Source organism: Virgibacillus dakarensis, assembly GCF_900155625.1.
GTDB lineage: Bacteria > Bacillota > Bacilli > Bacillales > Amphibacillaceae > Lentibacillus_C > Lentibacillus_C populi.
In genome coordinates this window covers 633035-689956 of record NZ_LT732553.1, presented here as the reverse complement: position 1 = coordinate 689956, position 56922 = coordinate 633035, and the positions used below count along the sequence as shown (strand labels likewise).

General features: G+C 40.7%; 66 protein-coding genes and 1 tRNA gene (2 of these 67 only partly in view). 14 read left to right on the top strand and 53 right to left on the bottom strand.

Features of this window, described 5'->3' with window-relative positions:
• Together CZ382_RS03485 and CZ382_RS03480 are read left to right on the top strand one after the other, a co-directional pair.
• Positions 1 to 64, top strand: the 3' portion of a protein-coding gene (locus tag CZ382_RS03485; protein ID WP_088049839.1) for an ISLre2 family transposase. The gene continues 1346 nt to the left of window position 1, outside the view; only the last 64 of its 1410 coding nucleotides appear in the window; its start codon lies beyond the left edge, outside the window; it ends in the stop codon at positions 62 to 64.
• A gap of 232 nt (positions 65 to 296) precedes the next feature.
• Complete coding sequence (locus tag CZ382_RS03480; RefSeq protein WP_088049838.1) at positions 297 to 500, top strand: hypothetical protein; 204 nt, start codon at positions 297 to 299, stop codon at positions 498 to 500.
• An 11-nt stretch (positions 501 to 511) separates the two neighbouring features.
• Here the strand turns inward: CZ382_RS03480 and ade are convergent, their stop codons facing one another.
• From ade to CZ382_RS03460, 4 genes are all read right to left on the bottom strand, one after another.
• On the bottom strand, positions 512 to 2278 hold the full coding sequence (ade, locus tag CZ382_RS03475; RefSeq protein ID WP_088049837.1) for an adenine deaminase: 1767 nt from the start codon (positions 2276 to 2278) through the stop codon (positions 512 to 514).
• Between the two features lie 37 nt (positions 2279 to 2315).
• Complete coding sequence (locus tag CZ382_RS03470) at positions 2316 to 3632, bottom strand: NCS2 family permease (protein WP_200809512.1); 1317 nt, start codon at positions 3630 to 3632, stop codon at positions 2316 to 2318.
• 223 nt (positions 3633 to 3855) lie between these two features.
• Positions 3856 to 4170, bottom strand: coding sequence for a DUF3892 domain-containing protein (locus CZ382_RS03465; RefSeq protein WP_088049836.1), 315 nt, complete (start codon positions 4168 to 4170; stop codon positions 3856 to 3858).
• Positions 4171 to 4277: 107 nt separating this feature from the next.
• A complete protein-coding gene (locus CZ382_RS03460) occupies positions 4278 to 4775 on the bottom strand; it encodes a metallophosphoesterase family protein (RefSeq protein ID WP_088049835.1) in 498 nt (165 codons plus the stop codon).
• A gap of 179 nt (positions 4776 to 4954) precedes the next feature.
• Here CZ382_RS03460 and CZ382_RS03455 point away from each other — a divergent pair, with 179 nt between their 5' ends.
• The gene (locus CZ382_RS03455; RefSeq protein ID WP_200809511.1) at positions 4955 to 6229 is read left to right on the top strand and encodes a dicarboxylate/amino acid:cation symporter; all 1275 of its coding nucleotides are present in this window, start codon (positions 4955 to 4957) and stop codon (positions 6227 to 6229) included.
• 407 nt (positions 6230 to 6636) lie between these two features.
• Here the strand turns inward: CZ382_RS03455 and hutG are convergent, their stop codons facing one another.
• From hutG to CZ382_RS03415, 9 genes are all read right to left on the bottom strand, one after another.
• Entirely contained in the window at positions 6637 to 7587 is a 951-nt protein-coding gene (gene hutG, locus CZ382_RS03450; RefSeq protein WP_088049834.1) for a formimidoylglutamase, read from the bottom strand.
• Positions 7584 to 8792, bottom strand: coding sequence for an imidazolonepropionase (gene hutI, locus CZ382_RS03445; protein WP_214613789.1), 1209 nt, complete (start codon positions 8790 to 8792; stop codon positions 7584 to 7586). The genes hutG and hutI overlap by 4 nt, the downstream gene beginning before the upstream one ends.
• 136 nt (positions 8793 to 8928) lie before the next feature.
• Complete coding sequence (hutU, locus tag CZ382_RS03440; protein ID WP_088049832.1) at positions 8929 to 10584, bottom strand: urocanate hydratase; 1656 nt, start codon at positions 10582 to 10584, stop codon at positions 8929 to 8931.
• Positions 10577 to 12106, bottom strand: coding sequence for a histidine ammonia-lyase (gene hutH, locus CZ382_RS03435; protein WP_088050961.1), 1530 nt, complete (start codon positions 12104 to 12106; stop codon positions 10577 to 10579). Before hutH ends, hutU begins: the two co-directional genes overlap by 8 nt.
• Before the next feature lie 325 nt (positions 12107 to 12431).
• Positions 12432 to 12872, bottom strand: coding sequence for a hut operon transcriptional regulator HutP (gene hutP, locus CZ382_RS03430; protein WP_088049831.1), 441 nt, complete (start codon positions 12870 to 12872; stop codon positions 12432 to 12434).
• 498 nt (positions 12873 to 13370) lie between these two features.
• Positions 13371 to 13706, bottom strand: coding sequence for a hypothetical protein (locus tag CZ382_RS03425; RefSeq protein WP_088049477.1), 336 nt, complete (start codon positions 13704 to 13706; stop codon positions 13371 to 13373).
• Position 13707: 1 nt separating this feature from the next.
• The gene (locus tag CZ382_RS24120) at positions 13708 to 14082 is read right to left on the bottom strand and encodes a hypothetical protein (protein WP_235000372.1); all 375 of its coding nucleotides are present in this window, start codon (positions 14080 to 14082) and stop codon (positions 13708 to 13710) included.
• A 13-nt stretch (positions 14083 to 14095) separates the two neighbouring features.
• Positions 14096 to 15574, bottom strand: coding sequence for a DUF6792 domain-containing protein (locus tag CZ382_RS03420; protein WP_235000381.1), 1479 nt, complete (start codon positions 15572 to 15574; stop codon positions 14096 to 14098).
• Positions 15575 to 15582: 8 nt separating this feature from the next.
• Positions 15583 to 16185 (bottom strand): hypothetical protein, encoded by a 603-nt coding sequence (locus tag CZ382_RS03415; RefSeq protein ID WP_088049830.1) that lies wholly within the window; start codon positions 16183 to 16185, stop codon positions 15583 to 15585.
• 541 nt (positions 16186 to 16726) lie between these two features.
• Between CZ382_RS03415 and CZ382_RS03410 the strand changes: the two genes are divergently transcribed.
• Positions 16727 to 17533, top strand: a complete 807-nt coding sequence (locus CZ382_RS03410; protein WP_088049829.1) for a MurR/RpiR family transcriptional regulator — start codon at positions 16727 to 16729, stop codon at positions 17531 to 17533.
• Between the two features lie 26 nt (positions 17534 to 17559).
• On the opposite strand, the gene CZ382_RS03405 is transcribed toward CZ382_RS03410, so the two are convergent.
• Both CZ382_RS03405 and CZ382_RS03400 read right to left on the bottom strand, forming a co-directional pair.
• A complete protein-coding gene (locus CZ382_RS03405) occupies positions 17560 to 18252 on the bottom strand; it encodes an N-acetylmannosamine-6-phosphate 2-epimerase (RefSeq protein ID WP_088049828.1) in 693 nt (230 codons plus the stop codon).
• Positions 18249 to 19793, bottom strand: a complete 1545-nt coding sequence (locus CZ382_RS03400) for a PTS transporter subunit EIIC (protein WP_088049827.1) — start codon at positions 19791 to 19793, stop codon at positions 18249 to 18251. Before CZ382_RS03400 ends, CZ382_RS03405 begins: the two co-directional genes overlap by 4 nt.
• 384 nt (positions 19794 to 20177) lie before the next feature.
• Between CZ382_RS03400 and CZ382_RS03395 the strand changes: the two genes are divergently transcribed.
• Positions 20178 to 20672 carry a PTS sugar transporter subunit IIA gene (locus tag CZ382_RS03395; RefSeq protein WP_088049826.1) on the top strand — a complete coding sequence of 165 codons (495 nt, stop codon included), beginning with the start codon at positions 20178 to 20180 and terminating at the stop codon, positions 20670 to 20672.
• Positions 20673 to 21084: 412 nt separating this feature from the next.
• Here CZ382_RS03395 and CZ382_RS23630 read toward each other — a convergent pair whose 3' ends face one another.
• From CZ382_RS23630 to CZ382_RS24740, 6 genes are all read right to left on the bottom strand, one after another.
• Positions 21085 to 21240 carry a hypothetical protein gene (locus CZ382_RS23630; protein WP_155555156.1) on the bottom strand — a complete coding sequence of 52 codons (156 nt, stop codon included), beginning with the start codon at positions 21238 to 21240 and terminating at the stop codon, positions 21085 to 21087.
• A 368-nt stretch (positions 21241 to 21608) separates the two neighbouring features.
• Entirely contained in the window at positions 21609 to 22898 is a 1290-nt protein-coding gene (locus CZ382_RS03390; protein WP_088049825.1) for an amidohydrolase, read from the bottom strand.
• Positions 22899 to 22941: 43 nt separating this feature from the next.
• A complete protein-coding gene (locus tag CZ382_RS03385; protein WP_088049824.1) occupies positions 22942 to 24456 on the bottom strand; it encodes an AbgT family transporter in 1515 nt (504 codons plus the stop codon).
• Positions 24457 to 25179: 723 nt separating this feature from the next.
• Entirely contained in the window at positions 25180 to 25707 is a 528-nt protein-coding gene (locus CZ382_RS03380; RefSeq protein ID WP_088049823.1) for a DinB family protein, read from the bottom strand.
• 49 nt (positions 25708 to 25756) lie between these two features.
• Positions 25757 to 26212 carry a GNAT family N-acetyltransferase gene (locus CZ382_RS03375; RefSeq protein ID WP_088049822.1) on the bottom strand — a complete coding sequence of 152 codons (456 nt, stop codon included), beginning with the start codon at positions 26210 to 26212 and terminating at the stop codon, positions 25757 to 25759.
• 215 nt (positions 26213 to 26427) lie between these two features.
• Positions 26428 to 26511 (bottom strand): putative holin-like toxin, encoded by an 84-nt coding sequence (locus CZ382_RS24740; RefSeq protein ID WP_407701306.1) that lies wholly within the window; start codon positions 26509 to 26511, stop codon positions 26428 to 26430.
• A 424-nt stretch (positions 26512 to 26935) separates the two neighbouring features.
• Here CZ382_RS24740 and CZ382_RS03370 point away from each other — a divergent pair, with 424 nt between their 5' ends.
• A complete protein-coding gene (locus CZ382_RS03370) occupies positions 26936 to 27298 on the top strand; it encodes a LysM peptidoglycan-binding domain-containing protein (RefSeq protein WP_230856161.1) in 363 nt (120 codons plus the stop codon).
• 77 nt (positions 27299 to 27375) lie between these two features.
• Here the strand turns inward: CZ382_RS03370 and CZ382_RS03365 are convergent, their stop codons facing one another.
• The 24 genes from CZ382_RS03365 to CZ382_RS03260 form a co-directional block, all read right to left on the bottom strand.
• Complete coding sequence (locus CZ382_RS03365) at positions 27376 to 29013, bottom strand: hypothetical protein (RefSeq protein WP_088049820.1); 1638 nt, start codon at positions 29011 to 29013, stop codon at positions 27376 to 27378.
• Positions 29010 to 29822, bottom strand: coding sequence for an ABC transporter ATP-binding protein (locus CZ382_RS03360; protein ID WP_088049819.1), 813 nt, complete (start codon positions 29820 to 29822; stop codon positions 29010 to 29012). Before CZ382_RS03360 ends, CZ382_RS03365 begins: the two co-directional genes overlap by 4 nt.
• 63 nt (positions 29823 to 29885) lie before the next feature.
• On the bottom strand, positions 29886 to 30455 hold the full coding sequence (locus CZ382_RS03355) for a histidine phosphatase family protein (RefSeq protein ID WP_088049818.1): 570 nt from the start codon (positions 30453 to 30455) through the stop codon (positions 29886 to 29888).
• Positions 30456 to 30792: 337 nt separating this feature from the next.
• Positions 30793 to 31065 (bottom strand): hypothetical protein, encoded by a 273-nt coding sequence (locus CZ382_RS03350; protein ID WP_088049817.1) that lies wholly within the window; start codon positions 31063 to 31065, stop codon positions 30793 to 30795.
• Between the two features lie 350 nt (positions 31066 to 31415).
• On the bottom strand, positions 31416 to 32021 hold the full coding sequence (locus tag CZ382_RS03345) for an HAD family hydrolase (protein WP_088049816.1): 606 nt from the start codon (positions 32019 to 32021) through the stop codon (positions 31416 to 31418).
• Positions 32022 to 32087: 66 nt separating this feature from the next.
• Positions 32088 to 33038: a LacI family DNA-binding transcriptional regulator gene (locus tag CZ382_RS03340; RefSeq protein WP_088049815.1), complete on the bottom strand. Its 951-nt coding sequence runs from the start codon at positions 33036 to 33038 to the stop codon at positions 32088 to 32090.
• A 463-nt stretch (positions 33039 to 33501) separates the two neighbouring features.
• Positions 33502 to 33574 (bottom strand) — tRNA-Val (locus tag CZ382_RS03335).
• A 305-nt stretch (positions 33575 to 33879) separates the two neighbouring features.
• Positions 33880 to 35610, bottom strand: a complete 1731-nt coding sequence (locus tag CZ382_RS03330; protein ID WP_140392713.1) for a hypothetical protein — start codon at positions 35608 to 35610, stop codon at positions 33880 to 33882.
• Positions 35611 to 36325: 715 nt separating this feature from the next.
• Entirely contained in the window at positions 36326 to 36553 is a 228-nt protein-coding gene (locus CZ382_RS03325) for a hypothetical protein (RefSeq protein ID WP_088049813.1), read from the bottom strand.
• 33 nt (positions 36554 to 36586) lie between these two features.
• Positions 36587 to 36904, bottom strand: coding sequence for a hypothetical protein (locus CZ382_RS03320; protein WP_088049812.1), 318 nt, complete (start codon positions 36902 to 36904; stop codon positions 36587 to 36589).
• A 139-nt stretch (positions 36905 to 37043) separates the two neighbouring features.
• Positions 37044 to 37796, bottom strand: a complete 753-nt coding sequence (locus tag CZ382_RS03315) for a hypothetical protein (RefSeq protein WP_088049811.1) — start codon at positions 37794 to 37796, stop codon at positions 37044 to 37046.
• 20 nt (positions 37797 to 37816) lie between these two features.
• The gene (locus CZ382_RS03310; RefSeq protein ID WP_088049810.1) at positions 37817 to 38194 is read right to left on the bottom strand and encodes a hypothetical protein; all 378 of its coding nucleotides are present in this window, start codon (positions 38192 to 38194) and stop codon (positions 37817 to 37819) included.
• Between the two features lie 36 nt (positions 38195 to 38230).
• Positions 38231 to 38572, bottom strand: a complete 342-nt coding sequence (locus CZ382_RS03305) for a hypothetical protein (RefSeq protein WP_088049809.1) — start codon at positions 38570 to 38572, stop codon at positions 38231 to 38233.
• A complete protein-coding gene (locus tag CZ382_RS03300) occupies positions 38573 to 39307 on the bottom strand; it encodes a hypothetical protein (RefSeq protein WP_088049808.1) in 735 nt (244 codons plus the stop codon).
• A gap of 174 nt (positions 39308 to 39481) precedes the next feature.
• Complete coding sequence (locus CZ382_RS03295; RefSeq protein WP_088049807.1) at positions 39482 to 39718, bottom strand: hypothetical protein; 237 nt, start codon at positions 39716 to 39718, stop codon at positions 39482 to 39484.
• Positions 39715 to 40002, bottom strand: a complete 288-nt coding sequence (locus tag CZ382_RS03290) for a hypothetical protein (RefSeq protein WP_088049806.1) — start codon at positions 40000 to 40002, stop codon at positions 39715 to 39717. Before CZ382_RS03290 ends, CZ382_RS03295 begins: the two co-directional genes overlap by 4 nt.
• Positions 39999 to 40130 carry a hypothetical protein gene (locus tag CZ382_RS24500; protein WP_268811309.1) on the bottom strand — a complete coding sequence of 44 codons (132 nt, stop codon included), beginning with the start codon at positions 40128 to 40130 and terminating at the stop codon, positions 39999 to 40001. The genes CZ382_RS03290 and CZ382_RS24500 overlap by 4 nt, the downstream gene beginning before the upstream one ends.
• Before the next feature lie 32 nt (positions 40131 to 40162).
• Complete coding sequence (locus CZ382_RS23625; protein WP_159457755.1) at positions 40163 to 40315, bottom strand: hypothetical protein; 153 nt, start codon at positions 40313 to 40315, stop codon at positions 40163 to 40165.
• Positions 40316 to 40438: 123 nt separating this feature from the next.
• Positions 40439 to 40585, bottom strand: a complete 147-nt coding sequence (locus tag CZ382_RS23620) for a hypothetical protein (RefSeq protein WP_155554397.1) — start codon at positions 40583 to 40585, stop codon at positions 40439 to 40441.
• A 92-nt stretch (positions 40586 to 40677) separates the two neighbouring features.
• On the bottom strand, positions 40678 to 42120 hold the full coding sequence (locus CZ382_RS03285) for a TOTE conflict system archaeo-eukaryotic primase domain-containing protein (RefSeq protein WP_088049805.1): 1443 nt from the start codon (positions 42118 to 42120) through the stop codon (positions 40678 to 40680).
• A gap of 274 nt (positions 42121 to 42394) precedes the next feature.
• The gene (locus tag CZ382_RS03275; protein ID WP_088049803.1) at positions 42395 to 42616 is read right to left on the bottom strand and encodes a helix-turn-helix domain-containing protein; all 222 of its coding nucleotides are present in this window, start codon (positions 42614 to 42616) and stop codon (positions 42395 to 42397) included.
• A 342-nt stretch (positions 42617 to 42958) separates the two neighbouring features.
• The gene (locus CZ382_RS03270) at positions 42959 to 43186 is read right to left on the bottom strand and encodes a hypothetical protein (protein ID WP_088049802.1); all 228 of its coding nucleotides are present in this window, start codon (positions 43184 to 43186) and stop codon (positions 42959 to 42961) included.
• 461 nt (positions 43187 to 43647) lie between these two features.
• The gene (locus CZ382_RS03265) at positions 43648 to 44040 is read right to left on the bottom strand and encodes a hypothetical protein (RefSeq protein WP_088049801.1); all 393 of its coding nucleotides are present in this window, start codon (positions 44038 to 44040) and stop codon (positions 43648 to 43650) included.
• A gap of 43 nt (positions 44041 to 44083) precedes the next feature.
• The gene (locus CZ382_RS03260) at positions 44084 to 44266 is read right to left on the bottom strand and encodes a hypothetical protein (protein ID WP_088049800.1); all 183 of its coding nucleotides are present in this window, start codon (positions 44264 to 44266) and stop codon (positions 44084 to 44086) included.
• A 187-nt stretch (positions 44267 to 44453) separates the two neighbouring features.
• On the opposite strand from CZ382_RS03260, the gene CZ382_RS03255 reads away from it, so the two are divergent.
• Together CZ382_RS03255 and CZ382_RS23915 are read left to right on the top strand one after the other, a co-directional pair.
• Positions 44454 to 44720, top strand: coding sequence for a helix-turn-helix domain-containing protein (locus tag CZ382_RS03255; protein ID WP_088049799.1), 267 nt, complete (start codon positions 44454 to 44456; stop codon positions 44718 to 44720).
• A gap of 1015 nt (positions 44721 to 45735) precedes the next feature.
• Complete coding sequence (locus CZ382_RS23915) at positions 45736 to 45939, top strand: hypothetical protein (protein WP_200809520.1); 204 nt, start codon at positions 45736 to 45738, stop codon at positions 45937 to 45939.
• Here the strand turns inward: CZ382_RS23915 and CZ382_RS24735 are convergent.
• From CZ382_RS24735 to CZ382_RS03240, 3 genes are all read right to left on the bottom strand, one after another.
• Positions 45874 to 46623 (bottom strand): helix-turn-helix domain-containing protein, encoded by a 750-nt coding sequence (locus CZ382_RS24735; protein ID WP_088049798.1) that lies wholly within the window; start codon positions 46621 to 46623, stop codon positions 45874 to 45876. The two genes, CZ382_RS23915 and CZ382_RS24735, sit on opposite strands and share 66 nt — an antisense overlap.
• Positions 46624 to 46791: 168 nt before the next feature.
• The gene (locus CZ382_RS03245) at positions 46792 to 47784 is read right to left on the bottom strand and encodes a tyrosine-type recombinase/integrase (RefSeq protein WP_088049797.1); all 993 of its coding nucleotides are present in this window, start codon (positions 47782 to 47784) and stop codon (positions 46792 to 46794) included.
• Between the two features lie 537 nt (positions 47785 to 48321).
• Positions 48322 to 48594, bottom strand: coding sequence for a DUF6944 family repetitive protein (locus CZ382_RS03240; RefSeq protein ID WP_088049796.1), 273 nt, complete (start codon positions 48592 to 48594; stop codon positions 48322 to 48324).
• Positions 48595 to 48640: 46 nt separating this feature from the next.
• Between CZ382_RS03240 and CZ382_RS03235 the strand changes: the two genes are divergently transcribed.
• Positions 48641 to 49785, top strand: a protein-coding gene (locus CZ382_RS03235; RefSeq protein ID WP_200809510.1) for an IS3 family transposase whose coding sequence is annotated in 2 segments (ribosomal slippage) — positions 48641 to 48899 and positions 48899 to 49785 — 1146 coding nt in all. Because the reading frame shifts where the segments join, the coding sequence is not laid out codon by codon here.
• A gap of 178 nt (positions 49786 to 49963) precedes the next feature.
• On the opposite strand, the gene CZ382_RS03230 is transcribed toward CZ382_RS03235, so the two are convergent.
• Entirely contained in the window at positions 49964 to 51574 is a 1611-nt protein-coding gene (locus tag CZ382_RS03230; RefSeq protein ID WP_088049795.1) for an IS1634 family transposase, read from the bottom strand.
• A gap of 81 nt (positions 51575 to 51655) precedes the next feature.
• Positions 51656 to 51991 carry a DUF6944 family repetitive protein gene (locus tag CZ382_RS03225; RefSeq protein ID WP_088049794.1) on the bottom strand — a complete coding sequence of 112 codons (336 nt, stop codon included), beginning with the start codon at positions 51989 to 51991 and terminating at the stop codon, positions 51656 to 51658.
• Positions 51992 to 52347: 356 nt separating this feature from the next.
• Between CZ382_RS03225 and CZ382_RS03220 the strand changes: the two genes are divergently transcribed.
• The 4 genes from CZ382_RS03220 (at position 52348) to CZ382_RS03205 (ending at position 55180) form a co-directional block, all read left to right on the top strand.
• The gene (locus CZ382_RS03220) at positions 52348 to 53073 is read left to right on the top strand and encodes an alpha/beta hydrolase (protein WP_088049793.1); all 726 of its coding nucleotides are present in this window, start codon (positions 52348 to 52350) and stop codon (positions 53071 to 53073) included.
• A 184-nt stretch (positions 53074 to 53257) separates the two neighbouring features.
• A complete protein-coding gene (locus CZ382_RS03215) occupies positions 53258 to 53776 on the top strand; it encodes a YjcG family protein (protein ID WP_088049792.1) in 519 nt (172 codons plus the stop codon).
• On the top strand, positions 53776 to 54195 hold the full coding sequence (locus CZ382_RS03210; RefSeq protein ID WP_088049791.1) for a GNAT family N-acetyltransferase: 420 nt from the start codon (positions 53776 to 53778) through the stop codon (positions 54193 to 54195). Before CZ382_RS03215 ends, CZ382_RS03210 begins: the two co-directional genes overlap by 1 nt.
• Before the next feature lie 280 nt (positions 54196 to 54475).
• Positions 54476 to 55180 (top strand): DUF421 domain-containing protein, encoded by a 705-nt coding sequence (locus CZ382_RS03205; protein ID WP_088049790.1) that lies wholly within the window; start codon positions 54476 to 54478, stop codon positions 55178 to 55180.
• A 147-nt stretch (positions 55181 to 55327) separates the two neighbouring features.
• Here the strand turns inward: CZ382_RS03205 and CZ382_RS03200 are convergent, their stop codons facing one another.
• The 3 genes from CZ382_RS03200 to CZ382_RS03190 form a co-directional block, all read right to left on the bottom strand.
• Positions 55328 to 55591 carry a hypothetical protein gene (locus CZ382_RS03200; RefSeq protein WP_088049789.1) on the bottom strand — a complete coding sequence of 88 codons (264 nt, stop codon included), beginning with the start codon at positions 55589 to 55591 and terminating at the stop codon, positions 55328 to 55330.
• Between the two features lie 120 nt (positions 55592 to 55711).
• Positions 55712 to 55930 (bottom strand): hypothetical protein, encoded by a 219-nt coding sequence (locus tag CZ382_RS03195; protein ID WP_235000380.1) that lies wholly within the window; start codon positions 55928 to 55930, stop codon positions 55712 to 55714.
• 67 nt (positions 55931 to 55997) lie between these two features.
• Positions 55998 to 56225: a hypothetical protein gene (locus tag CZ382_RS03190; protein WP_088049788.1), complete on the bottom strand. Its 228-nt coding sequence runs from the start codon at positions 56223 to 56225 to the stop codon at positions 55998 to 56000.
• A gap of 428 nt (positions 56226 to 56653) precedes the next feature.
• Here CZ382_RS03190 and CZ382_RS03185 point away from each other — a divergent pair, with 428 nt between their 5' ends.
• Positions 56654 to 56922, top strand: partial view of a CotY/CotZ family spore coat protein gene (locus CZ382_RS03185; protein WP_088049787.1) — the 5' portion only. 238 nt of this gene lie beyond the right edge of the window; only the first 269 of its 507 coding nucleotides appear in the window; its start codon is at positions 56654 to 56656; its stop codon lies beyond the right edge, outside the window.

Sequence of the window (56922 nt, the reverse complement as noted above, 5' to 3'; positions counted from 1 at the left end):
TTCTGTCGCTTTATATGCGGCTCATTCAACAGCCATAGGTAACTTATTTAAAATATTACAATAAACCTCGTTTTTGATGGAACGGTCTTTGGTTTTTAAGACCGTTCTGTCAAAAATGAGGCCAGCAAGCGACAGCGCGGTAGCCGAACAAGGTGTACAAAATGGGAGCGCCTGAAATATTGGTATGAAAGCAACGTCGAGAAAAACTTGACACATACAGCAATTCGGCAACTGTTGCCATTTCATTCGCCTTGACATATAATAAAAACCAACTATTTTAATGGAGAGTGATAATCATGGCAAAATCAAAAGCCTTGAAAAAGCGGCAGAAGCTCGTACGGGAAGGCAGTTTAAATCCTGTAGCAAGCCGCAGTCCTTTTTCACAGCTGGATTTACGAACGAGAAAAACAAAAACAAAGAAAGATCATTTATACCGAACCAAACACAAGAATCGTCCTCCTTACAACCGAGAAAACGATTCTTTTTATTTTGCAAATTAGATTTTTGCTACTCATTCCTCCACAAATAACGGAATAAGCTGTTGTGTATTTACATCTACCAACCCCAAATCACTAATCCGAATCGCTGGAATTACAGTCAATGTTAAGGAAGAAAGTGCCATGGATGGAGAACGTCTGCCAACCTTCACGCCCATTGACCGGGCTACTTCATTAAACTGATCTACTTTGGGAGAAAGTTCCTCGATTGGTTCTGGTGCCATTAATCCTGCCACCGGTAAGTCCACCTGCGCCATAACTTGTCCATCTTCTATTAAGCAAAGCCCGCCGCCGGCCTTCTGTAATTGTTCCGCTGCCAGCAACATGTCACGGGCATTCGTTCCAACGACAACTAGATTGTGGCTGTCATGCGCAACAGTTGTCGAATATGCACCACTTTTGAGTCCGGCGTTTTTTAACACACCGACAAATGGTTTGCGATTCTGACCATGACGGCCTACAACAGATGCAAAGACATAGTCATCAGGTAGTGCAGTTATTTTTCCGTTACTAATTTCTAGTTCCAAAGTCCCTTTTTCCGTTGTCCCAATCGGCGTCATTTCGATTGAATTTAACGTAACGGTACCATTATCTTGTGGAGCTTGAATGATAAAATCTTCTTCCTTCAATGGTGGGAGTTGAACGGTATTTTTTAGTAGTGGCGGAATACTACTCGTAATATCAACCGCTACATTACCGTCTTTCACCATTTGTTTACCTTGCACAAATACATCATGAACTTGCATCGTTTCTAATGAATCGACAAGCGAAAAGTCAGCTAAATACCCTGCAGCAATTGCCCCACGGTCACGAAGCCCATAACGAATCGCTCCATTCAATGTTGCGTAACGAATCGCAAGTGGTGCCGGAATCCCTTCTTCAATAGCTCGCCGAACTACACGATTCATCTGCCCATTTTTCAGCATATCATTTGGTTCAATATCATCTGTACACATCGCAATATTAGAAGAATAAGGGACAGTTTCCCAAGCTTTTGCAGCAATATCCGCAAACTGGCTGACGCTGGATTCTCGAATATAAATCAACATACCGGCACGCAATTTTTCCAGGATTTCCGCTTCTGTCCGGCTTTCATGATCGGAATTAACTCCAGCAGCCAGATAAGCTTGTAATGGACGCCCAGAAACTCTTGGCAGGTGACCTTCATTCAACACACCTGCATCAAGGCCCTTTTGGACGATACCTGCCATTCGCGGATTTTGCTTGATGACACCAACATAATCCATCAATTCAGCCACACCAACAACATCCGGCAATCTCAGCAGTTCAGCGATATCTTCCGGATGAAATTCCGCACCAGCCGTTTCCACACCTGGCACTGCAGGGACACTCGAAGGAATTGTTGTCAAAATTCGAACAGGTAGCCCCTTACTTGCTTCCACCATATAGTTTACACCTTCAGCTCCTAGTACATTGCCAATTTCATGCGGGTCAATTACAGCTACAGTGGTTCCATGTCTAAGAACTGCCCTTGCAAACATATCCGGTGGAATCATCGTGCTTTCAATATGAACATGACAATCGATAAAACCTGGCACCGCATATTTGCCCTTGGCACGGATCTCTTTTTCCCCATCCATTTGAAAAGCAGGTACATCGTTTTCATAGCGGGCAATTGCAGCAAACCGATCTTCCTTAATCCCAATATCTGCTTGATAAATTTCTGCAGTGAAAACATTCACCAGATTGACTTCACGAATGACGATATCCATTTGTTCGTCGCCCCGTGCAGCAGCGACAATATGTTGACGTGAATACATTTTTTAAACGAACTCCCTTTCTATTAAAAAATACATGTTATTCAGCTAGCGTGACGAAATAAAGTACGAGCGGAATCACCAGAATATAAAGCCCTGGATGGATTTCTTTGTAACGTCCTGATAAGCTTTTGACCAGCACATAAATGATAATCCCTGCGGCAATTCCATTTCCAAAGTTAAACGTAAATATAGTAACAACAATCGTCATAAATGCAGGTAATGACTCTGTTACATCATTAAAGTTAATATTCCGTACGGATGAAAGCATCGTCAGCCCTACTAAAATCAACGCCGGTGCTGTCGCTTCAGTTGGGATAATCATAATCAATGGCGTAATAAATAATGTTAATAGAAATAACACACCTGTTGAAACTGCCGTCAGTCCTGTACGTCCCCCAGCTTCTACACCTGCAGCTGATTCTACATAGGTGGTCATAACAGGCGCAGAGAATAACGAACCAACCACCGTACCACCTGCATCGACCAAAAACGGTTTATCTATTTGCGGTAAGTCACCGTTTTTATCTAGCATACCACCTTTCCCGGCGACTCCCAGCATCGTCCCCAGACTGGAAAAGAAATCAGGAACAAAAAATGCCAGCAGAAACGGGAAATATGACAATTTAAGAGCTTCCATAATGTCTAATTGAAATGCCACTGGTGCAATACTTTCTGGAAATGAGAAAATGGAATCAGGCAACTTGGTAATACCCATTGGAATTCCGATCAATGTAACAATCACGATTCCAATCAGCAGATGTCCCCGAACGTTCCTTGCAAGTAACACACTCATAATAAAAAATCCGATAAGTGCTAAAATCGCATTAGGTGAACCAATATCGGCAAGCTGCAATGAATTTGCATCTTCACTAGCTACCACAATTCCTGCATTCCGAAAGCCGATTAAGGCAATAAATAAACCTACCCCTGCACCAATCGATAATTTAATTGCAGGTGGAATCAGTCGTACAATCAACTGTCGTAAGCCAAAAATCGTAAATAAAACAAATAATACCCCGGAAATGAATACCATACCCATTCCAACCTGCCAAGAAATTCCTTCTGCCGCAACTAGGGTTACGGAAAGAAAGGCAACAGAACCAAGCCCTGGTGCAAGGGCAAATGGACGGTTACTGTAGATCCCCATTATGATGGTTACAATTCCTGTCATAAGAATAACAGCTACCGTTATCGGACCTTTAGGGATGCCAGCTTCATCAAGCATGCCTGGTACAACGATCAGAACATAAAGCATTGTCATGAAAACCGTTAATCCAGCGGTAAATTCGGTCTTCACATTTGTCCGGTACGAGGATAGTTGAAATAGTTTTTCTGTTATTTTCGTTTTACTCATGGTGTCTCCCTCCACTAATAAATTCCATCATGTACAAAGACGATTAATTCAGCTAACTCTCCCCTTTTTGTTCGCATTTTAAATGATAACCATAAATTTATCAGTACTTTAATAGATTGTCAATAAAATTAACGAACATTATTTTATGATTATCTAATAAAATACGGAATTAGGGTTCAGCCCCGATCACACTGCCAAAATTGAGCATGATGGGGACTGAACCCTAAAAATTATCCAGATTATCTAGATTATTTTCTTTTACACCATCCGGTTCGCTACGGATAATGTCACGGCCATATTTATGGAATACATCTACATGCGCTAACTTGCCCGCTTTTGCTTCGTCAAGGGCTGTCAAATAATCCAATTCCCTGCCGCTTTCCGTTTTAAAAGCAATAATATCGCCATCATCATTCTTACGTACAGCAACAATTTGCTCTTTGCCTGAATCTGCATCCTCATCCATTTCCATACTGGCTTGATTATCTGTTTGATTTCTGTATTCCTGGTAGATTTCCTCAAAATCTTTATGATTCATCTAAAAACACCTCCGATTTTAGCTTAGTATGCTTAGGAGGTGTTGGATTTATGTGTTTCCAGCAAAATCCGTACGATCTTGTCTAGCAATAACCAGCCCAATTATTTTCAGTACTTGTCCGTAAAAAATATCATATCAGCACGTATTTCTTCATCTATTTCAAGAATGGCAAATGAATAATGTGGCAGAGTCCGTTTGTCCGTTGGTGACCCCGGATTCAATAACAATACTTTCTTAAAATACCGTAGCAAAGGGATATGAGAGTGGCCAAAAATGATCACATCCACATCATTACCGGCAAACGCTTCAAGAGCCCGTTTTTCAGTTGTCATTTTTTCCCCATGGCCATGAATGACACCAATTCTATACCCCTTCACGTTGACTATTTCCTTTGATGGAAATTTGTCCGTAATATCCTTGGTATCAACATTGCCATACACACCTTTAACCGATCCAAAATCAGTCAGCGTTTGGAATACTTCTATTGAATTCCAATCCCCTGCATGAATGATCAAATCAGCCGTTTTCAATTCTTTGGTAAGACGTTTTGGCAGCTGTTTTCCTTTGCTAGGCATATGAGTATCTGCCATTACGATAATTCTCATTTTACACACTTCCCTTTCTAAGAACGGTAATGAGCAAGGGTACCGCCTTAAAACCATCAGTTTTAACATATTTTAACCTTACAATTGTATTTGAACAATATATGATATTAAGGAAAACGCTATCATATAATTTTACTGCACTTATTTTTTTAAATACATGTGTTGGAGGAGGATTAAAATTGTCCCGTATTTGGAAATGGTATCTTGAGAAATCATTTGTTTCAAAAATTTCGGCAGGGTTCTTGCTTGGTATAATTGCAGGGATGATATTTGGCCCATCAGCAACTATATTATCCCCATTTGGTGATGTATTTCTTAATCTCCTGAAAATGGTTGTTGTCCCATTAGTTTTATTTACGATAATCGTATCAGTAAACAACGCAAACCCGAAAGAATTGGGTCGGATTGGCGGAAAGATTTTTCCATATTACCTTATTACAACCGCATTAGCAGTATTCTTAGGAATTGCCATTGCGAAATTGATAAATCCTGGAATGGGATTGGAGTTGCCAAAAGGGTCAACGATTGAAGTCCCTGAGGCACCTGTTTTACTGGATGTGCTATTACAGATAATCCCCACTAATATTTTTGAATCGCTCACAAATGGCGATATTTTGAGTATTGTCTTTATCGCTGTAATTACCGGATTCGCTGTTTCCTATATGAGAAATGCTAATGAAACACATGTAAGAGAATGGAGTAATCTATTATTAAAAATCTCAGAAGCTGGAAGTGAGGTTACATTTCGAATTCTTAATGGAATCTTACAATATGCACCAATTGGCGTATTGGGGATTACCGCTTCAACAATTGGCAGTCAAGGGTTTGACTCATTAAAGGCTCTCGCTAAATACGTTGGAGCTTCCTATCTTGGTGTAGGCATTCAAATGGTCATTATTTTTACGATCATCCTTTGGCTCTTCAAAATACCGGTGATGAAATTTTTCATGAATACAAAAGAGGCTATTATGACAGCCTTTGTTACATCCAGTAGCCTGGGAACACTGCCGATCACGATAAAAAGTGCTCAAAAAGCAGGAATTAGTGATCGGGTAGCAAATTTTACCCTGCCCATTGGTGCCACTGTAAATATGAATGGTTCCGCGATCCATTTCGGAGTAGGGGTTGTCTTTGCTGCCGATATTGTCGGATTTGATTTGACGATCGGAGCCATTGTTGGCATCATTTTGACAGGGACATTAGCAGCGGTAGGAACTGCTGGAGTTCCGGGAGCCGGACTAATCGGCATGTCTATCGTATTCACGCAGGCAGGTCTTCCGATTGAAATAGTAGGACTTACAGCAGGGGTAAATGTATTAACGGATATGATATTTACAACTTGTAATGTTACCGGTGATCTCGTTGGAGCGGCTGTTGTTGATAGGAGTGAGCGGAAACACGTATCTGTGCCTGACGAAGCAGTGCAGGAACATGTTTCGAATAACGAAAAATAGAATGTTAAGGCATGTGATTTTCGTTAAGGCCCATATCTTTGGAAATAACATAACATCCTCTTTTAGTTAATTAACTGTTTACAATAATGAACCCACAGTAGACGATGCAGAAGAACTAAAAATATAAACATGAGGCTGGGACAAAAGTGTTTTTATCAAAGAAAAATCCGAACTATATGATGATTTGTGCATAACCCCGCTCCGGAAATATACTTCGCTTTCCGCGGGCGGCTGGTGAGCCTCCTCGTGCTAACGCACTGCGGGGTCTCACCTATGCCTTTCCTCCCGCAGGAGTCTACGTATATTCCCTCCGCTAAAGTAGAGCATAGTTCGTTTTTAGAGTTGAACGTTTTAATTATGTCCCAGCCTCTTTTTAAGTCCACGGATCACTGCGAATTTATTTGTCTTCAGCTAAATTTCTTCGCTTTCATAAAGTTCAGCATGCAATATACGGCAACTCGACTCGTCATGTTACGAAAGTCAATTGTCGGATCAATTTCGACAATGTCCATCAGTTTTACCTTTTCATGCCTGGAAGCAAAATAAATTCCTTCAAGGAGTGTTTTCGAATCCATTCCACCCGGACCGATCGCTGGGCAGCCCGGAGCAAACGCCTGATCAAGCACATCGATATCAACCGATAGATAAAGGATATCAACCTGCTTTTCCAAGCGGTCTATTTCCTTTTCTAAAATTCTTCCCATTGAATTTCGATCTACATCCTGCATGGAATAAACCATGACTCCTTGCTCATCCGCAAATCTGGCATACTCCTTGGCATTTGTAAAATCGCGTATACCGATTTGTACAAGATTTTCTCCCTGAATTACATGATCTTCTAACAAGCGACGGAATGGTGTGCCGTTTGTTGGACCGCCATCCTCAACATTCCGCAGATCGTGATGGGCATCAAATTGGATGACACCAACCTTCCCATACTGTTCGGAGCATGCTTTAATAGAAGAATAGCTTATGGAATGATCACCACCTAACACCATCCACCATTTTGCAGCCTCGCTAGCATAAACCTCCCGTAAACCCTCGTAGGCTCGTTGCTGATTACCGATAATATCGGTAGGATCCATATAAATATCACCAAAATCCAGAATATTGTCGGTGAATTCCAGTCCTGTATCACCAGCGAACGTTGTATAGCTTTGGAGGGCAGAACGGATCGTGTCAGGTGCAAATGAAGCTCCCGAATGACTGATCGAGGGCTTTGACAAAGGTACACCAGCAATGGCAAACGTACTCGTCATACCCGGCCCCCATTGCTGGAGAAGTTCTTTCATTTTTGTTGTGTGGCTATCTTTGAATATCGCTTTGCCGGCAGGCTTAAAATGACGCAGCCTTGTCATCGAACCGCCTGCCTTTCATATAACACAGCACCATTTTTAATTACCGTTTTAGCATGATTTACCCCATAATGATATGGAAGATATAAATAATTCGGTGCATCCCAAATTACCACATCTGCTTTTCGGCCCTCAACAATCGAACCTGCTTCTTCCCCACGAGCGATTGCATTAGCAGCGTTAACGGTAACCGCATGCCAAATTTCCTCCGGAGAAAGCTTTAATTTTAATGCTGCAATCGACATAATTAACTGTAGGTTCTCCGTTACTGAACTTCCTGGGTTAAAGTCTGTGGAAATCGCTATTGCTGTTCCTTGATCAATCATTTTCCGGGCCGGAGCATACGTATCCTTCCCTAAATAGAAGCTTGTTCCCGGTAAAATTACGCCAATTGTCTCAGACGCTGCCAGCTGCTTGATTCCTTCGTCTGTCGCAACCGCTAGATGGTCACCACTAATTGCGCCTACTTCAGCGGCCAGCTGTGTACCTCCCAATGGATCAATTTCATCTGCATGAATCTTGACGTCAAAGCCATACTCTTTTGCCTTTAGCAAATAGCGTCTTGATTGATCAACCGTGAATACGCCCGTTTCCGTAAAAATATCAACAAACTCCGCCAGATTTTCTGCTTTAATTTGAGGAAACAGGTCACTCATAACTGTTAAAAACGACTCCGGATCATCCTTGTATTCAGGTGGTATTGCATGTGCCCCCAAAAAGGTGGAAACGATGTCCAATGGATGTTTTTCCATTGCTTCCTTAACTACTTTTAATTGCTTTAATTCTGTTTCCGCATCAAGGCCATACCCACTTTTCGCTTCAACAGTAGTAATTCCGTGCATGGCCATCCGATCAAGATGAAATAACGCTTTTTGCAGAAGTTCCTCGTAGGATGCTTCTCTTGTAGCATGAACGGTGGCCAGAATTCCTCCACCTTGCTTTAAAATTTCCAAATATGGTACACCTCGCTGTTTAAGCGCCATTTCTTTTTCCCGCGATCCTCCAAAGACTAAATGTGTATGCGCCTCGACAAGTCCCGGCGTCACCAGCTTACCTTTAGCATCAATCGTTTGATCTGCCTCAATAGCTGAAGTCTCTTCGGGCGAACCGATCCAATCAATTTTTCCGTCTTTAATGGCAACTGCTGCACCCTCGATTACCTCAAGTTCATTCATCTCTTTCCCCTTGACAGGTCCTTGTTTATTCATTGGTAATAACTGTCCGATATTCGTGATTAATAAATCTGCTTGCACCTTAAAATCCTCCTGTTCTTCTGTCTAGTTTTACGGTCTTGAAGGCAGGTATATCAAGAAAAGAATACCTGCCACACTCCGTTGATGATGCCTACATATTTCTTGTTGGTATGGTAATATCATGTTTCTCCGCGAAGTCAATTGCTGTTTCATACCCTGCATCAGCATGTCGGATAATTCCCATCCCCGGATCGGTTGTTAACACACGTTCTAACCGTTCTTTTGCTAAATCTGTGCCATCTGCAACCACAACCATCCCAGCATGAAGCGAATACCCCATACCAACACCGCCGCCATGGTGGAAGGAAATCCAGGAACCGCCAGATGCCGTATTTACTAACGCATTCAGAATCGCCCAGTCCGCAACAGCATCACTGCCATCCTTCATCCCTTCCGTTTCGCGGTTTGGTGAAGCAACTGAACCACAATCGAGATGGTCACGACCAATTACGATTGGTGCCTTCAGCTCGCCTTTACGAACCAATTCATTAATGGCAAGCCCCATTTTCACACGTTCCCCATAGCCCAACCAGCAAATCCGTGATGGCAGACCTTGAAATGAAACCTGTTCCTGTGCCATATCAATCCAGCGAATTAATTGCTCATTTTCCGGGAAAAGTTCTTTAATTAACTGATCAGTCCGGTAAATGTCTTCCGGATCGCCGGATAGCGCTGCCCAGCGGAATGGCCCTTTCCCTTCGCAAAACAGCGGGCGGATGTATGCTGGAACGAACCCTGGGAAAGCAAAAGCATTGGCAACCCCTTCATCCTTTGCTACTTGGCGAATGTTGTTCCCGTAATCAAAGACAATTGCACCTTGTTTTTGATACAGCAGCATTGCCTCGACATGTTTGGCCATACTTTCCTTTGCTAGTTTTACATAAGCCTCCGGATCTTCCTTTCGCAATTTAGCAGCAGCCTGAACGGTATAGCCTACAGGTACATAGCCGTTTAATGGATCGTGTGCAGAAGTCTGATCTGTGACGATGTCAATGGTAATATTACAGGTTAAAAGTTCATGATGTATTTCTGCTGCATTGCCTAATAATGCAATCGACAATGGCTTCCCTGCTTGCTTTGCATGATTTGCCAGTTCAATAGCTTCATCCAGATTGTCGGTCATTACATCACAGTATTTTGTTTTCAGCCTTTTTTCAATATGGCTTTTGTCTACTTCAACAGCAATCACAACCCCTCCATTCATCGTGACCGCTAGTGGTTGTGCACCACCCATACCTCCTAATCCGGCAGTTAATGTGATCGTATGACGCAATGTCCCATTGTAATGTTTTTTAGCAAGTGCAGCAAAAGTTTCATAGGTTCCTTGCAGAATTCCTTGCGATCCAATATAAATCCAGCTTCCGGCGGTCATTTGGCCGTACATCATTAACCCTTTTTGATCCAGTTCGTGAAAATGCTCCCATGTTGCCCACTTGGGAACTAGATTTGAGTTGGCGAGCAGCACTCTTGGCGCATGTTTATGTGTTTTGAAAACACCGACAGGCTTACCGGATTGGATAAGCATTGTTTCGTCATTCTCCAAGTTTCGCAGAGTTTTAACGATTGCATTGAACGCTTCCCAATTACGTGCAGCCTTACCAATCCCACCATATACAACAAGTTCTTCCGGGTTCTCGGCAACCTCGGGATCCAGATTATTGTACAACATCCGTAGTGCTGCTTCCTGTTCCCATCCTTTACATTCCAGCTCTAACCCCTTTTTTGCTTGTACTTCCACCTTATTCATGAAAAACTCCTCCTTTAATCTGGTTTTGTATGACATTACTATCATCTGAATCCTTTAACCAATCTGACAATCTTTCAATATCTCTCGAAAATACACGATCCTTTGTAATCGATGGCACGATATTTCGTGCTTTTTCGTAAAAAACGCTCGTCTTTGATGCCATCCTGTCAATTCCGCGAAGCTCTACAGCCTCCATCGCGCAAATAAGTTCAATCGCTATTACACGTCTTGTGTTTTGCAGCATTTGCAGTGCATGTCTGGCAGCGATTGTCCCCATACTCACATGGTCCTCTTGATTCGCCGATGAAGGTATCGAATCAACACTTGCTGGATGTGCGAGTGTCTTATTTTCAGAGACAAGTGAGGCTGCGCTATATTGCATTATCATTGCACCAGACTCCAGCCCTGGATTGGGACTTAAAAATGCTGGCAGGTCATTAAGCTGTGGATTAACCAGTCGTTCAATACGACGCTCTGCTATATTTGCAGTTTCAGCGATTCCCAGTTTGATAAAATCCATCGCAAACGCCATTGGCTCACCGTGGAAATTGCCACCTGAGATAACTTTGTTTTCATCCGAAAAAATTAATGGATTGTCTGTAACAGCATTGATTTCCGTTACTAATTTTTCTTTTGCATAATGAACTGTTTGCCATGAAGCTCCAAGCACTTGTGGTATGCATCGCAACGAATAGGCGTCTTGTACACGCAATTCTCCCTGTTTTGTTGTAAGTCTGCTGTCCGATAAAATTGCTCGTATCCGTTCCGCCACATCCATTTGCTCTTGGTGTCCACGAACCTTATGCAAATCCGCGTCAAACGCATCCATGATTCCATGTAGACCTTCCAATGTCATTGCCGCAATGAGTTCACTTTGGAACAATAATTTTTCTACCTCTAAATAGGTAACAACACCAACTGCGGTCATTGCTTGCGTACCATTGATTAAAGCCAATCCCTCTTTTGCCTTTAGTTTTAACGGGGCAATACCTTCTTCAGCTAATGCTGCTGACGCATGAATTCGTTCTCCTTTGTAAAAAACTTCTCCCTCGCCCAGTAAAGCCAAAGCAAGATGTGACAATGGTGCTAAATCACCGCTTGCACCTAGTGACCCTTGCTCAGGAACCACAGGATGAATAGAAGCATTGATCAGATCCACAAGCTGTTGAACCACTTCAGACCTGATCCCAGAAAACCCTTGTGATAAGGCATTCGCTCGTAGTAACAGCATCGCACGGCTAATTTCCTCTGAAAATGGAGATCCAACACCACAAGCATGGGAATGGATCAGATTCAGTTGCAATCCCTCTAAATCATCATCCGCGATCACCACATCACTAAATTTCCCAAAACCGGTATTAATGCCATACATTGTTTTTTTCTCTTTAATCATCTCCTCTACTGTTAGCCTATTATATTTAATTTCACGAATTGTCTGTTCTGATATTTCGACTCGTTCGTATTCATAGACGACTCGCCTCACCTCTTCAAGTGATAACGTTTCTCCAGTTAATGTTACCATCCAAAAACCTCCATCTGTTTTTTTCACTTGCCTATAAAAATTTGGAACCAATCGATAACTTCTATTTGGCACAACAAGGGAAATTGGAACATAAAAAGGCCGCATAACACTGATTGTGCTATGCGACCCCCTATAGACTAATTACTTTGGGTCTCTTTCCTAAATATATGGTTATAAATAGCCTGTGGAAAAGGCAATTGTGTTTACCTTTTTTGGATATGCATGAATTTAAGAGACAGGATCTGCTAAAATCGTCACGCCGCGGGCATGACTGCTACTTCCCATATCCAGTAACTTGCAATCCTACTATTCTCTTATACACGACTTATATGTGATTAATACCAAGTCCGATAGCCTCATGCTCCAATCCTTTTACCGGTGCACCGATTGTCCCGTAAAGTGCAACCGCTATCCATTCGCCTTCTTCCTTATTTTGATAAGGATTACCGCGTACAATGGAAAATTGTAAACCAACTGTCCTGAGCAATGTTCCGATTTGATTACTGCCACGGGTTACACCACTGACAGCCTCAATAATCGCATGATACAATGCATGTGTTTCCCGGTACAGACCGGTTTTCACAATCCCCTGATTTTTAGCAGCTGTTTCAACTGCAGCCACAACCTTTTGGCCGTCCATCGAACCAACTTTTCCTTTGCAAAACTTCCATCCCAGCTTCCTTAATTCTTCTGGTAATTGATTTTCATTATGCAATAAAAGTAACATAGCCTCTTTTCCAATTAAATGTTTACGATCCAGTGGCATAAGGTTCACTCTTTTCTAACATCTAATAACTTCTTTAATTGTAGCCGCTTACATGAATGATGTCAATAATTGTTTTACATTTCTGCAGTTTCCTTCTCATTTGCAGCCTGTATGGCATCCACATTCTTTTTATTATAAATAACAGAAAATCCTATTAAGGAAAATATGATGAACGGTCGGACAATTAAGATGGCTGAAGCCCACCCTTGTCCAAAGGAGATTCATCTCCACCCTGCGCAGCACGAGATGAATCTCCTCGCATGATAAATAAAAAATATGTACATAACACCTGGATAAGGCTTGTACATATAAGTTCAGTATAGCTTAATATTATATTTCACGATAGATTTCCTTGATTTTAACTTCTGAACAAACATATTGAATTAATCCTGCCTCAGGTAAACTTGATTCATATCCCTTACATAAAAAAGCCACGATGATTAAAAATTCGCGATGTGTAAAGTTATGTCCATTAATGAATACCCTTTCATCAGGTCCTCAAATATTATCCCTATACTTTATCGTCAGCAACTGTGTCTTCATATCCTCCACTTGTTCGTTCAAATTGGTCACGGTTTTATTGATTTGCTGATCGACGTCTTCTAGCAAATTCTGATTGTGACTCTTAAATTTCTTTGTTTTTTCTAGCATCGCTTCAACGATTTCCCCTTTTTGGTCTTCATTAACAATTATGGAATCGACTAAATTGAAAAAAGCTTTATCATAGTCGTTGATCCTGTTAGTATGTTTCTTAAGGATTCCCTTCTTATCGGAAAGGTCTTCACTGTCTAGTATTTTTTCGGTAACGGTAATTGCATGCTCATCACCTTTCATTTTAAAGCCCTCCAACAACATCAAATAAATTTGCTATCTTTTCTTCTTCCTCAAATAAATCTTCTATTGCCGTTCGATAGTTTTCGAGATGGGTATATCCTTTTTCTACACTTTCATTTAAACTGTTTATCCTTTCCTCAATGACTGCATGATCGAATGGAAAAAACACTTCATGAACATTGATACCAATGATTGATTTATCCAGACGTGTAAAATAAACATGTTTTTTGAGAAGATATGTATAGGTGCGGGGATTTGATTCCATATCAAATATTTTGTTCATGACAGTAGTCCTTTTTTCTTTGTAGCATTGAACAATTTCCCTTTTAATTGCCGTTTGCAACATCTTAATCTCTGATGATTTATCCTCCAGCAACCCTTTTCCCTCATCATACATACGTAACGCAGCTGAAATATTTACCTTTATTCCTTTTTTCCCGCTGGTAGTGGTAAGGATCATATCCATCCCCAAATAAGATTTGTTTCCCTCCCCCAGTGCCTTTAGGGGTTCCTGGGATTTGATGGCCGCTTTTAATCATTGCTAATAGTTCTCGAAATTCCTTTTTGTCAAGTTTATCCAAACTTCCTTGGATTGCTTCCGCTTGTTCCTTTATTTTCAAATAAGTACCAATATCCCCACCAAGCTGTGCAGAAAAGTTGTGCAGATCGCGTATATCTACCAATGTTGAAATAGATTTTTGCATCCCATCCAGCTCTTTCTGAATGTTGGTAAGTTCGGTGACGATTAAATCCTTTTGATCAACACTGATATATCCGGCATCTACAAATCGCTGAAAGATTATATCAGCATTCGTTGTAACCGTTTTTACCTGAGCGAGCAATCCGGGAAGCTTATCGTTTACATCGCGAATCATCGTATCAATCTCGGACTGGTTTGTCGCATATACCTTTGCCACACTCCAAATTCCATCAAATTGGTTAACGACACCCATGTTTACGCCCAACAAATCCTGAATAGCAGCATTTGCCCCACCATTTTGGGAAGAGACAGTGTATTGAATAGCAAGCTCCTGCAGATCCTTCACTACATCATCCGGAATGTCATCCATGATGGAACGCAAACCTGGATAGTCTGGAATTGAATCAACGAACCTCACATCACCAAGTGTGAAGAATCCTCGAACCCCGCTTACAGCGTATAGCGGATCGTCCTCTGAAATAATTTGGTGGATGCTTTTGGCTTTGTCTTTGTAAAAGTCTTCAGCGAATGTGCGTAATTTGTCTGGGTCGATGTTACGGATAGCATCACTATCTGCCCGTGAGATATTAAAATGCTTCCTCACCTCTTCTGCAAAATTATTATGGGCATAATAAAGCTGATAATAATTAGTTTGTGCCCCATTGACACTATATATTTCATCGAATGTGTCATAAGCTAAATATGCAGTAGTGTTATTATTATGTGCTAAAGAATGTGATAAACCGATAACGGGGGCTGAATCCTCCTCCTCTGCAATGACACCAAATTCCCTTTTTGCCTCTTCGACAAAATCTCTTGTTTTTTCGGCCTGTGAATATTCTAATCCTGCAAACATAGATTTTACATTGTATTCCCAATCCTCTATTCCTTGAGATCCTTGTGATATCACATATACTTCATCTATATTATTGTCTTCCGAGGAAAAATGAATTGCGGTTCCATCATACCCGGAAGTATCACTTTTTAACATTTTAGACTGCGAGGAATGGAATACATCAACATTTGCGGGTAGTTCTTCCCCAAATTCTTCAAGGTAAACACGTTTAATTCGTTTTATAAACTCCTCATTTGATAAATCATCATATTCCAACTCAACAAGTCTTAAACGAATTTCGTCAGTTTTTAAAATTTTATGATCTGTTGACATTCTACTCACTACCCCTTATTCAATTGTATAAATTCAATTGATTTCAACCAACTAACTATTTTTTCTTTTTCAGATTCCTTAATTTTTTCACATTCGGTCCCAGATTCGTTACACTCTGTTGTATAAATTACGAGTATTCCCCCACCATCTACCTCATTTTGAATAAATGATGCATAACCGTAAATATTTGAATCGCGTTTAAAAGGTGCAAAATAATATGTTTTACCCTGTTCCGAGACTTTTTTAAATTGAAGTTCCTTCCCCATACTCTTTTCTAAATTTCCCATACCTGATGATGCAAATTCGGATCTTTTATAGGAGTAATATTTCATTTCAATTGACGATTCAGTTCCATTATCATTTTCAACACCTATAATGAAACTTTCAAAATCCTTTTTCTCCTTACTGTATCCCTGCTCTCCTATAACCCCACCAGCCGGAAAATCCATCTTATATGCCCCCGTTCCCGACAAAAAAGGGTAATACCCCTCCCTTGTTTCCTCTGCGGATTGTAAAAATTCGCGGGTAAATTCATCATGAAACGCTCGCACATCCGGTAAGTCTTCCGGATTCATTTCAGATGGTTTGGTATTCGTTTTATCATTATCCATTTGACAACCTCCCAGCAGTATAATCGATATGGATAATAAGACATGAATCCAATATTTCACAATTTCAGCCTCCAATATCCTTCTAGTTGTGTAGCTATCATTTCTACACATACTTGGTTTCAGTATACATAGTGACGCGTAAGAAGTGTAGTTTCAGCATGAATATTCGCAAAAATAATTCTATTGTCATAGGATTTTTGATCTAGATGTGAATTAATCACCGTTGGCACCTTTGAACTTGATGATTTCATTACGTTTTTTATCATCCACTTTACTTTCCGTACATATCTTTTCCTAGGATCCCATACAATCCGTTTGATGAACTACTTCCATTCCCATTACCTTTTTCGTTTTGCCCATAACCTGCATAGGTCTTTCAGCTGCTCTTCAATAGCTTGATGAATCACACCTTTTCGTTTTTTGTAAACTTCATCCGATTTGCATGCACAACACGAGTATCGCTACCAACCTAATTCCAATTTGCCAGTTTATCCTATATAATGAACATAAATGCTACAGATCCATTCTTGGAGGCAACAAAATGAGTTCTATCCTGGACCAAATTCAATTAAAATACCAGACATTGAGTAAAACGGAGAAAAAAATTGCAGATTATGTTATTCATCACAATAAAACCTTATTAAATATCCATATACAGGAATTAGCTGATCAAATTAATGTATCAATCGCAACCATTACACGCTTTTGCAAAAAAATAGGTGCGACTAGTTTTGTCGAATTTAAAATCCTGCTGAGGGATGCGGTTGAACAGACCTTTGAAACACATAATGCCATTGAAAAAGTGGAGCAAATTTATCATTCCGTTATTAAATCAACCAATTCACTTACATCTGTACATAATTATGAAATCGCCTGTAAATGGATTTCCGAGTCAGAAGGCATTCATATTTATGGACTTGGGAGCTCCGGGTTGTCAGCAGAGGAATTAAAAGTGCGTCTTTCGAGGATGGGTTTTTCCGTTGATACCCATACAGATTCGCATGCCATGATTATTAACTCATCCATTCTTTCCAGTAACGATGTCGTCATAGCTATTTCCAGTTCAGGGCAAACTAAAGAGGTAATCGATGGTGTTAAACTTGCAAAACGAAACCAGGCCAAAATCATATCCATTACCAACTTTTCCGAAACTAGTTTAGCTAACAGCTCTGATCTTATTTTATACACTGCCAGTTTAAAATCATATCAGGAATCAGGTTTTATGAATAGCCAGCTTTCAATTGTCATTTCGTTGGACGTACTTAGTATGATGCTTCTATTTGATAAAGAAACTCGAAAAAAACATGATCAAACATTAGACGCCTTAAATGAATACAAAAAAATATAGAACCAGCATTACTGGTTCTATATTTTTTATAAATGTTTTTTTATGGAGTCAGAAAATGTTTTCGTTATTAATTGCGGCCGCGTAATGGCACTCCCTACAACAACAAAATATGCTCCATTTTCAAGAGCTTTAACGGCCTTCAATGGGGTGTCAATTTTTCCTTCAGCAATTACTGGTATGGAAACCGCGGCAATTATTTCCTTTAATAAAGCAAAATCATTATCTGCAATGTTGGCTCCTTTCGTTTCTTCCGTGTAACCCACTAAAGTAGTAGAAATGCAATCAAACCCTATTTTTTCTGCACGAATTGCATCACCTACTGAGGAGACGTCCGCCATCAAAACGACATTATTCTTTTGAGATTTAACGTATTGGACAATATCCGCCAGGTCTTCATTATTCGGTCTTTTACGATTCGTTGCATCGATGGCAATAATATCCGCTTTTACAGTTAACAATGATTTTACTTCCTTTATGGTTGGAGTAATATAAACATCACTGTCTTCATAGTCCTGTTTAATAATTCCGATAATTGGAAGGTTTACCTGCTGTTTAATCTCTTTGATGTCTGCAACAGAATTGGCTCGAATTCCTTTCGCCCCACCCTCTAAAGCGGCAACTGCCATTTTCCCCATTATTGCCGGGGAATGCAATGGCTCATCTTCTAACGCCTGACAAGATACAATTAATTGCTTTTTTAGCTGATTCAACACATTCATGATTCAATATCTCCTAACGCTTCTTCTACCTGATTTTTTATAGTGGATACTTCGGGTCCGTAAATCACCTGTACACCATTTCCACTTGCCACGACACCCTTTGCACCAGTTTTCATTAAGTCATCTTTTTGCACAAGTTCGGAATTATGCACACTAACTCTTAGCCGAGTTGCACAATTATCAACATCTTTAATGTTCGATTCCCCGCCTAATCCTGATATAATTGCTTCAGCTCTTTCACTTTTAGTAAACGTACGTGATTCCACATTATCATCTTCACGTCCAGGTGTTTTAAAATTAAACTTTTTGATCATAAACTTAAATGTGAAGTAATATAGGAAAAACCATACAATACCTATAATCGGAACCATTATCCAATTTGTTTTATCATTTCCTTGTAATACTCCAAATAAAAGAAAGTCAATAAATCCTCCCGAAAACGTTTGTCCAATGGTTATTTCAAAAATATGCGCCAACATAAATGCAAGTCCATCGAAAACGGCATGCACTACGTATAAAACTGGCGCTATGAATAAAAATGAAAATTCAATTGGCTCCGTTATACCTGTTAAAAATGACGTTAACCCGGCAGATAACATCAAACCAAGAACCTTCTTTTTATTTTTTGGCTTAGCTGTATGATAAATGGCTAAACATGCTCCAATCAGTCCAAACATCATGGTAATATGTCTTCCCGCCATGAAACGAGCTGTCCCAATGAAGAACTGTTCAACATCTGGTTGTGCAAGTTGAGCAAAGAAAATGCGCTGTGTCCCTTCAACCAATGTACCATCAATGATCATGGAACCTCCAAGGCTCGTCGTCCAAAATGGTATATAAAAAATATGATGCAATCCAAACGGTCCGAGTAAACGTAAAATAAATCCATATATGAATGTACCAATGTAACCTGTCGCGTCAACAAGACTACCTAAAGAAAAAATACCCGACTGAATTACTGGCCATATATAAAATAACACAACCCCTAAAATAATTGACATAAAAGCGGTTATTATAGGAATGAACCGGGATCCGCCAAAAAAACCGAGGAATTTTGGCAATTCCACTTTATTATATTTTTGGTGAAGCCAATACGTCATTAATCCTAAAATGACACCACCAAATACACCTGTTTCCAGTGACTGTATTCCAAGAATCATCCCTTGTCCGACCTCTGCAAGGTTATCCTCTGCCAATTTTCCGGTAATGTTTAACATGGCATTGATAGTTGCATTCATTACCAGGTAACCTAGCATTGCCGCCAACCCGGCTGTACCTTTGTCGGATCTGGCAAGACCAATGGCAACACCCACCGCAAATATCACTGCCAAATTGGCAAAAACGATATTACCAGCAGAGCTCATAATGGTAAAAATCGCTTGCAGCCATGGCTGATCAAGAAACGTGTAGCTTTGGATTGTTGCCGGATTACTAAATGCACCGCCAATTCCGAGTAATAATCCGGCCGCCGGAAGAACAGCTATTGGAAGCATAAATGATTTACCAAACCGCTGTGCCTTCTCAAAAAAGGCATTTTTCATACTGTCCACCTCTATTCTTATTACGAAAACTATTTACATTTTAATTTTAATACTGTAAACTATTTTTATCAAGAGATTTTTATACGTTTTCAAAATGAACACTAACATGAAATGTAGCTATCTTTATAATGTAATATTGAACTTACATCTATACTTTTTAAAAGGTAAAGAAAGTATAAAAATTTAGGCTCTATTCTGATTGCGTCAGAGTTGGCCATGTCCAGCTCCAGCGCCCAGCAACTAGCAAACTTCACACTCCTTCACTACGATAAGTCAACATCGGTTCGCTTCCAGCTCACCGTGTTTCCTTTATCTCATTGCGGAGTGCTCCAGTTTGTACGTTGCTAAACGGGCGCTTGCGCTTTTCTTAAAGGTGGGAAAAGCATGTTTAAAAAATTCTTTAAGAACCAGAATTCAGATAATAGTATCACGATATTTGCTCCAATTGACGGAGAAATGATTCAGTTGGAAGAAGTACCAGACCCTGTCTTCTCGGAAAAAATGATGGGTGATGGTGTTGCATGTAAACCTGCAAATGGAAAGGTTGTATCTCCTGTGCAAGGAAAGATTATTCAAGTTTTTCCTACTAAACATGCGATTGGAATAAGAACGGAGAATGGTGCAGAAATATTAATCCATATCGGACTTGAAACTGTTAACTTAAAAGGAGAAGGTTTTACTGTATATGTTCAGGAAGGTGACGTTGTAAATACAGGTGAGAAACTGATAACTTTTGATAAAGATATGATTGAGGAGAAAGCCTCAAGTACAATTACGCCTGTCATTATTACAAACACAGATGAAATGAGTGAAATCCAAAAACTTGGAAAAAACAATGTTGAAGCAGGTAAGGATGAAATTTTAGTAGTTAGGAAGTAACGAATAAAGATAATTGTATCGGAATTAAACAACTCTATTTTGTTCGATTTAAGGGTTCGAGCTTTCATATTGTCTTGTTAAATTGATGGATTTCATTCTCGTATAACAGCCTGTTTATGTTAGTTATCGCTTCGACGGGGTTTACCGGATTCGCTGCTAGTAGCAGATCATGAACGGGGAACTATGCCATTTTGCTGCAATGCATTAAATTATATCCTAATACGGCCGAGTCCTCTGGGGAAGAAGATCGGGGTCATCGTTCAGGATGAATAAATGCTTTCTAATGATGTCTTCCTGCTCCCCATAATTGCTGTCAATACGCATCGTTAATCCGCTATTCCTTCCGTATGTACGATAATTTCCCCAATGCTCCATTGCCAGTTTAATTATTGTAAAAAATTAATGAATAACCTCATTCACTATTAGGGTTCTGCCTCTCTTCTAAACTTGCAATTCGTTCTTCCAATTCCCTTCTCGTCTTTTTTACTTTTTTAACGATAAACAAAACGACCAATGCGATAATTGCCATCCAGAATAAAAGGGGAAATATTGCAATAAATAACTCCATAAATCAACACTCCATTTCTTTATGCTTTCCTAAATATTAGATATGATTGCCAACATCATCACTTTTAAAGAAACATATTACATTTCCTCATTTAGATAATTCAACCAATCACTTCCATTATACAAAATTTCAGGTATGGTTTTAAGGGCAGTTGGAACTATTTAACCTATTTAGAATTATTAATCTACGGAACAGAGACAAGGATAAGTACTATTTGTTAAAAACGGTCCTTAATCAGTATTCTAATCGTTTTACTTTCTTTAGAAAAAGCTTAAAGTTACGATTAATAAATTGGCACTTCCCGTTAAAAAAATAAGCTGTCCCATAAGCAAAGCTTTCAGGACAGTCCGTCAAAAAGTTCACTCCCCTTATTCTTTCCCACACAATTTCACAGCAGAACTATACAAAATTTCAACTGCTGGTAATAGCGTATCCTCATTAATATCAAATTTCTCATTATGATGTCCGGCTGCTAACTCGGTTCCAAATATGCAATAAGTTGCTAATCCACCATTTTTTTGTACGGCTTCCATAAAGTACGTAGCATCCTCGGAACCGGCACTATCATTATTTTCAATAAAACTTTCCGCAATCGCAGAAGATTCTTGTGCACACTCATTTAAAATAGAAGCTAAATCTGTAGAGCATCGACGGCTTAATCCTTCACCTACTACTTCAATATCGTAGTCTATTTGGTACATCGTTGCTGCTCCGGCAACAATCGATTCAACTTGATCCTTCACATAATCATTAATGGAGGAGGTTTCCCCTCGGGTTTCCACCTTCAGTTTGGCTTGGTTCGCGATAATATTTCTGCCAGTTCCTGCATGTAACTCACCTACATTCACTCTTGTAGTGCCCTCTGAATGACGAGGAATTGCATATATATTTAAAGCAGCAGATGCTGCGGCTAATAAGGCATTTTTCCCTTCCTCAGGTCTGCTTCCAGCATGGGATGCCATACCATTAAATGAAATATCCAGCTTTGTGGTAGCTAAAAACCCATTATTGGCTGCAACAAAATGGTTATGGGGAACCCCCGTCCCAATATGTGAAGCAACGAGATAATCTACATCTGTGACAACATTTGCTTGAACCATGGATTTAGCTCCACGTGTTCCTTCTTCGGCTGGTTGAAAAATTAGCTTAATTTTTCCGCATAAATTATCTTTATTAGCTGTGAGTAAAGTAGCCAAGCCTAAACCAATGGACATATGAGCATCATGTCCACATGCGTGCATTTTATCAGGAATTTTCGATTTAAAGCATTCCAGATTTGGATAATGATCCCCGTCACCCGATTCATTAATATCAAGTGCATCCATATCAAACCGGTAGGCTATGGTTGGCCCTTCTTTTTTAGTATCTAGTGTAGCAACCACTCCGGTATAACCTTCTGAAAAATATTCAATATAGTTTTTACTTGCCCCATTTGTCATAGCCCATTGCAAATGTTTTTTTGTTGATTCTTCATCCGGTTTTCCCATACAATGGTGATCAGACATTACTTCTTTTCCAAGTTGCAGATCAAATCCTAAACCGGCAAGAATGGATGCTAAAATGGATGCGGTTCTCATTTCCAGAAATCCTGTTTCAGGGTACTGGTGAAAGTCCCTTCTCCATTCAACTAATTGTTTTGCCAGATTCACTTTTTCCATTTTGCTTCTCCCCTTTCCTAAAAACAGCAAATTAGTCGTTATCCTATAAAAACGGATGAACCCCTGGACCAAACGGAATACCCGTATAGAAAAATACGAAAATCAATATGATCCAAGCGATTAAAAATGTAATCGTATATGGAAGCATTAACGAAATATACGTTCCTATACTTGCTTTCTTGTCATATTTTTGCATAAACGCCAGAATGATAACCATATACGGAAATAACGGTGTCACAATGTTTGTTGACGAATCCGCTATACGGTAGGCTACTTGAGTAAATGCAGGATGATACCCCAATTGCATGAACATTGGAATAAAAATAGGTGCTTCTATTGCCCATTTTGCTGACCCGGATGTAATCAAAAAGTTCATTAATGCTGTAAAAATAATGTAACCTAGAATCAAGCCTATACCTGTGAAGTTAATATCTTTCAGGAATTCAGCTCCATTTACAGCAACCCATGTACCTAGATTGGACCAGTTAAAAAATGCAATGAACTGTGCAATAGCAAAAACCAATACAATATAACTGGACATATCCTTCATAGATTCAGCCATATATTCACTTACGTCTTTACTGGATTTTATTTTTCCGACCGTGACCCCGAAGGCAACTGCAACTATGATAAAGAATAACAGAATTATCGGGATGATTCCTGAAAGAAATGGAGAAGGGACAATTCCCCCATCTTCATTTGTTAGTGGACTGCTCGGAATAAATATAGTTATTGCAACAATTGCGATATATATTAAACCCGAAATAACGGCATTTCTAAAGCCTTTATTTGCGTTCGGAAGTTCTTCATGCTCCTCCTCTTCTACCGCATCACCCTTATACTCTCCTAATCTAGGTTCAATGAATTTGGTTGTTACAAGCCCACCAACGATTGTTAGTACAAATACGGAAACGATGTTAAAGTACCAGTTGTCAACTGGTGTAACCACAATCGATTCATCCAAAATTGCAGCTGCCTCTGTTGAAATTCCTGCCAGTAGTGCATCAGTTCCGGCTATAAATAAATTAGCCGTAAAACCTGCTCCTGCCCCCGCAAAACCAGCTGCCAGGCCTGCAAGTGGATGACGTCCGATTTTATAAAAAACCATTGCTGCCAAAGGAGGAATTAATACAACTGCAGCATCTGACGCCAGATTTCCAAGGATTCCTATAAAAACGACAGTATATGTGACCATATACGATGGCGAATTTAAAATAGTCTTTCTAATAGCATAGTCCAGCATACCAACTTTTTCTGCTAAACCAATACCTAACATCATTACTAATACTACTCCTAATGGTGCAAAACCAGTAAAGTTTTCGATCATTGATGTTAAGATAAACTGCAGTCCTTCACTAGATAATAAATTTTTGATTTGTAATGCCTCACCTGTTCCAGGGTGAACGACCGAGGTATTAAATAAACTGAATATATAAGAAGTTATAACCATTAGAACCGTTAAGATGACAAATAGCATAAATGGATCTGGAAGTTTATTTCCGAACTTTTCTACTACATCAAGGAACTTTTCAAATAAACTTTTTTTGGTGTTTTTCATATCACCACTCGCTTTCGCAGATTTTTATACAATTTAATGGTTAATCAGTTTTTAAGGAATAACATCACTTGGAACCAGGAGAGTTTGTATTATTTATTTTTTTAAAGTAATCACATCTCCGCCGAGACCATATTCAGATTATTCCGTCTTTTATTCCGATAGCAATTCTTAAAAAGCCAAATTATAATAAGATGTTTATGTTCCTTGAATGTTATATTACTAAAAACCTTCAGTCGTGTCTTTACTTTTTACAAAATTTCAATATATTTTTTTCGTTGCAACTATTGGACGTAATTTAACCCTTGATGTCTCCTTTGGAAATTCAAATGTAGTAAATGATGTTACCATTTACCAATAATTAATATAGGAACTTATGTGAACAAAATATAATTCAGCAAACTTGAACATATACGGGAAGACTTTTTATATCTATATGACGGTGATGAATGGAAGTTTAATATTGCAGTTATCAAATAAATGGTTGACTTGAAAAAACCGGGCAAAAAGCAGTAGCCCAGTTCTTTACATGGATTGATCAAGTTTAGCAGACTTCGTGCAAATGTTTACGCTACCAGAATTCTATAACAAAAACAACATGACTATATTGGCAACATGTGCCTATTTAAGTGATATTTTCAATCGTACCTTCTATTCAGTCAAAACTGGAAAAATTGCTCCGTTAATTGCACAGGAATTATCATTCAAACCCAAACTTTCTCGGAGCTAATCTTTTTTCAACACTCCCAAATATTCGATCCACTGACCTACATCCTCCCTGTATCGCTCGGCCATAACTCGTACAATTTGAGAAATGTGTGTTAAGTCATGAACTACCCACGTTGAAATTAACTCTCTTACCTTGACTACACCAAATGCCGGATGTAGTCCAGTCGATCCCAAATCCAATTCCGGGTTAACCAACTTCTTAAGCTTTATTATGTTCTGTTCTCTTATCATTTGGAATTCAAGCAATTTCTCTTTAATCGACAATTCTTGCATACCATTTAAGTGCGCATAGCGATCAAATGACGGAAATGCTTTATTCTCTCCTTCTTGAAACATAAATCGCAGCCTCGGTATCCAGTTATTTTTCTCCCCTTCTATAAGGTGATCAATCACTTCGGAGGCATTCCAGGTCCCTTCTCCTTCATTACATTGCACCCAGTCCTCCGACAATCCCGATAAGAAATACGCCAATGTCTTTGGTGTCCGTTCCAGAACCTCAATAGCTTCTTCCAATTTAAAATGCATACAATCTACTCCTTTCTGTGATTGTACATTCGATATTCCTCGTTCAACGTCAGCTTAAATCCTGGGTTAAACGTATCATATCTCTGCACCAAATACCATTTTCAAAAATGTCATCCTGATAATGTCTTATAAAAAAATCGCTATCAATACTAGTCATCCTAAATCCACATTTCTGATAAAAAGCTAATTGTCCTATACTTGAATTACCCGTTCCAACTTCAATAGTTTTATAGCCCTTTTCCTTTGCCTTTTGAATTGCATCCATCATCAATTCCTTTCCAACACCTTTTCCTTGTTCGTTCTCAGAAACAGCAATATTAGCTATTTCAACTGTCTCTGGTATTGTAGGGAGCAGTACATAAACTCCTATTATTTCTTTATTGTTATCAGCTACATAACATTCCCCTCGTTTCAAATATTCCTCTACCAATTTTTGAGAAGGATCAGCCAGTAACAATAATTCTATTGGAGGTTTTTCATTAACGTTTAATTCTCTAATTTGCATTGTATCTCCTCCATTGTTTTAGCCTTTTTTAGAACAGTTTTTTGTTTGCAAATCACGTTTTTGTGTTATAATAAACATAGAAATACAAAACAGTCATAAAATAAGAAGACCGAAGATACTGCAATATCTTCGCCTCAGCAATGGGTCGCTTCCCCTTCAAGAGGGGTCAGCGCAGACAAGAATAGACCTCGCCCGGCTGATAATCCAAGGGAGGTCTATTTTTTATGGTCGACGATCGTTACAACGAGTGTTGCAAATGCGATCATTAAAACCATTGTCTCAAAAACAGACAGAGGCATCATCCCCTTTCGTTATAGCATATCGCAACACTACAACGACGGAATGCGCCGATCCCCCTTGAGAAAAACACGACTATTGCATGTAATCATTATACCACTGTCACGAACTATTCCCAAATTTTTAATGAGATATTTTCTTGTGATTTGTCAGAATATATTTGCCAAGAAACACGTTTGAAAAAATCACGGTCACTTCATCGTGTGGACAGTAATTTATCAAATTCAGACGGTATTCAAAAATCCTGAGAATTTCCTAATGTTTTAAAAAATGAATGAACATTTTTGCTTAATTACTAGTTTATAACAGAAATTAAGAAGAGAGGTAATTTTTTAATGAGGCGTTTATAAAGGGAAGGGTGAACTGTGACAAATATGATTTTCCAGCATAGTGTGATATAACATGATCGTAAAGAGGTGTATGCTTTTGTATCATTTTTATAGGCAGTGTCCTGAAAATCATTACCCTTATGTTATTCAGCCGGGAGATACATTAAATTTTATTGCAAATAGGCTGGAAGTTGTTGTTTCAAGAATAGTTGCGGCAAATCCTGGTATTGACCCATATAATCTTCGGGTAGGTCAAACGATATGTATCCCAGCCTGTCCACCCAATCATTTCGCATATATAATCCAGCCGGGAGATACATTATATCGAATATCACAAACGTTTAATGTAACTATTTCTAGCATATTAGAAGCAAACCCAAGTATAGACCCTAATTCTCTTCGGGTGGCTCAACGAATTTGTATTCCTTCAGCCTGTGCCTTGGTCAATCCTAATAATTAAAAACTACCTCATGCGAAAAGTCATGAGGTAGTACGCCACATAATATCACAGTTCCACTTGCAATGGTTATATACTGTCTAAACCATCGCTTCCCTTTTCGAAAATACGATCCTCCAAGCTACAAACGTTACAACCAATAAAATAGCCAGGTAGAGATAAACTCCAAACGGAATAATCGTTGCCAGAAAATGCAATCCGGCAAATAAGGCGACAAGAAACATGAGCAGGAAGTATTTTATCGAATTAGCGCCTTCTTGTGCTGACTCAAAGGCTTGAGTAAATGGAAACTCTTCATTATTGATTACCTTATACGCAATGAGTGTGTTTAATACCGCAGTCACAAAAACGATCATTAAATCAGGCAGAATCCGAAATGAAAAAATGGCAATGAACGCTACACAAAGAATCAAGTAAACCGGCACATAAAGTTTTACCAAAAAAGCTTTGAGTGTTGCACTATAAAATCGTTCCGTCTTTTTGATCGGTGTTACTTGAAAAACCCAAGCCCCTTTGTATTTCCCTGAGAACTTCAGCATATGTACAACGATACCAATAATAATATTACAAAAATAAATATTAAGGTAAACCCTGCTGGTAGCCAGTTCCGAAAACGATCCTGTATTTAATGCATTAAATACAAAAATAAACGGAAACACCAACGCCATCCCCAACGATGGATATACCTTCAGTTTAAATTCTCTTTCCCTGCCCATCATAATCTGTGAAAACCGGAAAAATAGTCTCTCTTCTTTGCTGGAACAAAGTAAACGCTCCCACAGGTTTCGGAAATTCCACCTTGATTTTTTTGTTTTCGCTGTATCTTCCATCAACTTTTGCAAGTTTCGTTCAAAAGTTGGCATGAGACGATAATAAACTATGATCGAAACAATTGGTACAATCAGCGTTAACAAGGATAGAATGATCATGACGGATGTATAGTTCTGATTCAACAACAATTCAAATGGGGCTGCAAACCAGATCGGCGGAATGAACACATGCCACCAGCTAAAATCATATGTGAAATTAAGATCGACAAAATCGAAAGCTCTTATCACGATTTGGTATCCCACAACAATACCGACTGATAAAAGGATTTGCACGTAGTTGATGATATCCTTTAACCGCTCCCCGCTGAAAAACCTTAATACAAAAATATAAACCATTGCAGTAAGTGCCATAATAAATAAAACCAGTAAAATAATCTCAACAAAAAACACAAGGAAATATGCAAAACCCTTTACAAATAACATGACAATAGCAGGAATAGCAATGAACGCACCTGTCAACATCGTCATATAAATCGTAACGTGGATAATTTTTGCAGCATTTACCGTTCTCGTATTCAGTGGTTTTGTATGTAAGATGGTTTTATCGCGAACATCCAATAAGACAGATGAAAAATCGGAAATCATCGATGTCATCAGAATAAACATGGTGATACCAAACATGATACTTGACTGAAACATATAATTTTCTCCCAAAAATAAAAATGGGATAAGAGCCAAACCATACAAAGCATAAATACCTAAAGATTTCAGGAACTGATTGCTATCTTTCTTTTTCGATGTACTGTTCGCAAAAATGGTTGGCACACGCCGCTGATCCATCGTTAGCTTGATTTGCAGGATTTTCCGCATTACATCATAGTCGATATTTATTGATCGAAATATGGATTGAAAAAGATCAAGGAATTTCAATGAACGGTAGTCATTCATTTTTCCTCACCATCCATAACAATATCAACGAATTTCTCAGCTGTGTGTTGATGCTCGTCAAAACCAGTTAATTGATTAAAGATCCCTTCCAACGATCCTTGTTTGCTTTGCTCTCTCAGTTCTTCGAAAGTACCATCAGCAGCAATTTTTCCATCGATGAGCAAAACAATGCGATTGCTGATCTTTTCGACTACATCCATAATATGGGATGAGTAAAAAATCGTTTTGCCTCTGGAAGCAAGTTGTTCCAGAATATCTTTAATGATCATAACGCTGTTCGCATCCAATCCACTTAGAGGCTCGTCAAGAAAAATCAGATCCGGATCATGTAACAAACTTGAAATGATCAACACTTTTTGCCGCATTCCTTTGGAGAAAGATGAAATTCGTGTATGGAATACGTCATCCATTTCGAATGCCCGCATCAGCTTTAGCGCTTTATCTTCAGTTAGAACTCGATCTATCCCGTATAATTCACCGATAAACGTCAAGTATTCACAAGCAGTAAGATTATCGTAAATTTCCGCGTTCTCTGCCACATAACCGATTTTCCGTTTGTATGTATGATTTCCGGCTGCAATGTTCCGCCCAAAAATTTCAACTTCCCCATCATATCCATCAACTAAACCGAGGATAATTTTCAATGTCGTACTCTTTCCCGCACCATTTGGGCCAATATAGCCGATAATTTGACCTTGGTATACGTCCAAATTGATTCCATCTAAGACTTGCTTTCCATCGAAATGTATGGTTACATTTTTTAGTGACAATACTCTTTCTTCATTACAATTGATAATCAACACCTCCATTTTGTATTATCAACCTATCAATCTGGTTTTTTATTGCTAGAGAAATCGTTGTACCTTTAAATTCTAAACACATCCAATATCCCTGCAAATCCTGTTGACACCAATAAGTTCCTTTCCTTCAAAAGACAACCGATAAATATCCGGCATTTCCAGCCCCATCCAAAAATCAAATCCATAATTGTTATTGAAGTAATTCATTATTAATACCATCAGATTACCATGTATCCCTATTACAATGTTTTTTCCATTATGTTTTTTCAATAATTTCCTTACCGCCCTGATACCTCTGTTTTGCGCAACAGTATTCGATTCCCCACCTTTCCAGTAAAAGTCAAAATTCTCCCAAAAATTTGAAATAGCTGTGGCAAAATCTTCTACCGGTGTTTCGGACAAAACGCGCTCTTTGAAATCACTTCCGATGATAATCTCTTTATCTATGTATTCGGCGATCCCTTGAACAGTTTGAATGGTACGCTTATACGGACTTGAATACACTTCGTCAATGTTCCCCGTTTTAAGCAATTCTGTCACCGTCTTTGCATCAATAAATCCCCGCTCTGACAATGGTCTCCCAATCTCATCCGGCGTATAAGTAGAATGAGCATGCCTGACAAAGTATAGGTTAGTCGACAATTTTACACCCCTCTATAGGTATTCAATATTTTAATTTTATAACTGTTCAAATTCCCCTATCATTTTCTCAAATTGATGCCCATCTTACAAATATAGTATATGAATGCAATCATAAGAAGTAATTTTTTGTGTTTAGACAGTATTTTTACCTTTTCGGACAGTATTTAGCCCTTTTTGGACAGTAAATCAGTTAAGTTCGCTAGTGAACAAGCCACTTTTTATCAAACATCATGAACTACCTACCTCTGTCCAAATGTCATCCTTGGCCTGACAAATTTTATAATTACCCGACGATGAAAAAAGAAAACCTCCAGTTGAAGGTTTCCTCCGTAATTCCTTAAACATCATTACCATTCTGACGTGCTTCCTGCATTTGTTGTCGTATATCGTGCAGCTGTTCATATGCTTGCTGAAATTGCGGGTTCTCCGTTGCTTCAGTTCCTGCTTGACTTTGCGCATTTTGTAATTCCTGTTCCGCTTGCTGCAACTGCTGATGTGCTTGCTCCAATAGTTGATGGTCTGATCCTTGTGCCCCCAGAACAGCCTCTCTGGCATCTTGTATTAACTGGCTCGCCTGTTGTAATTGTTGATCCAGGTTCTGTTTTACCATTAATTACCCTCCAATAATGCATGATGAATTATATTGTTCCCCCGGATTTTTCGATTTATGTGTTCTATTCAATAGGATCTTGAATAACATTCATTCTTTTTATTAGCCCATCGCAATCTAAACTTTCTTTAGCTGACTGATAATTATAGTATCCCTTTTCAAGCCACTCTATCCTTTAAGAAATGGGTATAAAAAACAATAAGCATAGACATATACTTATCCACGCTCGTTATACAGTGATGAGGTAATCTTTAGGGTGTAATGGCTCTTCCTCAGTTGATTCATCTATAGCTATAGCCATTTATTTGGCACATTAGTTCATCATTATATTTTCCGCCTACGGAGCGGTTTTAACATAAGGTCAAAATATCCTTTGGCTTTTCAAAAATATATTGAGCATGTTCAAATTCCGAACGGCTTTTGGCTCCCCACAAAGCCAGCCCGAAGTCTACCCCAGCAGCGTTAGCACATCTCAAATCATAAATAGAATCTCCTATATAGATAGTTTCTTCTGGTCGACAGCCCATTAAATGCAGTCCAAATTCCAATGGATCAGGATTCGGTTTATGTTTGATTGTATCATCCGCACTGACAATTGCTTGGAAATGATGCTCAATCCCCAAATGATAGAATCCGCTTTGCAATTCTTCTCTTGTTTGCGAGGTTACGATCCCTTTTTTCGGCAATTGCGTGATCACTTCCAGCATGTCGGGAAAAATGGGTACATTTTTCATAAACGGCTTTTCTCTAGCCGCCCAAGATTCCAAAGTTGTTGGGATATCGGCAATATTTAGTATTTCCAGTGTACGCAGCCCGGGAATACCAAGTGCAAAACGCAATTCCCCAATTTCCTTCTCGATACCTTGTGCTCTCAGTGTATCCTGTAACGCTTTTAGACCGATTTGTTCTGAATCAATGATTGTACCATCCAGATCGAAAATGAATGTTGTGTACATGAAATCATCCTTTCTCATTCATTGTTTAGAATAGGATAAAGGATGAAATGCATTTCAGGTCAATACCTAAATGGAGGAACGATGAATAATTTGATAAGGAATTTTTATTTTTTGTTTTGATTTTTCAATTGCCAGTTGGAAAGCTTGCTCGCCTACTTTTATAAGTTGGTGGTCAACCGTTGAGATGCCAAAAGCTACCCCCATTGGCTGGTTTTCTTGTCCTAATAAAGCCAGGTCATTGGGGATATGCATGCCAAGGGATACAGCATATTGATAAATACCCGTTGCAACTTCATCGCCGTTTGCATAGATGGCGGTAGGCTTTTCTTTCAGTTGCAAAAGTTTTTGGGCAGCACGGTATCCATCCTGAAGGGAATAACAGCTTGAAATGACGTATTCGCTAGGTGGTTTGCCAAAAACATCCTCATATGCGGTAAATGTCTGGATCGTACTTTTACTTTCCATTCCTCTTGCTGTTGTAAAGGCTACTTTCTCGTGTCCATTCTCCTTTAATAAATGAAAGGCATCTACGTATGAAGCGTATCTGTCCATGTAAGAGCAGCCTATCTCCGCATGATCGGTGTATTCACATGAGATGATAGGTCCATATGTCGTAAACGGCGTAATTGCCCCCCATACATTAGATCTGGATGTAATTATAATCGCATCAAGCATTTTGGTTTGTAGCATGGAAAGATATTCGAGTTCTTTTTTAGCATCATATCTTGTCGGCAAAACCAGAACGGAATATCCGTGTTCGATAGATTTATTGAGAGCGCCATGTAACATTTGGTCAAAAGCCTGGTTATTGTTATATGGAATAATAACGCCGATTTGTTTTGTTTCGCCACGTATTAAATCAATTGCATTTCGGTTTGGTGTATAATTTAGTTCATCAATGGCGTTTTTTACAGCACGTCTTTTTTCATCGGAAACATACTTGTGATTATTTAACACACGTGAAACGGTAGTTGCCGAAACACCCGCCTTTTTAGCAATATCATGTATATTGGCCATCTAAAATCCCCCCTTTTTGCGATTTTTAACGGTATCATAGTTTACGTATCTAACACTATTGTAGCAACAAAACGGTATTATACATAGGTCTGGGGTAACGGAATTGGTGAAAAACTGTTTCAGGGGAAATTTGATCAATTACTAAAAAAAGCATATTTCTACCTTATATAGAGGTACTGTTGTTGTGAAGCTGAGATTTTAGGTAATCATTTTTTGAAGAATATCAAAAAATTTCTTACTAGTGCGTGTTCTAAAGGAAGGATAAAAAGGACCTGCTGTTCGAGGCTGCGCCGCATAAGAAAAGACTTAACTATTCTTGGGCTCTGTTCTTCAATCATTTCAATAAGCAAACAAAAAAGCCTCCCTAAGTATACTTGACAGTTAAACTGTACTGAGTACCTAGAGAGGTTTTTGTGAGCTCATCTGTTGAGCTCTGTGCATGAACAAGCTCTAACCATTGCTATGATTCCGATTGGGCTCGAACCAACGACCTCCACCCTGTCAAGGTGGCGCTCTCCCAGCTGAGCTACGGAATCGTATTTATATACACGGTCAAAACGGCGGTATATCAACGTTTACTTTAACGGCAAGTCAACCGAATATGTCACACGTTTTAATAGTATTATAGCAATAAGTCCGCCACCTGACAAGCACTAATTTCGCACCCAACGGACAATCATCCGCCTAACCGTTTCTAATTTCGTCTGAGGCCGTTATGACAACGCCTATTCTCATGCTCCGAAAATTTCGTACAAAATTGAGATATTTCTGCCATATATTTACAGTAGTAGGCGTAAAAAAAAGGCGGGCCACCCGTAGGCAACCCGTTTAACGTTTTCTATTACCTTACCGCCCCCATACGCCTTTTTCGGAAACTACTCCGGTTCTGTTCTTCCGTTATGTGCGGTGTAACTGCCTTCCCGACTTTACGTCCGTCTAGTTCTACGATCATATCCTTTTGCTTGCGTAACTCATACGACTGTACACGTAATTCGCCGCGAATCTCGCCTAATAGCGCCGTTACCGTATTATTACTATCGGATTGTCCGCTAAGGGAAGTTGCCGGACGGCTTGCGTAATTCCCGGAAGCATAGGCGTACTTCGGTGTGCTAATCGTCGTACTTGGAATGTCCGGCATAGCTGCGCTTGCTAGTCGATTTCCTGCGCTGGATACTGCTTTATTCATGCGATCCATTCCGACAACGAAACCTTCTCCGGTATAGCGTCCGATTTCTGCGAACACTTTCGACGGGGAGTGTATTCCTAGCATATTTTTCGCCCAACTAATAGCGCCGTTAACTACGTTTCCGATTGCGCCTGTTAGACTGAATTTCGAATTCCGGATTCCGTCGGCTAGTCCGCTAATCATGTCAAATCCAATACTCCGTAAGCTGACGCGCTCGAGGAAACTCTCGGCATTCTCCCATCCTTCCTTCACTTTGTCCTTAACGTCGCCCATCTTCTCTTTTATAGCGCCGGGTAGATCGCCAAATTTTTTGGACGTCCACGTCTTAACCTTTTCAAGTCCGCCGGAAAATTTCGATTTGATCGTCTCCCACTTCTCGGAAACGGCGTCCTTAGCTTTTCCCATTGCGGAAGAGATAGCGTCCTTAGCTGCGTTAAACTTCTCCGATGTCCACGACTTGACCTTGCCTACGGCGTCGGACGTCCAGTCCTTAATAGCGTTCCACTTGTCGGAAATGAAGCCGCCCACTGCTCCGAAAATTTCCTTCGTTTTGCCCCAGATTTTATCCCAGTTCTTGAATATAACGGCTGCTAGTTCCGCAACGATTCCGATAACTAACCCCATCGGTCCGCCTGCAAGCCATTTCATTTTTCCGCCTATTTTCGTAACCCACGGAAGCACCTTTCCGATCGTCGTACCAACTTTTCTAATTAACGGCCATAGCTTCGTAAATACACCTATTGCAAGCGTAATCGGAGGCGCAAGCAACTTGAAAATTCCGATCGCAACCGGAAGTATTCCGACTAGCTTTGCGATAAGATCGTTGTTCTTAAGCAATTCTGTTGACCATACGAGGAATTTGTTTGTCAGATCGAGGATTTTCTCTGCGACCGGAGCCATCGCTATACCTAACTGTACAAGGAACTGCGTAAGGTTTCCGATCAACTCCATAACTTTCGGGCCGTTTTCCTTGACGTAGTTTAGGAAGTTTTGAAACGCTTTGTTATTTTCGAGTGTGGCCGCCCATTCGCGGAACCTCTCGGACATGTTTAAGAACCCTTGCATAAACGATTTTGCTAACGGATCGAACGCAACCATCATATTTGCGAACCCTGCGGCAAAGTTCCCTACGCCTCTAACGAGTTTGTCAAGGTAAGGCGCGGCTGTTGCGTTTACCCAATCGAAAAATGCTCTCATGTCTGCGGCTTCTAAATTGCGGTTCAAGGCGTCCATAAGCCGGTTTCCCATGTCTGCTACGCCTTGTATTGCCGGCTTTAATTTCGTTAGAAGCGTTTGTGCCGTCTGCATCGACTTGTTAAAGATTTGTAGAACCGGCTTTTCGAATTCCTTCGCAAACTCCTTATAGAAGTCGGAAAATTTCTTCATGTTTTTGAGCGTATCCTTCTGCGTATCTGATAGTCCGGCATACACCTTGTTTAATTCTGCGGTTGCCTTCGTTAATTCTTCCGGCGTTTCCGCGTTTGCGATCGCTTCTTGCGCCTTCTTAACCTTCTCTTGTGCCTTGAATACGCCGGTAAGTGCCGGAACCGCAACTGCTGCGAACCCTGCGGAACCTATTCCCGCGGAAGTTAACGCGGAAGCAAGCGCTCCTGCGCCTCCTGCGGTAGAGGCTAGGATAGGCGATAACATCGGAAGTGCCGTCCATATTCCGCCTTGTATCATACTCCGACTAATCGTGTTAACCGTCTCAAGTTTACGCGCTAACTTGTCGAATCCTCCGCCTCCGAACGTCTGCACCTTGACGGGGACATAATTCGGAATAGCCTTCGCTTTCCGGTTGATTGCGTCAAGTTTCCGCTCTGCTTCCTTCGTGTGTGCGTCTATGTGCAAGTCCTGGTCAACGCTTACCCGTCTTGCTATACGGTTGATATTTTCGAGTTGACGTTCTAGCTTCTTATGCGTTTTCGTGAAATTATCCAGAGCGCGTATTCTATAGCTGATTGATAGCTTTTCCGCCATTCTTTAATCTCCTTTTCGTTTAGAACCGTTGAATCGTTAAATACTCGGCCGTTGTACTCAACAATTCGTAATGTTCCGTTAATTTGTCGTAAATAAAAAGACGCTCGATGATTATGAGCGCCTAGTCCTTCAATATTCGATACCTTACAGTTATCCCTTGCGTTCCCCGGATAGGGTGCGTACCGATGATAATTCCGCCTTGCTGTTTAACGGCTTCGGTAAGTTCCGTTAGTTCTTCGCTAGTGTTTACGTTTTGTGAAGACTCTACGATCGTTTTCGCCTTTTCGGCTGCTTCTTTTTCAAACGGTGTCGCGTGTTGTTCTCCATATTCGTTCATATTAAAAGTCATTCTATCGCCTCCTTCCTGCTATTCTCCGGATTATTATGCAAATGTTAGACTCGCAATAGCCGGATCAATCGTAAATTTATCGACTAATTGCGTTTGTACAGTATCAGATAGCGTGAAGCCTTCGGTAGCTACCGTCGCACTTGCCGGCTCGTATTCATTTGCGACAACTGACGCTATTACCTCGTCTAGCGCCTTCTCTACGAATGAAACCGGATTGCCTGCGACTAGCGTACTTGTCGTAAAATCTGTTCCGCCTTCCACTTCGATATACGCGTTCATGCTACGATACGGGCTTACGTGCGGATGCCTTCCTGCATAATTCCTGATTGTTACGGTAATATTTGCGTTCATTCTATCGTCCCCTTTTCGATATAGTTTATTTGGCGGAATATAGCGTCCGCCCTCGCTTTCGTCTCTTTCGTCCAGTCTCCTAAAGCTACGCCCCTCCTACGGTCGCGAACGTAGTGCAAACGGAGCAAGCGATTCTCTTTTAGTAACTGCTGACGTTAACCGGCCTTTGCCTGCGCTTTGCCCTCCGTTTTGTGTCGTACTCGATCGTAATAGAACCCGGAAGCTGTCCCGCAACTTTTTCGCTTAGTAAATCCATGTTTCGGATGTCGAGTACTTCGTTCACTAGTTCGCGAGTACTTACCCCTTTTGCTCCGAATTTCTCCGCCTTTGCATCTATTTGCGATAGAATACCGGACAACTGTCCTTGTAGTGCTGTTTTCTCGGCATCGCTTAAATATGTTATATCGTCGCTCGCTTGCATAATGATCGTCTTTAAGTCCGCGGTATTCGATACACTTGCGATATTTAAAGCGATTCTATTCGCCATCTGTTCGGCGGTCTGTCTGTCCGATTCACTGACACGGATAGTCGCCCGTGCAGCTTTCGCTTTTGCGTCGGCTTGCATCTGTGCGCGTTCCTGCTCCCATTCCGCTTGAATCGCCTTTGTTTCCGCCTCGTATTCGTCCCACGCCTTTTTTAGTTCATAGTCCTTTACCTCTGACGTCCATAACGGCGAATCGTTCTTTTTAATGCGTGCTACTGTCTTATCGTAATTAGACGTAAGCTGCTGCGCTTTTTGACGATAATCGCTGTAACTTCCGTAATCAACTTCAATCGCATTACCTTCCGCTTTCAACTGCTCCAATTCATGGCGTGGTACTATTTCATCGTTAACTACTGTGTGCTGATCGTACTGCTTGTGTGATTTGAATAAGAAATATCTGTTTTCCATTTGCAAAACTCCCCTTTGATTTATTTTTTCCCTCGAATCTTGCCTTTTTCTTTTAGTCGCTGATAAGTTGATCTACCCTTTTCCTCTAGGTTTGTTGTCTTTGGTGTCTGCCTGGCCCCGTTACCGGGATTAGGATCGGCATATTCTTTTTTCGGCGGAATTTCCGCTTTTAGGTCGATAAGTGCTTTCTGTATTTCCCCATCTGATTCTCCGGAAAGGTGCTTCTTGTATCGCTGTACTTGCATTTCGTTATATCCTGCGTTAGTAAGTAACGTCTCTTTCTTCGTTTCGATGGCCTGTTTGCGTTGGTCGTCAAGTTCTTTTTGTAAGTCCTCGTATAGTTCGCGGTACTTCTGTTCTTCGTCCGTGTCAAATAGTTCCGTTTCTTCTTCTGCCATTTATAAAACATCCTTTCAATTTTATAGATTTGTAGCTTATCTCGAAAAAGGCCGCCAAACTGACTTTCTTTGTGACGGGTCCGCGTATGCCTTCGGTTTCTCTTGCAAGTCCTCCGCCAACTCTAACGCTTGTTGTTCGATCTCGGCTTGATCTTCGCTATTAATATACTTCGCGTAGCGCTCTGCCTGGTCAATCGGTACGCCTGCGTCAATGAGGCTTTTCTGCTTCAATACGCTGTAATACCGCTCTTTATAGCTTAGCCCGTTTTCGTCTCGCTCACGTTCGTTTTTCTTTTTTTCCCGTGCTATTCGTTTCTGTATGATCTTATCAACTTCCTCCTGCGTGAATAGTCGTTCCTCTTGCATTTCTTCGCTCATTTAATCGTCTCCCTTTTCATTATTTTCGTTTTCTATTTCCTCTTCGTAAATTCGCTGTATCGCATAATGCTGCCCGTCCGGGAATACTTCGGTTACATTCGATTTCCTCAGTAAGGCATCGGCAAATAACAGACGACATTGTTCGAATTTATGCCGGTACTTGCTTCCGTACATTTTCACGCCCTCAACTTCGCAGAAGTCCGGAAAATTGACTGCGCTAACTGTCGCATATTCATTCGCATGTAACCGGGCAAGGATATACTCTGCGATATATTTCGCCCTTTCCTTACGTGATAAGCGTTCCGGAGCATGGAGCGAATGAATCTCGTATGTCTTTTGTCCTTTAAACCGAATTAACCCGAACGCGGTTTCCGTTGCGTCCTCCGGCGGTGTTTCGCTGTATACGTACCAATTTGACTTAACTTCGCGAGGAACACGGCCATATCCGTATCTGTTTTGGTAATCCTCGTATGATCCGGAATAATCCGGCATGACTAGCTTCAATGGTCCGGACATTTCAATCGTCATGCTATCGACAATCGCAAATACGTCAGTTTCTACTCCCTGGCGCAATGTCGCTTTATCGGAATTGGTTATCGTGAAGCCTTCCGGATTGATCGTAAGAGTAAGACCGGATAGCAGGCGCGATCGTTTCCCCTCGCGCGTTTCGGCGACAAGGAAACTTGCGGATTCTCCCCAGCTCGAATAGTCGTGCTGCGTGTATATGCACTTCAATTAATCAACCCCTAATTGTCACGTTTTTTGGCTCCTTCCGAGCCGTTTTTCTGTACCATATTGACGTTATTTCGGGAAAATATGGACCTCTCGCGCAATTATCTTTTCTTTTGTGATACGTTACCCACTTCGCTTCAATTCTCGCGGATTTTGCCGTATTTTCCGTTTTTAGCGTCATGCCAATTTCCTGGCTTCTACGTTGAATCTCCGCTCTGCTTGGCGCTTGTCTTTCGCCGGAATAAGATACTTTACCGCGAGTATCTTTCCGCTGGCTTTTCGTTGCTCTCCGATAATCCGCCACGTGTCCGCCTTTGTGCTGCGCTTGATGTTTCGCATAAGTCGTTTGTCGGAAGTAACTCCAAGTAAATGCGCCGTGTCCGCGTAGTACAAATCATTCTGTCTCTGCTTCATAGTACGTCCTCCCCTTCGGAAACAATCGCTCGTACCTTGTTTATGAATCCGTTATCGTCGTATGATTTCGCTATGATTTTCGCGTCCGAGTCGATTATCTTCGGAATTAACTTGGCATCAGTCGTTTGTATTAATCGCTGTCCGTCGCCTAGATCGTCAATGATCGTCGGTTCCTCCGTTCGTACCGTGATAAGGCGGTTAAGCGCGTGGAGAAACTGGCGAATTGACATTTTTCCGGAATAGTGGGCGTCAAGTAGCTTCTGCGATTGGTCCGTAATATTCATCGGCTAGCACCTCCGATCATCCGGTCCAGTCGCGCCAACATTTCCGCAATCTCCGCTTCGATCGCCTTGCTTTGCTCGATTGCTTGCTGCATTACTTCCATAAATTTTCGTTGACTTTCGTTTTCCATTCGATTCCTCTCCGTTCTGTTCGTTTTTTGTGCTACTTCGGTTTAACTTGTAAGTCTAGTTCGCGTGTCAATTGGTCTACCACTGCGAATATTTCGCGGGTAACGTGTATCTCTCCGTTTTGCTGTAATAAAGCAAGTCCGACCAACATCGTTGCTAGTGCGTTTGTATCTGAATGTACGCTCAATTCGTTTCCCCTCCGTTCTTCTCGTATGTGTGTGATTCCGTTTTCCTCCGGCGTTGGAAAGACGCCCTCATCGGAAAAATGGCATAATAAAAAGCGCTAACCTCGTTTGTGGCTGCGCCTTTGCTATACTTTACTTAACTTTTCAATTAGCTTAGTTAACTCTTTCACTTCCGTTGTTTCATCTCCGTATTTCTTTCTTATTGAATCCCGATACACCCTCAATGCTGATAAAATTATAATTAATTCTTGGCCCTCTATTTTTATTTCCATATTATCGTCCTCCTAAAAGTGTTGGTTTTCGGTACTAATAACTTATTTATATCTATATATTACTTAGTAACGCCTAGTACGAGTAATACCTATTATCCGGTATACGCGTCATGCGCCTTCCAACGGTTATCAAACTCATAGCGTTTAACATGTCTACGAATTTCCTTCACGTCACATAGCATAAGCGCAACCTCGATTAAGTCGTTATCTTTCGTAACCTTGACGGAGACCTCGTTATGTTCCGGCTTGTTGATTGCTAATCGGTACTTGTTAGGTTTAAATCGTGCTTGGCCAACTTCTTTACTTAGCGCATGGTCAATCTCGCCTTTCCGTTTGTATTCGATAAAACCACATTCGACTAGCTTTTTAATTGCGTTTTCGACGGTCTGGCGCGACTTCGTACCTATCATCTGCATGGCGGTATTAATCGTCAAATAGAACGTATTACCATACCGTTTGCTAGTGACTAACATCGCATATGCAAGCTGTTTCTGCCGGAATGTTCCGCAATCTAGTACCGATAGAATTTCAGATTTATAGATTGTTAACGGTCTGTCCGTACCCATGATTGTTTTATCGTTATCATATACATAGTCAACTAACCTAGTCGCTTCGGACTCCCAATAATCCGGTGTGCTTCCTTTGCTGAAATATTCTCGTGGCGTCGCAAGTAACACGTTCATTATGGCGCCCACTGATTCCTCGCGCTCCCACCCTTGCGAGTTTCCGAAACATGCAAGCGTGTATGTTGCTTTATGCCGGGAATTACTCTCCGTAAGTCTTCCGACTTCAAGTATCTTAGCTGCCTTGTGAAGTGCGTCGGACAAGTCGATCGCATTAACCGATATATCCGTACTAGCTGTGATTTCCTCAAATTCCGTTATTTGTTCGTCGGTCAAGTCGATCCGCGAATCCGTGACAAACTCGACTTGTATCGGCTCGATGTCCAGTAAATACGCGTAAGATTCCGACTCACTCAACGGCTCTAGCGTTTCATTATTGACAAACAAGCACCTATTACCCGTTTTTTGGTGAACGCCTAACGGCAACTTTACGCCCTGGCTCCATGTCGGCCGGAACTCGACCTGCCCTTCCGGGAGCTCCCCAACGCTGACAAGTACGTCACGATAAAACTGTTGTAAGGCCTCGACCTTAATCTGTCCGCTAAAAAATAAGTCTACGTGATAGCCTTTGTTGCCCGAATAGCTGACGTGTATATCCTTACGCGGTATATCTGCTTCCGTTTCTAGTACGTCAATTAGTTTTAACGCTATCCAACGTGACATCAACTCGTTATTACAATCGACGTCGAACGTTATAAATCTGCTAACGAATCCTCCTGCGAATACTCCGTAAGTAAGATCGCCTTTTAAGTGCGTCCTAATCATACTATCGTTAAATTTCGTTACCTTGTTCCCTGGCGCATAGGATAACGTAATGTATCGACCTTCCGGGAACTGTACTAAATATTTCCTTCTCGTTTGAATGTACAACTCGTTAAATTTCTTAACAAGCTGTTTCGTTGGCTGTTCCATAAGTTAACGACTCCCCTTTTTTCTGTACTTGGACAACTCTTCTTCTAATTCTTCGCTGTTATTGAATACGAATACCAATTTCCCAGGACGTTTATGTGACGGCTCGATATAGACTAGCGGGAAGTCCTTCGCCACTAAATCGTTTGCTACCCTTAAACTTAAAATGCATTTGTACTTTTCCATGAATAAACATCTCCTTGTTTGAATGTGTTGGTTTTCGGTACTAATAACTTATTTATATCTGTACATACCGTAAGTAACGCCTGCCCGCAACCTACTCCGCCGCGGCCAGATACTTTACGCTAATCCCGCGCACTTCTTCGATAAACTCAGCGCCAAATTCGATATACAACCGCGTAATGATATACGGCTGTATCGACCGTTCTTCCGCCTCGATCTTCTGAATAAGCTGGCGGGATACTCGTAGCCTGTCGCCCATTTGTTTCTGTGTCAGTCCGGCTGTTCTCCGGATGGTTGCGAATAACTTTCCGTTCATTTCGTAGCCTCCTTGTATTAGTTTTTAGTAACTTCGATATAAATTGCTACTATTAGCGATATTAAAAAACGCCTGCCGCCACGTTAACGACAAGTTATGTATTGATTACGTTATCTCTCTATAAAGATAGGACACAAAATTAATCGCTATGTGGTATCCAAACGTAAACTTTTTCCGGTGGACATTCCGCGGTATTCCTCTATAAAGAATAACCGTTAAATTAACCGTAATGCACATATTGACAACGAAATTATTAACCTTCCTATACAGATAAGACAACTAACGCGGTGTAACGTGGTACTATCGGGGAAAATAAAAGTATCTCCTATATAGATAGGACAACTAAACGCCTGTAATATCACTACCATCCGTCAATTGTAACGAAATTGTAACATTACCGTTCACATTTTCGACACAAGTTAGGATAGCGTCATACCCCTTCATATAGATAAGCCATAAAACCGCCTGTAATGTCCCTGTCATCCGCAAACTTTTTTCGAAAAAGGCGTAGAAGTACACGTTTTTGCGTACCCCTTGCGCCAATTTTGGAATAATACTTGACAACGGCATAAACCGCCCTCGAGTATATTGACGATTTACTGACGCCAAAATAACGCTAATCCGTAAAATTACCGGAAAAACCCGGCAACCTCCGCCAAAAGGTTCCGGGAAGTCCGGGCCATTCCTTATGCAACCGACAAGGCAACATAAATAAACGCTAACATCGCGATGAATCCGAGTAAGCAAGCTTTGTCCGTGCCATCTAACCGCTGTAATTCCGCCTTAAAGTATGATATAATCCGCATAAGGTTAACCGCCTTTCCGGCCCTACCTGCGCCAACAGGCGGGCCTAGTTTAATCCGCCGGATACTACGCCAATAGTTCCGGCAATATTATTCGTCCAGGTAGCGCCAACTACCCGGACAATTTCGTCTGGTATCGCTAACTACCAGACTTCGACGTCGCTAACCGTCGAATGATTCCGCCTTGACGGGAAGTGCGCCAACACTTCGCAATCCGTCGGGGTATTCTTATATAAACCGCCGTACTTCGTTCACCATTTCCGCTATTTCCCCGTCGTTTAAATCGACTCCATCCGTACATTTATCGACGATATGTTCAGGAATGCTATGCAGAATGAAATACCTCCGGATTAATTCGTCCTGTACTTCCGCGAATTCGTATAGCCACTGATTTTCCGATATTCCGTAAGCATGCCTTCGCGGATCAACCCGTAAACGATCGTACCATCCGATTAATTCCAGGTTACCGACGTTCTTTGTTCCGAAATTACCTTCGTAGTAACCGTAGGTACCGGTTCTTACCTCGATACTATCCTCGGAATGGGCGATCCATTTCGGTTGTTCCTTCGCCGTTAGTTCCGCCGTTGTTCCGTTTTCACTTATCCAAATTGCGTTTGCCATGTGTAATCGTCTCCTTATCGAATATTTTCCGTTTGTTTGTCCGTTAATCTAACTTAACTTTCGGATTCATTAACGTGTAAAGCATGTTCTCTATTTCCTCCGCCTTTTCGTCGCGGCGCTGCATCTTGTATGCTGTTGCCCCCTTTTGCATGGCGCTGACTAGTACCGCGGCTTCTTCGAAACTGACCGTTATAGTGATTTGTTTTCCGTTGTTCACGGCGTGCATGTGATCGCCTCCTTTCCCGACACGTTAAACGTGTTATGTATAACGTTAAAAGTATAACGTATTTTGATTATATAACGTTTAAGGTAATACGTCAATAGAAAAACGGAAAAAGTTTTACGAAATTATTTTGCTAGTATATAATGGAAATAAATAACGAAAGTGGACGGGAAAGGACGGTGATTACGAAATGAAGGCGACGGTTAAAATAACGTTAGATGAAACGATTAAAAAAAGTAAGGGTGAACTCACACGGAATAAGATCGCGGTACAAGGTAGAATCAGACCCGCGACTATATCCGAACTATGTAACGGAAAAAGCAAGTCAATAAGTTTCGATACATTGACGCGGATACTTGACGCCATGAACGAAATAAACCATCAAAACGGCGGGAAAAAACGTTATCAGATAGAGGACGTTTTAACGGTTGAATACGTTGATAGCCAGGCGGAATAGTCTACGTCCTGTTTCGCCCTTTTTCTTCGTCCAAATTTCCGACAAACCAACGTAATGTGTAAAGTAAACTTTACGTTTAAAATTCCGGTACATTTTTCGTGCATATAATAGAAGAAACTCGGAATTGTTCGGATATGAACGGCCATAACGGGTATACTACGTTATACACACGGTACTATATATGGACGTAAGTAACGATAATAACGCTATATGTAGTACGTTGTATGCCGTTAAAATGTGCGGTAAAATGTGCGGTAATGTGTGCGAGTGTGTAGCGAATAGGTGACGAGATATGTCCGCATGTGATCCGGCAACCCGTTCACCAGGCGTCCACTCCGCCAAGATCGAGGGGTAATCGTCCGAATAGTCGGAATTAAGCGGATTATAGGCGCAATTCGAGCGGATGTTCCTACGTAAGTGAGCGCCATTTACCCGCTATTTAACGACATACGGATAGGCGAAATAGAACGTATGTATCTGTAATTAGTTCCGATAATAAAAAATTATGTAAACGCGGTTTGCCCTAATGCAACACGTATAAACCTTATCATACCAACGGTTATAGACGTTTTAATAATAATAACGTAACACATTCCGGAAGTACCAGGGTATCCGACGGACAATAACGTCTTATAAACGTTGCTATTACGCCATTTCACTTACGGATACCCCGCACGGGTATACCCTCGCAATCATTAACGACCATTGTCCGGTTGATTGCGAATTGTACGAATATTCATGCCCCCGGGGCGGTCAAGCGTTCGCGGCTTTGCCGGGTATCGTCTGATTGCGTACAAAATTTCGTACATCGAACGTCAAATATAGCGGAATCCACTCGGAACCCTTCCGCCCAACGCAAGCGGATTCCCTTCCGCAAAAAACGTCCTGGCGCAAGCTAACGTCCCTACTCCGAAAAATTTCCGGCAAAATTTTTTAAATGTCGGCCAATTTCGTGATAAACTGTACGTATACCACAAGGGGTGATACGATGGAAAATGAAAAGGAAATACTTAACTTGCTCCGTCAGTGCTCCGCGGACATGGAAATGATTAAGGCGTACGTATCAACGGTCAAGGCCAACGTTACCGGATCAGAGGCGGAAATGGCAACGATCGAATCGTATCTAACTACGATGAAGGAGGACATTGCCGATTTAAAGCGCGGGCAAGTCGCCCTCAAGGAACAACTTACGCGACAACCGCCTTACACTCGCGTATAAATAGCCGTCTAACGAGCGTACAGTGCCGTCTTTGTATCGTTTAATACAATCGGCTAAACACGCCTTAAACGCTTCTGTATGCGCTTCTATGCGTGTTTTAGACGTTTTGGCGCGAAAGATAATACCGACGTATCTCCGCAACTCTTTTCCGTAGAAGAACGGACTTAGGATGTCGTACAATGGTTCCGGAATATTGTTACGGATTGCATAGCGTTCGACTATTTCGCTTCCTGCGGTATCTAATACGTATTTGTAATAGTGTTTGCGTAAAGGTTCACTTCCGCGCTTGGACGTTCCTTCCGTTGTCCTCCGTGCCTTCTCGTCCACTGCGCGCTCTGTCATTCGCTCGGACAAATAAGGAAGTATACGGTATATATTCGCTCCATCTCCGCCCGATTTCTTCCGACTGGTTCCGACCTTCTCGACGATTCCTAACGCCTCCAATCGTCTTATAACACGTCTTACGGTTCTTTCCGACTTCTCTACGCCTTGCGCGATGGTTGCGACTTTAAGGTGGCTTGCGCCGGAATACTTGACGCTATAACGGGAGATGAATCGTAAGATATTCCGATCCGTTGCGTTAAGTGCGTCCTGGTGCGCCTTTTCGTGCTGTGTGACGTTATGGTTAAGTTCTTGCGTACTGTTGAAGGTTGCGTAATCTGATAAGTACGATAAGTTCGACATAGTTCCGTTGCCTCCCGGTTATAGAGGCGCATGCATCACGAATATACGTTCGATTACAAGGTTACAACGAAATAAGCCTTGCAATTTCCGAATTTTTGCGATAACATAACTAATAAGGTAGGCGTTATGTATCGGGTTGTATATCCGTTGCATGCGCTCTTTTTTGTTTTATAATCTCGTTTTCCGCGGTCTGCTTAACTTGTCCGCAACCTTATTAATCGGCGAATGCTTCGTATGTTCATTCTGTACCGCTTCATTCGATAAATGGGTATAGCGTAGTACCATGCGTAAGTCTGCATGACCTAGTAGCATTTGCAAGTGTCTTATACTTCCGCCATCTTCTAGGAACAACGTTGCTGCCGTATGCCGTAATAAATGTGGGTGTATATTCTTCTTAATTTTCGCCTTGTCGCCATACTCGTTTAGCCGTTTTCTAAATTGATCGCGGTCTATCGGCTCGCCGTAGTTTGTAAGGAATACATACTCGCTGTTAAAATCGCCATTTGCAGCTATTAACCGTTTCACTAGTTTCGTTGTCGCCGGTCTTAGCGGTAATGTCCTCGGCTTCCGACTCTTTGCGATACTCGCCGGAATGGTGACGGTATTATGTTTCAAGTCAAAATTACGTTCTTTTAAGTTTGTCGCTTCGCTTATCCGCATCAGTCCGTCAATAAGGACGTACATAAGAGTATGATCTCGGAATCCCGCGTACATGGACCTATCCGGCGTCTTTAGTAAACGCTTTAACTCGTCTAGCGTTAACACTTCGATTTCCTCTAGCGGATTGGGCAAGTTCTTAACGCCGTTTGTCGGATTACTTGCCGTTATTTCTTCCTCGTACAGACAAGTAAACATAGTCCGCAACGTTTTTAATCGAGTGTTTATCGTACTTGGCGCCAATCCTATTTGACGTTGCTTGTCCGTCTTATACTTGTGACCTTCGAATGTTACGATCTCATTCCGCATGTATGTAATATAATCGCGGAATATAGTCCGATCTAGATTACTGAATAACGGCTCTATACCTCGTTTATCCAAATACTTGACGAAATAAGAGTAATTGTCCTGGTATTGTCCTAGTGTCCGTTCCGATCGACCTTCTGCGACTTTAATCGAATAAAACGTTTTAAATAAATCGTCTAACTTATCGTCTAATCGCATTAAAAAAGCACACCTCCTATAATCGGAATGTGTGCGACATTATCAGTTAACTATCTCGGTATATGATCGAAATTTTAAACCGCTACTTTGCGTACAAGTCAGCGCTCTTATGTCAACGCAAAAAAGCGCCAAAACGCTGTTATATCAACGTCTTGACGCGTATGTAATCCGTAGAAAGCTGTCAAGGTGGCGCTCTCCCAGCTGAGCTACGGAATCGTATTTATATGAAACTACTGACTCCTTTACTATATAGAACAGACTAAATCCTGTCAATAAAAAAGTGCTTTTCCCATCAAAACAGACCAACATCATCTTGTACCCTCTTCGTTTGACAGAAAAATTAATCCCCGAAATTGAAACCCTTTTCGTCTCCATACGCTGATTTGTATCAACTTCTATTTAATAGAATACTATCCTTCTTATATCCCGCTTATTGACGTTCGAATCCGTACACGATTAACATGTTCCGCGGGATTTTGCAGAGAGATTGACGGTTTGGAGCCAAAAAGCAGAAAAGAATAAGCCAAATAAATTTCGTTACATCTCTTTATATGAAGCTATCACTGAAAGAATCGATCCAATTGCCTGGATCCAGCCCCCAACCGTATTGATCATCTCATCATCTGCTCCCTTAAGTTCCTTTATTCCCGATATTGCCTGCATGGAGTTTCCAATAATTTGAAGTAGATTTCCATAAACGTCGTAAAGGGATTCTGTTGTAAGCTCACCACTTAATGCATCCGTTAGTGATAAACTACCACCCGCCGCTTGAATAAGATTTGATGTTAGTCTAATAATTGGACATAACAAATGGGGATTTTTATACTAAATATAATAATCTCTAGGAGTGTCTAAGATGGCCAAACGATATGATAAAGAATTTAAAGTATACGCAGTGAAACTGGTAGCCGAAGACGGTAGGAAAACAGCAGAAGTGGCAAGGGAATTAGATTTAGTCCCACAGACGCTGCAAAAATGGGTAGCTAAGTATAAGGAGGACCAAGAGGATAGTTTTGTAGGAAGTGGGAATCGAAGTCCTAAAGATCAAGCTGGATATGAAAAAGATAAACGGATTCGGGATTTGGAAGAGGAGGTAGCTATTTTAAAAAAGGCTATGGGCATCTTCGCAAAAAACCAGAGATAATTTATGTATTTATCCAAGAACACCGCCACGAATTTCGTGTAGAGAAGATGTGCCAAGTACTAGGTGTTTCCAAGAGTGGTTATTATGAGTGGAGAGATCGTCCTGTCAGCGATCGAGCCAAACGCAAACAAAAACTGACGTCCCAAATCAAACGTGTATTTATTGAATCGAAGAGAAGGTATGGAAGCCCTAAAATCACCCAGGTTTTACGTGGTGAAGGGATACCTGTTTCTCAAAAAACGGTGTCTCGTATCATGAGGGAAAATGGCTTACGTTCTAAAACGGTGAAGAAATATAAGGCGACAACGAACTCGAAGCATTCGCACCCTGTCTATCCAAATCTATTAAACCAAAATTTTCGGGTAGATAAGCCAGGACAAGTATGGGTGAGCGATATCACGTACATTTGGACCAAAGAAGGATGGCTCTACCTAGCGACCGTCATGGATTTGTTTTCCAGGCGAATTATTGGTTGGGCAATGAGTCATCGAATGACCAAAGAATTAACACTCACTGCATTAAAAAGAGCCATCAGCCAGCAAACGCCGCAAGAAGGGTTGATTCATCATTCAGATAGAGGCAGCCAATATGCAGCGAAGGAGTATCAGGCGCTTTTAAGAAAACATCATATCATCACAAGTATGAGCCGGAAAGGCAACTGTTATGATAATGCATGTATCGAGTCGTTTCATAGTGTGCTCAAGAAGGAATTAATCTTTCATGAGAATTATCAAACCAGAGAAGAAGCAAAGCGTAATATCTTCTCTTACATCATGACGTTTTATAATTTCAAGCGAATTCACTCGACCATTGGATATATGGCACCAATGGCGTATGAAAAAATGTATCTAAGGTAAGATAGCTTTATAGAAAAACGTACTAGCCTCTCTGTTAAAAGAAGGGGCGTTCTTTCCCCTTATTTTAACAGAGAGGGAAGCAAGCGGAGCGCGGTAGGAATTTAAAAAATTCACCATTTCTAGTGTCCAATTTCTTGACATAGATCCAATTTCCTTTAATACCTGGATTCCCGCGTACTCATAACGAGGTAGGCGGGGTAACATCTAGACTCCTATAAATGTCCTTTTGTTTGCTGAGAAGTTCACCAACACGCAGTTTTTTGCCGGAGGTTTCAAAGCATTCAATAACATCCAGTTGATCCAAGGCGCCCTGTAACGTATATTTTTTGAATAAATCCGTGTCCTGCATTTGCTTTTTGATATAAGAAAGATAGATAAGTGCGACAAACTCCACAAAAAGCTTCCCGTCGAGACTTTTTTCTGCTGACACCAGTGTGCGGCGCATGTTCAATCGCTCCTTCAGATTCCCAAACGCTTTTTCGACGACATCCTTATTGCGGTAAATCTCCAGCGCAGTGGTGGCGTCCATGGTTTCATTAGTCATTAGCGCAAAGAATCCAAAATAGCGTTTGGCCTTGTTGACAGCCTCGGTGTTGATAGTAACTTTTGTCCCTCGTTTCGGTGTAGTTTTTGTCTCAAAGTACTTTTGATACAGCTTTTCATGTTCCTGTTGCCTTTTCCCTGATTCCAATTCCTGACGCAGAGCGATTAGCTTGCGGTCGAACGCTTTTTCGTCCTCTGCAGCTCTGTCAATATTGTAATAAAAGTGAATGTACATACGCTTGGACTGTGTCAGGGTGTCCCCCTTATACGGACGGTGTTGCGTATAATCCCACGTTGTCCGAACCGTGCGGCCATACAACTCGTATTTCTCACTGTAGTGATCAAAAGATCGAAAATCGTCATAGATGTTATCCAATTCTTTCCGGATAAAAACAAGCGACACTTTAACGGCGACCAGGAACTTCACGTGGTTTTTCAGTAATGCGTTAATATTTTCTTTACTATAGAAGCCCCTATCCATGACCATCTTCACTTTGGAGAAACCAAGAACATCCAAATCGGCAAGCAGGTTCCCGACGGTTTTGGAATCTGGGATATTACCAGCCAGTTTGCGGTAATAAAATGGCAGGTTGGACGTTTCGCCGAAGACCAGCGCCAGATTTAGCTGAGGCAGTGGATCATTTTCTTTATTCCAGCCGTATTGTACCTGTCTCAGGAGTTCAGACTGGCTGGATATGGTGGTGGTATCATAGGCCCAAAACTCCTTTTCCGTCCGCCGTTTTCCCTGGAGTCGAAAGAACTTATTTTTTGCATCTTCGGTGATGGATGCGAACAGATCGCTACTTCGCTGGGACGTGATGTTTTCACCGTAAGGATGTTTATGTATGAGGCTCCATTTTTCAAAACGATAAAGAGGAGTGCTGTCCTCTAAGATCAGATAGTATGCAATAGAAAGAATCTGGCGATACGTATCGGGAAAACACGCTTTCAGGTCTTCCGTAATGCCGGTACTCGCACCGATCTCATCCAGGAGATACGTGGCACCGTAAAAATAACGTGCGGTTTGCACAGAGGGAACAGGATCTCCCTTTGTCACGGCAAACCCCTCTTTCTTTTTGCGCCCCCTGCCGTCTGTCGGAACAATTTCTCCAGTTTTACTGTCTACCCGTCCGATTAAGGTCCTTTTAGACCGGGATTGTTGCTTGTCCTTGTCCCAGTAAGAAATGGATTCATACGCATAAGTGATCCCTGAACGCTTATCCTTTTGAAAGACGATAGCAGCCATTTTTGCCACCTCCTCGTTATGTATATTGTAACACATAACGAGTATAGAAACAATAAAAAAGGGGCATAAAGCCCGGTATTTTCATGTTTTTAGACGATTCATCGTTATGTAATGGCGGGAATCCAGGTTAATATTCAGTTCTGCCTGTATCTCTTCACTAACTGTTACTAAAAACCCCACGATATTCGTCAAATTCCCTATCGATTGTATCTGATTTCCAAGCTTATCTAAAGAGGGATACTGTTCACTGTCTGCAACCAAAGCGTTACCTGTTGCTTGCAAAACATTCCCCCATAAATCAAGATGAGCAAGTAAATCTTGATCATTCACTAAGGACGGGGTATTTGCCACCGCGGAAACCGTTGTGCCTATTGCCTGTATCCAGGTTCCATAAAGCACTTTTAATCGATCATTCAACGCAACCTCCACCTGTTAATTGATTTATTCTATCCTATTTCATTAAAGAAGCATTGTTTCCGCTACAGACTAATGATGTAGAATTTTTTTATTTTCAGGGTTTGAAATGTCCTCGAAGAAGGATATTAAACAAAATGTCAAAAAACAGTTTAAGCAACGAGAATACATTTTCCGTTGTAAAAAGACACCAGAAGAACTAAGCAAAAGCATTACCATTAGAATATAAATCATGATAAACTTATTTAAGGGTTAGCTGATAATTTATTTCAAAAGCATTAAAGATATTCAGCATTTATTATTTGATCATTTTAATAACCTTTTTACAGAGATTTTTCATAGAATTGAGGTGTGCTACGATGCCAAGAAAGGGAACAATGATTGAGCGTAAGATTTTTAGCCGTTATTTAGACGAGGAAATGACATTAAAAATTTACCAGCCGGAAAGCTTTTCACCGCTTTATAAATATCATATTTGTATTATGCAGGATGGAAATGATTATTTTCAATTAGGCCGGGTGGCAACACTTAGTGACAGGCTTCATGAAAGTCAGGAAATAACAGATACGATTTTTGTTGGGATCCATTATAAGGATAAATTTGACCGAAAAGAAAAATATCATCCAAGCGGCAAACAGAATCAGGCATATATGAAATTTCTAGTTCAAGAAGTTGTGCCATATTTAGATGATCTCCTCCCGACATACCATATGGGACAATCACGTGCGTTAATGGGGGATTCACTTGCAGGAACACTAGCATTGATGACCGCAATTGCCTATCCCAATACGTTCAGCAATGTCATTATGCAGTCACCATATGTCGATGAAACGGTAATGAATGCGGTGAAGAACGCTAAAGATATTTTCTCACTGGATATCTATCATACAATTGGCATCGGGGAGACGGAAGTAAATACAACAGATGGTTCTAGACAGGATTTTCTTACCCCGAATCGGGAATTGAACAGACTGTTAGCTGAAAAGGATATAAGTTATCTGTACTATGAACTGGATGGTCCCCACACATGGAAGCCATGGCAGAAGGATCTAAAACGCGCGCTTGTTTCCATGTTTGACGAATAATCACACTATTACGGTTTGACTTAAACATAAGCTGCATATCGTTCACCAAAGAATTGGCAAAAATTTTTCGAAAAATTTCTTTCCATTTTATGCTGTTTTTTGTTATAATAAAGGGTAAATTATAAAATATAGGGTAAATGTATCCTCGTATTAATGGATTAAATATGAACAGGAGGTTTTTACGATGAAATACGGTATTGTTGTTTTTCCATCCAAACCTATCCAAGACGAAGTTAACTCATATCGGAAGCGTTACGACCCACATTATGCGCTAATTCCACCACATCTTACATTGAAGGAAGCATTTGAAGCTGATGATGATGAGCTGGAGACGTTAATAACCGAGCTAAAAATAATCGCAAACGAAACAGAGCCTTTCAAAATTAATATCAACAAGGTAAGTACATTTGCTCCTGTTACAAACACCATTTATTTAAAAGTTGAGCCGATTCAGGAATTGATTGATTTACACGAAAAAATGCAAAGCGGCAAATTCCCGAAAAATGAAGAATATTCCTTTGTTCCACACATTACGATTGCGCAGAAGCTGAAACACGATGAATATTCCGATATATTTGGCAGTCTGAAAATGAAATCCTTTCAAATCGAGGATACCGTTGATCGCTTCCAGTTATTGTATCAATTGGATAACGGTTCTTGGACTGTTTATGAATCTTTTGTTTTTGGGAAGGAATACGTGTGATGATCAAAAAGGCAAACAGTGATCAGGAAATACAACAGGCTTTCCAAGTGCGCACTACTGTTTTTGTTGATGAACAACACGTGCCACCAGAGGAAGAACTCGATCATTTCGACAAAGAAGCAATCCACTTTATTGTTATACAGAATGACAGCCCAATCGCCGCAAGCAGGCTTCGTTTTGCCGGTGACTATGGAAAACTGGAACGCATTTGTGTTTTAAAAGAGCAGCGTGGTAAGTCATATGGTGCACAGCTCATTCAAGCAATGGAAACGGAGACTGTGAAAAAAGGTTATCGAAAAGCAAAATTAAATGCGCAGACACATGCGGAAAATTTTTATAAACGGCTAGGTTATGAAACAGTATCAGGGGAATTCCTCGATGCCGGTATCCCGCATGTTACGATGATAAAGCAACTATAAAATGACAGCCACCATATTGGCGGCTGTCATTTTTAGTTTTTTAATGCTGTGGACAGATCAGAGAATAATTTATAAGAGATGTCTTGGGCGGGTTCTATTGTTATGCTACAGATTACTTCTGTTGTTCAGCAATTCCACAGTAGTCTCCCCTTCATTCGGATTGCCATGCAAGATATCTCCAGTCACAGAACGAAACTTCCTGTCCTAATTGTTTCCAACAATGTATATCCCCTCCACTTCCGGCAATGCTAATTTGTGAATGTGTAAAGGGGGCTTTCAAATGAGTAGTTTTATGCCAATGTTTTTGGAAACGCTTTTTGGTTTTTTTGCTTTGTTTGCTTTGACAAAGATTCTTGGTAAGACACAAATCTCACAATTAACCGCTTTTGATTTCATTGCATCACTCGTTCTCGGTGAGCTTGTCGGAAATGCCTTATTTGACCCTGACACAGGGATTAAGGATATTGCTTTTGTTGTCGTATTGTGGGGTGTGTTATTATACGCGACAGAGATTATTACACAAAAATTCAAAAGAACCCGTGCCATGCTCGAAGGCAGCCCAGCCCTCGTCATACACAAAGGAAACCTGATCAGGGAAGTAATGAAAAAGAATAAACTCGATATAAATCAGCTCCAGCATTTACTACGAGCCAAAAATGCCTTTTCATTACAGGAAGTGGAGTATGCGATATTAGAAACAGATGGCAGTCTCTCAGTAATGAAGAAAGCCGAATTTCAAACGCCTACCAAACAGGATTTGAAGGTTTCACCAGGTGATGCCCAGCTTGCAGTGACCTTAATTAATGATGGGGAAATTTTAGAGGATAATCTGTGTGAACAAGATCTCAGCGAAGAATGGTTAAACAAGGAACTAAGTAGACAGAACTTTCATTCCGTAAAAGATGTATTTTATGCCGAATATATTCCCGGAAAAAAATTGTTCCTTCTCCCCTATGTAAATAAAAATAGTAGAAGTGGTACTTGAGATGAACCAGTATAAATCAGTTGGACTTCTCCGACTAAGCGACTTAAGGATCTTATTTAACCCTCAAATATTAGCAAGCTAATCTTATCAGCAGTTCCCTCCTCACGATAAAACCAGGTCACTTTCTGTAAATGTATCCTGGTTTTATCATATGCTTACATTAAAATGCTTTCCTTTTCCTGTTAAATTTGCATATATTTTGTCCGCACCACAATGCTTTATTTGTTTTTCCTGTTCGACAAAGGTATCTATGATTGGTTGCTGTGATTTTTTGCGAGGGGGATCCTGATTTTGCAATTCCAAGATGATTTTATACGGATTTTCAATATAAAAGGGATCTTGTTTATCTTTCGTAATACGATTTTTATAATCGTGGTACTGATGTTGTGAAATTGGTAACACATAACCCATTCTAACCCCCCCTTGCTACTGTTTTTACATCAATTCGATGCCCTTAAGCTATTTATGTCCGATTTTTCAAATACCTTTACTTAACCATACCCGTTACATGATAACTTTATGCAAAAAATTTTAATTATCCTCCATTTTCTTTTCTAGTTCTTTAATTAACGATTCAAGATGGCCGATCCCTTTTAAAAAATCAGCATTCCACTTTTCCATGTCCTGTTCAATTCGCTCCATATTTTTTTCAGGATATTGGAACCACTTTTCATTCTTTTCCAAATGCTTCTCGATATCCCGCAGATGTCTTAGCCAGGGGATGTTCGATTTTTTAACCATGATATACATTCTCAACTCCTTTTAGCGAAATAAAAGACAGCTTTAACAGCTGCCTCTCATTGTAAGCAAGTAAGCATTATATCCAAGAAAATGGTCCCCGATTATCCCTGTCTTCACTTTCATCCGCATGTTCATGTTCGTTTTCTCGTTCGTCACCAGCCGCTTCAGCACTTTCATGTTGTTCATCCATACGCCGCCCACCAAAAAATGGATCATAACGGTGAGGACGTCGCGGCTCAATATGCACATTGTCAGCTTTAATTACCAGATCCTTCACATGGATGACTTTTTTCTTGTCAGACATTAAGATTCACTCCTTTTTACGTTTACTTCCTTAGAGGATGTTCAAATAGTCCGGTAAAAAAGACATGCCCCTTCAAAAGGGTAGACGTGAGTTGGGCGCAAAGCCCGTTTTTAGTCGGCCATCATTTGAAGAAGTTAGTTGCCTCGTTTATCGGCTTCTGGAAACTAAGCTGTCTCAAACTAGGTATCCAGGACGTTACGACGGCAGCCGACTTCGGTCCTTTTTATCCTCCTTTTGAACACACACTTATAAATTTGGTCGCTATTAGTCTATGTAGACATTTCACCATGGGTATGGACATTCGCCCCTTTCCTCGTAAAATTTTATCCTCTGCTATTCATTGGTTTTATGCCCACACCAACTAATGGAAGTGTCATACCCTATTAGGGACAATACGTCAATAACACATTAGGAAGGAGTAATAATTTATGGGTTGTTGTGGAAAAGAGTTTGATACAGGGAACTGTGTATGTGACATTCTAAAAGAAATAGCAGATGTACAAAATGATATTGTAGAGAACTGCTGTGATTCGAGCTGCGAAAGATCCATTAACGATTTACTGGGAGAGCAGGAAAATAATAACGATCTGGATACAGTACCTGTTCTTTTGTACTGTCAAGATGGTTGCAAACCATTTAAAGGCTTCGGCGCATTCAGGGGCGATAACAATGGTTCGTGTGACTTTGGCGAAGTTGT

What these genes read in the sequence shown, in the direction of transcription:
- CZ382_RS03480 (WP_088049838.1), top strand. Translation starts at nt 297, where the DNA reads ATGGCAAAATCAAAAGCCTTGAAAAAGCGGCAGAAGCTCGTACGGGAA.
- ade (WP_088049837.1), bottom strand. Translation starts at nt 2,278, where the DNA reads ATGTATTCACGTCAACATATTGTCGCTGCTGCACGGGGCGACGAACAA.
- CZ382_RS03470 (WP_200809512.1), bottom strand. Translation starts at nt 3,632, where the DNA reads ATGAGTAAAACGAAAATAACAGAAAAACTATTTCAACTATCCTCGTAC.
- CZ382_RS03465 (WP_088049836.1), bottom strand. Translation starts at nt 4,170, where the DNA reads ATGAATCATAAAGATTTTGAGGAAATCTACCAGGAATACAGAAATCAA.
- CZ382_RS03460 (WP_088049835.1), bottom strand. Translation starts at nt 4,775, where the DNA reads ATGAGAATTATCGTAATGGCAGATACTCATATGCCTAGCAAAGGAAAA.
- hutG (WP_088049834.1), bottom strand. Translation starts at nt 7,587, where the DNA reads ATGACAAGGCTGCGTCATTTTAAGCCTGCCGGCAAAGCGATATTCAAA.
- hutI (WP_214613789.1), bottom strand. Translation starts at nt 8,792, where the DNA reads ATGAATAAACAAGGACCTGTCAAGGGGAAAGAGATGAATGAACTTGAG.
- hutU (WP_088049832.1), bottom strand. Translation starts at nt 10,584, where the DNA reads ATGAATAAGGTGGAAGTACAAGCAAAAAAGGGGTTAGAGCTGGAATGT.
- hutH (WP_088050961.1), bottom strand. Translation starts at nt 12,106, where the DNA reads ATGGTAACATTAACTGGAGAAACGTTATCACTTGAAGAGGTGAGGCGA.
- hutP (WP_088049831.1), bottom strand. Translation starts at nt 12,872, where the DNA reads ATGCCACTGGATCGTAAACATTTAATTGGAAAAGAGGCTATGTTACTT.
- CZ382_RS03425 (WP_088049477.1), bottom strand. Translation starts at nt 13,706, where the DNA reads ATGAAAGGTGATGAGCATGCAATTACCGTTACCGAAAAAATACTAGAC.
- CZ382_RS03420 (WP_235000381.1), bottom strand. Translation starts at nt 15,574, where the DNA reads ATGTCAACAGATCATAAAATTTTAAAAACTGACGAAATTCGTTTAAGA.
- CZ382_RS03415 (WP_088049830.1), bottom strand. Translation starts at nt 16,185, where the DNA reads ATGGATAATGATAAAACGAATACCAAACCATCTGAAATGAATCCGGAA.
- CZ382_RS03410 (WP_088049829.1), top strand. Translation starts at nt 16,727, where the DNA reads ATGAGTTCTATCCTGGACCAAATTCAATTAAAATACCAGACATTGAGT.
- CZ382_RS03405 (WP_088049828.1), bottom strand. Translation starts at nt 18,252, where the DNA reads ATGAATGTGTTGAATCAGCTAAAAAAGCAATTAATTGTATCTTGTCAG.
- CZ382_RS03400 (WP_088049827.1), bottom strand. Translation starts at nt 19,793, where the DNA reads ATGAAAAATGCCTTTTTTGAGAAGGCACAGCGGTTTGGTAAATCATTT.
- CZ382_RS03395 (WP_088049826.1), top strand. Translation starts at nt 20,178, where the DNA reads ATGTTTAAAAAATTCTTTAAGAACCAGAATTCAGATAATAGTATCACG.
- CZ382_RS23630 (WP_155555156.1), bottom strand. Translation starts at nt 21,240, where the DNA reads ATGGAGTTATTTATTGCAATATTTCCCCTTTTATTCTGGATGGCAATT.
- CZ382_RS03390 (WP_088049825.1), bottom strand. Translation starts at nt 22,898, where the DNA reads ATGGAAAAAGTGAATCTGGCAAAACAATTAGTTGAATGGAGAAGGGAC.
- CZ382_RS03385 (WP_088049824.1), bottom strand. Translation starts at nt 24,456, where the DNA reads ATGAAAAACACCAAAAAAAGTTTATTTGAAAAGTTCCTTGATGTAGTA.
- CZ382_RS03380 (WP_088049823.1), bottom strand. Translation starts at nt 25,707, where the DNA reads ATGCATTTTAAATTGGAAGAAGCTATTGAGGTTCTGGAACGGACACCA.
- CZ382_RS03375 (WP_088049822.1), bottom strand. Translation starts at nt 26,212, where the DNA reads ATGCAAATTAGAGAATTAAACGTTAATGAAAAACCTCCAATAGAATTA.
- CZ382_RS24740 (WP_407701306.1), bottom strand. Translation starts at nt 26,511, where the DNA reads ATGCCTCTGTCTGTTTTTGAGACAATGGTTTTAATGATCGCATTTGCA.
- CZ382_RS03365 (WP_088049820.1), bottom strand. Translation starts at nt 29,013, where the DNA reads ATGAATGACTACCGTTCATTGAAATTCCTTGATCTTTTTCAATCCATA.
- CZ382_RS03360 (WP_088049819.1), bottom strand. Translation starts at nt 29,822, where the DNA reads ATGGAGGTGTTGATTATCAATTGTAATGAAGAAAGAGTATTGTCACTA.
- CZ382_RS03350 (WP_088049817.1), bottom strand. Translation starts at nt 31,065, where the DNA reads ATGGTAAAACAGAACCTGGATCAACAATTACAACAGGCGAGCCAGTTA.
- CZ382_RS03345 (WP_088049816.1), bottom strand. Translation starts at nt 32,021, where the DNA reads ATGTACACAACATTCATTTTCGATCTGGATGGTACAATCATTGATTCA.
- CZ382_RS03340 (WP_088049815.1), bottom strand. Translation starts at nt 33,038, where the DNA reads ATGGCCAATATACATGATATTGCTAAAAAGGCGGGTGTTTCGGCAACT.
- CZ382_RS03330 (WP_140392713.1), bottom strand. Translation starts at nt 35,610, where the DNA reads ATGAAGAAATTTTCCGACTTCTATAAGGAGTTTGCGAAGGAATTCGAA.
- CZ382_RS03325 (WP_088049813.1), bottom strand. Translation starts at nt 36,553, where the DNA reads ATGACTTTTAATATGAACGAATATGGAGAACAACACGCGACACCGTTT.
- CZ382_RS03320 (WP_088049812.1), bottom strand. Translation starts at nt 36,904, where the DNA reads ATGAACGCAAATATTACCGTAACAATCAGGAATTATGCAGGAAGGCAT.
- CZ382_RS03315 (WP_088049811.1), bottom strand. Translation starts at nt 37,796, where the DNA reads ATGGAAAACAGATATTTCTTATTCAAATCACACAAGCAGTACGATCAG.
- CZ382_RS03310 (WP_088049810.1), bottom strand. Translation starts at nt 38,194, where the DNA reads ATGGCAGAAGAAGAAACGGAACTATTTGACACGGACGAAGAACAGAAG.
- CZ382_RS03305 (WP_088049809.1), bottom strand. Translation starts at nt 38,572, where the DNA reads ATGAGCGAAGAAATGCAAGAGGAACGACTATTCACGCAGGAGGAAGTT.
- CZ382_RS03295 (WP_088049807.1), bottom strand. Translation starts at nt 39,718, where the DNA reads ATGAAGCAGAGACAGAATGATTTGTACTACGCGGACACGGCGCATTTA.
- CZ382_RS03290 (WP_088049806.1), bottom strand. Translation starts at nt 40,002, where the DNA reads ATGAATATTACGGACCAATCGCAGAAGCTACTTGACGCCCACTATTCC.
- CZ382_RS24500 (WP_268811309.1), bottom strand. Translation starts at nt 40,130, where the DNA reads ATGGAAAACGAAAGTCAACGAAAATTTATGGAAGTAATGCAGCAAGCA.
- CZ382_RS23620 (WP_155554397.1), bottom strand. Translation starts at nt 40,585, where the DNA reads ATGGAAATAAAAATAGAGGGCCAAGAATTAATTATAATTTTATCAGCA.
- CZ382_RS03285 (WP_088049805.1), bottom strand. Translation starts at nt 42,120, where the DNA reads ATGGAACAGCCAACGAAACAGCTTGTTAAGAAATTTAACGAGTTGTAC.
- CZ382_RS03275 (WP_088049803.1), bottom strand. Translation starts at nt 42,616, where the DNA reads ATGAACGGAAAGTTATTCGCAACCATCCGGAGAACAGCCGGACTGACA.
- CZ382_RS03270 (WP_088049802.1), bottom strand. Translation starts at nt 43,186, where the DNA reads ATGCCGTTGTCAAGTATTATTCCAAAATTGGCGCAAGGGGTACGCAAA.
- CZ382_RS03265 (WP_088049801.1), bottom strand. Translation starts at nt 44,040, where the DNA reads ATGGCAAACGCAATTTGGATAAGTGAAAACGGAACAACGGCGGAACTA.
- CZ382_RS03260 (WP_088049800.1), bottom strand. Translation starts at nt 44,266, where the DNA reads ATGCACGCCGTGAACAACGGAAAACAAATCACTATAACGGTCAGTTTC.
- CZ382_RS03255 (WP_088049799.1), top strand. Translation starts at nt 44,454, where the DNA reads ATGAAGGCGACGGTTAAAATAACGTTAGATGAAACGATTAAAAAAAGT.
- CZ382_RS24735 (WP_088049798.1), bottom strand. Translation starts at nt 46,623, where the DNA reads ATGTCGAACTTATCGTACTTATCAGATTACGCAACCTTCAACAGTACG.
- CZ382_RS03245 (WP_088049797.1), bottom strand. Translation starts at nt 47,784, where the DNA reads ATGCGATTAGACGATAAGTTAGACGATTTATTTAAAACGTTTTATTCG.
- CZ382_RS03230 (WP_088049795.1), bottom strand. Translation starts at nt 51,574, where the DNA reads ATGGCTGCTATCGTCTTTCAAAAGGATAAGCGTTCAGGGATCACTTAT.
- CZ382_RS03220 (WP_088049793.1), top strand. Translation starts at nt 52,348, where the DNA reads ATGCCAAGAAAGGGAACAATGATTGAGCGTAAGATTTTTAGCCGTTAT.
- CZ382_RS03215 (WP_088049792.1), top strand. Translation starts at nt 53,258, where the DNA reads ATGAAATACGGTATTGTTGTTTTTCCATCCAAACCTATCCAAGACGAA.
- CZ382_RS03210 (WP_088049791.1), top strand. Translation starts at nt 53,776, where the DNA reads ATGATCAAAAAGGCAAACAGTGATCAGGAAATACAACAGGCTTTCCAA.
- CZ382_RS03205 (WP_088049790.1), top strand. Translation starts at nt 54,476, where the DNA reads ATGAGTAGTTTTATGCCAATGTTTTTGGAAACGCTTTTTGGTTTTTTT.
- CZ382_RS03200 (WP_088049789.1), bottom strand. Translation starts at nt 55,591, where the DNA reads ATGGGTTATGTGTTACCAATTTCACAACATCAGTACCACGATTATAAA.
- CZ382_RS03195 (WP_235000380.1), bottom strand. Translation starts at nt 55,930, where the DNA reads ATGTATATCATGGTTAAAAAATCGAACATCCCCTGGCTAAGACATCTG.
- CZ382_RS03190 (WP_088049788.1), bottom strand. Translation starts at nt 56,225, where the DNA reads ATGTCTGACAAGAAAAAAGTCATCCATGTGAAGGATCTGGTAATTAAA.